This window comes from Burkholderia savannae, assembly GCF_001524445.2.
GTDB lineage: Bacteria > Pseudomonadota > Gammaproteobacteria > Burkholderiales > Burkholderiaceae > Burkholderia > Burkholderia savannae.
This window is the reverse complement of sequence record NZ_CP013417.1, coordinates 2,177,582-2,235,252: the sequence shown is the minus strand read 5'-3', so window position 1 is coordinate 2,235,252 and position 57,671 is coordinate 2,177,582. Positions and strand designations below refer to the sequence as shown.

The following is a 57,671-nucleotide window of genomic DNA, read 5'->3' as shown; positions in this document are numbered from 1 at the left end:
GCTCGCCGACGAGTTCGTGCAGCTCGCGCGCGCGGAGTCGCAGACGTATCAGCTCGAGGCGGTGAGCTTCGCCGATCTGCTGATCGACGCGAGCGACGAAGTGTGGCCGCAGGCGCAGGCGAAGCGGATTCGCATCGACACGTCGCTTGGCGACGAGCCGTGCTGGATCGGCGCCGACCGCTCGCTGATGACCCGCGCGCTCGTGAATCTGTTGAACAATGCGGTTAAATACAGCCCGACGGACACGGTGATCACGTGTACGCTATCGGTCGAGCCGGGCACGAAGCGCATGCATTGCACGATCCGCGATCAGGGCTACGGCATTTCGCCGGAGGATCAGCGGCATCTGTTCGAGCGCTTCAAGCGGTTTCACACGAACGAGCGGCCGGAAGTCGCCGGGTCCGGGCTCGGGATGGCGTTCGTCAAGACCGTGGTCGTGCGCCATGGCGGCTGCGTCGGCGTGGACAGCACGCTGGGCGTGGGCACGGCGATCACGGTGTCGCTGCCGACGCTCGACGAGCCGTCAGCGTGACGCCGGCAGGATTCGATCGTCCGGCGCGGGTGGGGCCCGCGCACGAGCGAATGGCTAGGACGGGGGCGAACAGCGATATGGGAGAAGCTATGAAAATCTTGTGGGCGGGGGCGGCGCTGGCGGTGGCGTTGTTGTCCGGATGCGCGTCGGTGACGACGGGCGTCAGCGCATCGGGCGCACCCGATGCGCTCGCGGGCGCGCGGACCTACGATTTCGCGCGCACGGCCGCGCAGGCCGACAACGCCGACTACGGGCAAGTGGAGGCGCTCGTGCGCCGCGAGCTCGCGCAGCGCGGCTTCGACGAAGCGGCCGACGCGCAGGCGCGCTACCGCGTGTCGATCGCCTATGCGACGCAGCCGGCGTCCGTCGCGCTGACGATGCCGGGCTGCGGCGGCGCGCAGCAGCCGGCGTGCGTCGCGGTCGACGGGCCCGCGCCGTTCGGGCTGCCGTTCGCGGGCACGGTCTACCGGCACGTGCTGACGCTGCGCTTCGTCGAGCGCAGTAGCGGCCGCGACGCGTATCGCGTGTCGGCGGCCGTGCAGGACCGTCGCCCCGATGCGCTGCAGGCGGCGCCCGTGCTCGTGCGCAGCGCGCTTGCGCGCGTGCCGTTTGCGGACGGAAATGGGTGGCTCGTGGAAACGAAGAAGGCCGACGCGAGCGCGCTTCCCGGCGTCGTATCGGTGAAGCCCGCCCGCTCGAACTGAGCGGCAGCGGGGCGCGCGGCGCGTGAAGCGCGGCGACGGCGCACGTGGCCGCCCGCCGTGCCTGACCGGGGTTACGGCTGCCGGGTTTCGCTGCGCGAGCGCAGATAGGCTTCGAACTCGGTCTTCACCTCGGGGTGACGGAGCGCGAACTCGACCGTCGCCTTCAGATAGCCGAGCTTGCTGCCGCAATCGAAGCGGGTGCCGCGATACTTGTACGCGAGCACCTGTTCGTCCGCGAGAAGCGCCTGGATCGCGTCCGTCAGCTGCAGCTCGCCGCCCGCGCCGGGCTTGAGCGCGCGCAGATGATCGAAGATCCGCGGCTTCAGCACGTAGCGGCCGACGACGCCGAGATTGGACGGCGCGACTTCGGGCGCGGGCTTCTCGACGATCGCCGACATCTTGATGATCGAGTCTTCCCATTCCTTGCCGTCGACGATCCCGTAGGACTTCGTGTCCTCGGGCGGGATCTCCTCGACGCCGATCACCGAGCTGTGATAGTGGTCGAACACGTCGACCATCTGCTTCATCACGGGCGGCTCGCCGTCGAGCAGGTCGTCGGCGAGGATCACCGCGAACGGGTTGTCCGCGACGAGCTTCTCCGCGCACAGCACCGCGTGGCCGAGGCCGAGCGCTTCGGGCTGGCGCACGTAGAAGCAATCGACGTGGCTCGGCTTGATGTTGCGCACGAGGTCGAGCAGCTTTTCCTTGCCGCGCGCCTCGAGCTCCGCTTCGATCTCATACGACTTGTCGAAATGGTCCTCGATTGCGCGCTTGCTGCGGCCCGTCACGAAGATCATCTCGGTGATGCCCGCTGCAATCGCTTCTTCCACCGCGTACTGGATCAACGGTTTGTCGACGACGGGCAGCATTTCCTTCGGGCTCGCCTTGGTGGCGGGCAGGAACCGCGTGCCCAGGCCCGCGACCGGGAAGACCGCCTTGGTGACTTTCAACATGATTGAACCCTTGCTCCTCGTATCGATTCGGTCGAATCGAATGGTGATTGCAGCATTATAGTGAACGCAAGATTCCTTACGGATTGTTACGCCGGCAGCCGGGCGAGCTGCGCGCCGAGTTTCGTCAACGTATTCTGAAACTCCGCGAGCCGCTTTTGCTCCTGTTCGACCACTGCGGGCGGCGCTTTCGCGACGAACGCCTCGTTGCCGAGCTTCGCGTTGCACTTCACGACTTCGCCTTCGAGGCGCGCGATCTCCTTCGACAGGCGCTCGCGTTCCGCCGCGATGTCGATCTCGACCTTCAGCACCAGCTTGTTGTCGCCGACGATCGCGATCGGCGCGCCGTGCGCGTCCGCGTCGAGCGCCGCTTCGCTTGCGAGCACGCGCACTTCGGACAGGCGCGCGAGCGCCTGCACGTACGGTGCGAACGCCTGCAACTGCGCGGCGTCGCCGGCCGCGAGGAGCGGCACTTTGGTGGCCGGAGACAAGTTCATCTCGCCACGCAGATTACGACATGCATCGACCACCGCCTTCAGTTCGGCCGCCCACTGTTCGGCCGCCTCGTCGAGCTTCTTCGGCTCGGCGATCGGATACGCCTGCACCATCAGCGACGCTTCGCCTGGCGCGGTGCCCGCCGGATGGCGGCCGGCGAGCGGCGCGACCTTCTGCCAAAGCGCCTCGGTGATGAACGGGATGATCGGGTGCGCGAGACGCAGCACCGTCTCGAGCACGCGCAAAAGCGTGCGGCGCGTCGCGCGCTGCTGCTCGGGCGTGCCGTTCTGGATCTGCACCTTCGCGAGCTCGAGATACCAGTCGCAGTACTCGTCCCAGACGAACTTGTAGATCGCGTTCGCGATGTTGTCGAAGCGGTAGTCGGCGAAGCCCTTCGCGATGTCCGCCTCGACGCGCTGCAGCAGCGATACGATCCAGCGGTCGGCCGCGGAGAAGTCGAGATAGCCGCCCGGGCCGCAGTCGCCCGCGCCGCAGGTTTGCGGCTTGTCGAAGCCGCAGTCGTGGCCTTCGCAGTTCATCAGCACGAAGCGCGTCGCGTTCCATAGCTTGTTGCAGAAGTTGCGATAGCCTTCGCAGCGCGCGAGATCGAAGTTCACGTTGCGCCCGAGCGTCGCCATCGACGCCATCGTGAAGCGCAGCGCGTCGGCGCCGAACGCGGGGATGCCTTCCGGGAATTCCTTGCGCGTCTTTTTCTCGATCGTGGCGGCCTGCTTCGGATTCATCAGGCCCGTCGTGCGTTTCGCGACGAGCGCGTCGAGCGCGATGCCGTCGACGATGTCGATCGGGTCGAGCGTGTTGCCCTTGCTCTTCGACATCTTCTGGCCCTCGGCGTCGCGCACGAGGCCGTGCACGTACACCGTGTCGAACGGCACCTTGCCGGTGAAGTGCGTCGTCATCATCACCATCCGGGCGACCCAGAAGAAGATGATGTCGAAGCCCGTCACGAGCACCGACGACGGCAGGAAGTGCTTCAGTTCCGGCGTGTCGTTCGGCCAGCCGAGCGACGAGAACGGCACGAGCGCCGACGAGAACCACGTGTCGAGCACGTCGTCGTCGCGCTCGAGCGCGCCCGTGTAGCCCTTCGCGGCGGCCTGCGCGCGCGCGTCGTCCTCGCTGCGCGCGACGAAGATCTCGCCGTTCTCGCCGTACCACGCGGGAATCTGATGGCCCCACCACAGCTGGCGCGAGATGCACCAGTCCTGGATGTTCTCGAGCCACTGGTAGTAGGTGCTCGTCCAGTTCTCCGGCACGAACTTGATCTGGCCGCCGCGCACGACGTCGAGCGACACGTCGGTGATCGACTTGCCCGGATGGAACGTGCCTTCCGGCGCGGGCTTGGTCATCGCGACGAACCACTGATCGGTGAGCATCGGCTCGATCACGACGCCCGTGCGGTCGCCGCGCGGCACCATCAGCTTGTGCGGCTTCACCGATTCGAGCAGGCCTTGCGCGTCGAGCTCGTCGACGATCGCGCGGCGCGCGTCGAAGCGGTCGAGGCCGCGGTAGGGTGTGGGCGCGTTGTCGTTGATCTTCGCGTCGAGCGTGAGGATCTCGATCGGCTCGAGCTTGTGGCGCAGGCCGACCTGGTAGTCGTTGAAGTCGTGCGCGGGCGTGACTTTCACGACGCCCGTGCCGAATTCGCGGTCGACGTAGTCGTCGGCGATGATCGGAATCTCGCGCCCGCAAAGCGGCAGCTTCACGTGCTGGCCGATCAGGTGCCGGTAGCGCTCGTCTTCCGGATGGACCATTACCGCGACGTCGCCGAGCATCGTCTCGGGGCGCGTCGTCGCGACGGTCAGGTGGCCCGAGCCGTGCGCGAGCGGGTACCGGATGTGCCACAGATGGCCGTTTTCCTCTTCGCTCGCGACTTCGAGATCGGACACGGCGGTGAGCAGCACGGGGTCCCAGTTGACGAGGCGCTTGCCGCGATAGATGAGACCTTGTTCGTAGAGGCGCACGAACACTTCGCGCACGACGTCGGACATCTTGTCGTTCATCGTGAAGTATTCGCGCGACCAGTCGGGCGACGCGCCGATCCGGCGAACCTGCCGCGTGATCGTCGAGCCGGATTGCTCCTTCCATTCCCATACGCGCTCGACGAACTTCTCGCGGCCGAGATCGTGGCGCGACACGCCTTGCGCGTCGAGCTGGCGCTCGACGACGATCTGCGTCGCGATGCCGGCATGGTCGGTGCCGGGCACCCACAGCGCGTTGTGGCCGAGCATCCGGTGGTAGCGCACGAGCCCGTCCATGATCGTCTGATTGAACGCGTGGCCCATGTGCAGCGTGCCCGTCACGTTGGGCGGCGGCAACTGGATCGAGAAATCAGGCCGGCTCGGGTCGAGCGCAGGGGTGGCATAGCCGCGCTTTTCCCATTCCGGCCCCCATTGGGATTCGATGGTGTGGGGCTCGAAACTCTTCGCAAGCGTGGTGTCGCTCATGGTAGGAAATTCGCCGAAAGATGGGGTGATTGATGCGGAAACCATCAATTATAAATGGATGCGCATCCGCCGGGCGGCGCGGGCCGCGCGCGATTTATAATGTCGGGCCCGCGTCCACCCGCTCGACCGCTTTTTCTCCATGCCCGATCTGCTCGCGAACCTGAACCCCGAACAACTCGCCGCCGTTACGCTGCCCAACGAGCCGGCGCTGATCCTCGCCGGGGCGGGCAGCGGCAAGACCCGCGTGCTCATCACGCGGATCGCGTGGCTGATCCAGCAGGGCTATGCGTCGCCGCCCACCGTGCTCGCCGTCACGTTCACGAACAAGGCCGCGCGCGAGATGATGGCGCGCCTGTCCGCGATGATGCCGATCGACACGCGCGGCATGTGGATCGGCACGTTCCACGGCCTTTGCAACCGGATGCTGCGCACGCACTGGCGCGACGCCGGTCTGCCGCAGACTTTCCAGATCCTTGATACCGCCGACCAGTTGTCCGCGATCAAGCGGCTGATGAAGGCGGCGAACGTCGACGACGAGAAGTATCCGCCGAAGAACGTCCAGTACTTCATCAACAACGCGAAGGAGCAGGGGCTGCGCCCGGACAAGGTCGACGCGACCGACCACTTCAACCGCAAGTTCGTCGAGCTGTATCAGGCGTACGAGCAGCAGTGCCAGCGCGAGGGCGTCGTCGATTTCCCCGAGCTGCTCTTGCGCTGCTACGAGCTGCTCGCGCACAACCCGCCGTTGCGCGCGCATTATCAGGCGCGCTTCAAGCACATCCTCGTCGACGAGTTCCAGGACACGAACAAGCTGCAGTACGCGTGGCTCAAGCTCCTCGCGGGCGGCCACAACGCGATCTTCGCGGTCGGCGACGACGACCAGTCGATCTACGCGTTCCGCGGCGCGAACGTCGGCAACATGCGCGACTTCGAGAACGAGTTCCGCGTGCGCAACCTGATCAAGCTCGAGCAGAACTACCGGTCGCACGGCAACATCCTCGACGCGGCGAACCATCTGATCGCGAACAACGCGCACCGGCTCGGCAAGAATCTGCGCACCGACGCGGGCCACGGCGAGCCGGTGCGCGTCTACGAAGCGGCCACCGACGCGCAGGAAGCGGCGTGGATCGTCGAGGAGATCCGCTCGCTCGTGAACTCGGGGCTCGCGCGCAGCGAGGTCGCGGTGCTGTACCGGAGCAACGCGCAGTCGCGCTCGATCGAGCACACGCTGATGACGGCGGGCATCCCGTATCGCGTGTACGGCGGCCTGCGCTTCTTCGAGCGCCAGGAAGTGAAGCACGCGCTCGCGTATCTGCGGCTCATCGACAATCCGAACGACGACACCGCGTTCGCGCGCGTCGTCAATTTTCCGACGCGCGGGATCGGCGCGCGCTCGATCGAGCAGCTCGCCGACGCCGCGCGCCTGTACGACTGCGCGATGGCGGCCGCGATCCCGTACGTGGCGGGCAAGGCGGGCTCGAGCCTTTCCGCGTTCGCGAACCTGATCGCGAAGATGCGCGCCGAAACGGCGCAGATGAGCCTGCCCGAGACGGTCGAGTACGTCGTTCGCGCGAGCGGCCTCGCCGATTTCTATCAAGGCGAGCGCGAAGGGCAGGATCGCCTCGAGAACTTGCAGGAACTGGTGAACGCGGCCACCGCGTTCGTCTCCGAGGAAGGCTACGGGCTCGACACGCCCGCCCGCTCGATTCCGCTGCACGCCCGCGCGAGCGCGGCGCCCGAGCTCGCCGCGGGCGACGCCGATCCGTCCGACGCGGTGCTCGCGCCCGCGAATCTCGCCGATCCCGCGCAGAACCCCGATGCGATGACGCCGCTCGCGGGCTTTCTGTCGCACGCGTCGCTCGAGGCGGGCGACAATCAGGCGCAGGCGGGCCAGGACGCGGTGCAACTGATGACGGTTCACGCGGCGAAGGGGCTCGAGTTCACCGCGGTGTTCATCACCGGGCTCGAAGAGGGGCTTTTCCCGCACGAGAACAGCGCGATCGAATCCGACGGCCTCGAGGAAGAGCGCCGGCTGATGTACGTCGCGATCACGCGCGCGAAGGAGCGCCTCTACCTGTCGTTCGCGCAGAGCCGGATGCTGCACGGCCAGACCCGCTACAACATCCGCTCGCGCTTCTTCGACGAGCTGCCGCAGCACGTGCTCAAGTGGCTTACGCCGAAGGTCGAGGCGGGCGCCCGCTGGGGCGGCCGATCGGACAACGCTGGCTGGGGGCGCGACTGGTTCGGGCGGCCGGGCGGGGGCGCGCGAGAGAGCGTCGTCGACGCGGCGGTGTCCGCGCCGCTGCCCGCGTTCGCGAACCAGCAGCGCGAGGCCGAGAACGGCTTGCGGATCGGTCAGCAGGTGTTCCACACGAAATTCGGCGAAGGCACCGTGACGGCGCTCGAAGGCAGCGGCACCGACGCGAAGGCGCAAGTCAAATTCAAGCGGCACGGCGAGAAGTGGCTCGCGCTCGCGGTCGCGAAACTGCAGGCGGTCGAATGAATCTGCAGACGTTTTCGAGCCGGCCGCTCGGCATTCTCGCCGCGCTGCCCGAGGAGCTGGGCGACCTCGTCGCCGCGATGCGCGACGAGGGGCCTGTCGACACGGTCACGCTCGGCCAGCGCGATTACCACGCCGGCGTCGCGTACGGCGTGCGATGCGTCGTCACGCTCGCGCGGATCGGCAAGGTCGCGGCCGCCGCGACGGCGAGCGCGCTCATTCATCGCTTCGACGTGCGCGCGGTCGTGTTCACGGGCGTCGCGGGCGGCGTCGCGAGCGACGTGAGCGTCGGCGACGTCGTCGTCGCGGATGCGCTGTTGCAGCACGATCTCGACGCGTCGCCGCTCTTTCCGCGCTTCGAGGTGCCGCTGCTCGGGCGCACGCGCTTTTCCGCGGACGCCGCGCTCGCGTCGCAGTTGAAGGCCGCGTGCGCGCGCTTCGTCGAGGACGAGGGCGGAGCGCTGAACGCGCGCTTCCGGCTGCGCGGCGCGCGCGTGCGCGAGGGGCTCATCGTCAGCGGCGACCGCTTCGTGTCGAGCGAGCGCGAAGTGACCGCGTTGCGCGACGCGCTGCCGGACGCCCTGGCCGTGGAGATGGAAGGCGCGGCCCTCGCGCAGGTATGCCACGAGTACGGCGTGCCGTGCGCGATCGTCCGGACGATTTCCGACACCGCCGACGATCACGCGAGCGCGTCGTTCACGACGTTCCTGACCGATATCGCCGGCACGTATTCGTCGGGCATTCTGAAGCGGTTTCTCGCCGCGCACGCGAAGGCGGCCTGATTCGAAGGCGAAGGCGGCGCGCCGCTACTTGGCGCTGCTCGCCGCTGCTCGCCGCGAGGCGGCGGCTCGGTCTACCCGCGCGAGCAGCGGGGGTAGGGCGATGTCGGGCCGCTCGCGGCGGCGCTTTTTCGTCGCGTATGGGGCGCCGCGCGGCGGTCGTTTCGACTCGACCCGACCCGACCCGACTCGATCCGACTCGATCGGCGTCGGCCGCCGCTGCCGCAACGCAGGTTTCGCAACGCTCGGTTGAATTGGCGCGTGAATCGCACATCATCCGCCGAGCCGAGCCGAGCCGAGCCGAGCCGAGCCCAGAGGTGTGCGCGAATCGACGTGGATTCGACGCCGATTCGCCGCCGACCGACTCAGACGACTCAGACGACTCAGACGACTCAGACGACTCAGACGACCGCGCGCCGCCAACTTGGCGGCCGTCGCTCCGCGCGCACCTTCGCAACCGCCCGCCGATCGCCTCCGTCGCGGGCGATTTCCCTAGTCGGGCCGATCCGTCAGGCCGCCTGCTTCCCGAGCTTCCCCTTGCTTTCGAGATTCGGCAGGAACACCGTCAGCACGCCGATGAGCGGCAGGAACGAGCAAACCTTGTAGACGAACGCGATGTTCGTCGCGTCGGCGAGCTGGCCGAGCACCGCCGCGCCGACGCCGCCGAGGCCGAACGACAGGCCGAAGAAGAGGCCCGCGACCGTGCCGACCTTGCCCGGAATCAGCTCCTGCCCGTAGACGATGATCGCCGCGAACGCCGATGCGAGCACGACGCCGATCACGATGGTGAGCACCGTCGTCCAGAAGAGATTCGCGTACGGCAGCAGCAGCGTGAACGGCGCGACGCCGAGGATCGACGTCCAGATCACGTACTTGCGCCCGATCCGGTCGCCGATCGGCCCGCCGACGATCGTGCCCGCCGCGACGGCCGCGAGGAACACGAACAGATGGATCTGCGCGGCCTGCACCGACAGATGGAACTTGTCGATCAGATAGAACGTGAAATAGCTGTTGATGCTCGCGAGATAGAAGTACTTCGAGAACACGAGCAGCACGAGCACGCCGAGCGCGAGCATGACCTGCCGGCGCGACAGCGTCGGATGCGCGATGCGCGCGGCCTTCTTCTTCGCGGCCGGATGGCGCTGATACCAGCGGCCGATCTGCACGAGCACCAGAATCGCGACGAGCGCCGCGACGGAGAACCATGCGATGCTGCGCTGGCCGTGCGGGATCACGATCAGCGCGGCGAGGAGCGGCCCGAGCGACGAGCCGGCGTTGCCGCCGACCTGGAACAGCGACTGCGCGAGCCCGTGCTGGCCGCCCGACGCCATGCGCGCGACACGCGACGATTCGGGGTGAAACACCGACGAGCCGCAGCCGACAAGCGCCGCCGCGACGAGCAGGAGCGGGAACGTCGGCGCGAACGACATCAGCAGCAGGCCCGTGAGCGTGAAGCCCATGCCGACGGGCAGCGAGTACGGCTGCGGACGCCTGTCGGTATAGAGGCCGATCACCGGCTGCAGGAGCGACGCGGTGATCTGGTAAGTGAGCGTGATGAGGCCGATCTGCGCGAACGACAGCGCGAATTCCGACTTCAGCATCGGATAGATCGCGAGGATCAGCGACTGGATCATGTCGTTGAGCAGATGCGAGAAGCTGATCGCGCCGAGCACCGGATAGATGGTGCGCGAGGCGGTGGTCGGTGCGGGCGGCGCGGCGGGGCGGGCAACGGACGGGCGGTTGTCGAGGCTGGTTTCCATAGGAATGCGAGTGTCTCGGAAGGGGCGCTGCGTGCTTGAAAGGGCACGACACTGTTTTTCTTTGATGCGTCAACGAAGTCTAAAGTGGCGAGTCGGCAATGTCCGGCCAACTTTTGTCGCGAATCGGACAATTCTGACGCCTACTGTTGCGTGATTTTGCGCGTCTGCGCGTGTTTAGCGTTTGCGCCGCCGCCCGCCGTGCGTCGTGCGTGAAACGGCGGGTTTCACCCCACTCAAGAAAAAAAAGCGCCTGCCGTAGATTCCGGCGAGACGTACCGCGCGAGCGCCGACGGTCATGCCGAAACCGCCTTTTCGGCTGCAGCATCAGAACGGGGACCCATCAATGAAAGGAGTATCGCTGCACGGCAAGCAATTCCTGCCCGACGACCCGGCCGGGAGCCCGAGGCGCGCGCCCGGGCCCGGCAGGCCGCGTCGCGCGCGCCGCGCGTGGTCGGTGAAGGCGACGCTGCGCGCGGCGTTCGCCGTGCTGCTCGCGGGCACGCTCGCCGTCGGCCTGTTCTCGCTCGCGCAGATCAGCCGGCTCAACAGCTCGATCAAGTCGGTGTACGAGCAGGGGCACGTCGCGAGTCGCGCGGCCGAGGAAGTGCGCGCGTCGGTGCTGCGCGCGAGCCGTGCGCAGAAGATGCTGATCACCGCGACGACCGCGAAGGAGCGCGACGAGCTCGGCGCGGACATCGACAAGGGGCTCGCCGCGATCGGCAACGATCTCGCGACGCTGCAGCGGCACGCGGACGGCGCGGCCGACGCCGCCGCGCGGCTCAAGGCGTTCGGCACGGCCGTCGCCGCGTGGAGCGGGCATCTGCGCGACTTCGTGAAGCTCGTGCGCGAGCAGCCGCTCGACCTGTCGCAGATGAGCTGGCAGGTCGGCTCGCAGGACGTATCGCTGCTCGTCGAGACGGGCAAGCTCGAGAAGCTCGTCGACGGGCTCGTCGACGCGCGCGGCGACGCGTCGAAGGCGACCCTCGACGCGTCGGGCGCGATCTATCGCGAGTCGTTCGCGATGCTCGCCGCGATGACGGCCGCGCTCGTCGTGCTCGCGTTCGCGATCGCCGCGTGGGTCGTGCGCAGGCTCGGCGCGCAGCTGGGCGGCGAGCCCGCGTATGCGAAGGAGATCGCGGTCAGCATCTCGCGCGGCGATTTGTCGAACGCGATCCGGCTCGACGCGCGCGATCGCGACAGCATGCTGCACGCGCTGCGCGACATGCAGGAGGGCTTGGCCGGCACCGTGCGCGAGATTTCGGCGAGCGCCGAGGCGATCGCGTCGGCGGCGGGCGAGATCGCGATGGGCAATCTCGATCTGTCTCAGCGCACCGAGCAGCAGGCGGTCGCGCTCGAACGCACCGCGACGAGCGTGGGGCAACTGACGTCGACCGTCCACCAGAACGCGGAGAACGCGCGGCAGGCGAGCGCGCTTGCGGCGAACGCTTCGTCGGTCGCCGAGGAGGGCGGCACGGTCGTCGGCCGAGTGGTCGTGACGATGAACGAAATCGACGAGAGCGCGAAGAGCATCCGCGACATCATCGGCGTGATCGAGAGCATCGCGTTCCAGACCAACATTCTCGCGCTGAACGCGGCCGTCGAGGCGGCGCGCGCGGGCGAGGAAGGGCGCGGATTCTCGGTCGTCGCGAGCGAAGTGCGCTCGCTTGCGCAGCGCTCGGCGACTGCCGCGAAAGAGATCAAGGCGCTGATCGGCGCGTCGGTCGAGCGGGTCGCGAACGGCGCGGTGCTCGCGCAGGACGCCGGGCGCACGATGGACGAAGTCGTGCGCGCGGTGAAGCGCGTGACCGACATCATGGGCGAGATCTCGGCCGCTTCGAACGAGCAGAGTTCCGGCATCGACGCGATCGAGCGCGCGGTCACGCAGATGGATGCGGGCACGCAGCAGAACGCGGCGCTCGTCGAGGAGGCGGCCGCGGCCGCGCGCTCGCTCGACGAGCAGGCGCAGATGCTCAAGGCGATGGTCGGGCGCTTCCATTTGCCCGCGCACGCGGTGGGTTGAGCGGCGCGCGTTTCGGCGGGCGCGCCGTTTCGCGCGCGCTTGCGCGTGGCTTGCTCCGGCTTACGGTTTACGGCTGGCTACTTGCCGGCTCACGGCTCACGGCTCACGGCTCACGACTCACGACTCACGACTCACGACTTACGCTTGCCGCCGTCGTCCGGCTCGACGATCACCGTGCACGTCGTGCCCGCCGACAGCACGAGATCCTTCGGCACCTCGTCGATATGGATGCGCACCGGCACGCGCTGCGCGAGCCGCACCCAGTTGAACGTCGGGTTCACGTCGGCGACGAGATCGCGGCTTTGCGGATTGTCGCGGTCGTAGATGCCGCGCGAGATGCTCTCGACGTGGCCCTTCAGCACGCCGCCGCTCATCAGCCGCATCTGCGCCTTCGCGCCGATCTTCACGCGCGGCAGCTTCGTTTCCTCGAAGTAGCCGTACACCCAGAACGAATGGCTGTCGACGATCGCGAGCTTCGCCTGGCCGGCGCTCGCGTAGTCGCCCCTGAACACGCTCAGGTTCGTGACGTAGCCGTCGACGGGCGCGACGACGCGCGTGCGCTCGAGATTGAGCTTCGCGGCGTCGAGCGCGGCGAGCGCCTGCTGGTATTGCGCCTCGGCGCTCGACGCGGTCTGCGCCGAGTTCTCGCGGCTTTCCTTCGACACGACGAGCGCGTCGAGGTCCGCGCGGCGCGCGGCGTCGGCGCGGCGCATCTGCAGCTCGGCGCGGCGGGCGGCGACGGCCGCCTGCGCCTGCTCCACCGCGATCTGGTAGTGCGACGGATCGATCTGCATGATCAGGTCGCCCTTCTTCACGAGCTGGTTGTCGCGCACCGGCAGCTCGACGACGGCGCCCGACACGTCCGGCGCGACGTTGACGATCTCCGCGCGCACGCGGCCGTCGCGGGTCCAGGGCTCGTCCATGTAATGGACCCACAGGGTGCGCCCGATCAGGATCGCGACGATCAGGATGGTGGCTGTCGCGACGAAGCCGAAGAGTTTTCGCAAGAGCATGGTTCGACTCATATCAACGGTAGACGGCGAGGCTGAGCCCGCCGCAAATGCAGACGAGCAGGCTCGCCCGGAACAGCGACGGGTGCCAGACGACGCGATAGAGGCCCGTGTACGCGAGCAGGCGGTCGATCAGCCAGGTCGCGAACGCGCCGATGACGAACATCAGCACGACGGTCGGCACGTAGGCGTCGAGGATCGCGAGGTCGCGCGGCATCATGGTGAAACTCCTTGTCGGTCGGGCGGCACGCGCGCGCCGTTGAGCGCGGCGAGCGGCGATTCGGGATCGAGCAGCGCGGTGCGCACGAAATGCAGGTGCGACAGGATTCGCTGCATCTGGTGGCGTTCCTCGCGCGGTGGCGCGAACGTGACGAGCGCCTGCTGGGTCGCCGCGATCGCGTCGACGGCGGCGGCGAGCGCCGCGTCGAAGCGCGCGGGCGCCGGCTTGCCGAACAGCGCGGCGAGCGCGTCGCGCGCCGCCTCGATCGCGCGCCGCCACGGCATCGTCGCCGCGTAACGCGGATCGCGCGGCAGCGTCGCGATCTCGTGGCGCAGGTCGATCACCGCGTTGCCGGTCTCGAGCACCGCGAACATCCAGCGCAACGCGTCGCGCTGCGCGTCGGGCTGATCGGCCGACAATCCGTGCGCCTGGAACATCAGGTCGCGCGCGCCGCTCTCGAAGCGCGTGCGCAACCCCGGCAGACGCGCGTGGCACGCGGCGACCGCCTGATGGCGCAGATCGGCGAACAGGCGCTTCTTGAGCCACGGCGCGCTCGGCGGGAACAGCACCGCGAACGCGATCGCCGACACGATCATCGACAGCAGCAGCGCGAGCGCGTCGTTCATGAAGCCGGCGGGATCGTAGTGCGTGACGTTCTCGGGGCCGGCGAGCGTGCAGAAGAAAATCAGGTAGCCCGCGCCGCAGCCCGCGTACTTCGGCTTGAGCGACATGAACACGCCGGGCGCGAGAAACGGCGCGAGCGCCGCGCACAGCAGCACGAAGCCGTCGATGTGCGGATAGACGCCGAACATCAGCACGAAACCCGTGACGACCGCGAACGCGGTGCCGAGCGCCATCTGCGCGGCCATCTTGGTCGGCTGCGGCGACGACGACGCGAGCGCGCACACGGCCGCCGCGTTCAGCACGAGCATCACGCCGCTCGGCCACGCGCTGTAGATCCAGAACACGCTCAGCAGCAGCATCACGCTCGCCGTGCGGATGCCCGCGATCAGCGCGGCCGTCGCGTTGGTGCGCGGCTCGTAGCGCTCGATCCAGCGCTCGCGCTCGTGCGTGCTCGCGGCGAGCGACGCGTAGGTGGCCGCGTACGCGTGCAGATCGGTGATGAAGCGGTACAGCAGCTCGGACGCGGTGTCGAAGTCGAGGAGCGGGAAGCCGGGCTGCGTCTCGTGCTCGGCGCGCGTCGCGCGGATGCGGCGCGGCAGCGCGTCGCGATACGCGAGCAACTGCTCGGCGGCGTACGCGGCGTCGGCTGAGGTGCGCACGTACTCGCCGTCCTTCGACAGGAGCGGCGCGATCTCGCGGAAGTACGGCTCGAGCGCGTCGACTGCCTGCGCGCTCGTCGCGTGCAGCCGGTTCATCAGCTGATGCAGCGCGTGGAAGCGGCTCGACGCGGTCATGAACTCGCTGTTCAGGCGCGACAGCCGGCCGCTGCGCATCCGCGTGTCCGGATTCTCGAACACGGCCATGCTGCGCGCGGCCTCGAAGCCGACCACGTCCGCGACGAAGCGCGTGTGGACGCTCTCGATCTTCGAGCGGTCGAGCGTGCCGGCGAGCGCGGACGCGACGTAGTCGACGAACGCGCCGAAGCGCCGGCGCACCGTCGTGCGCATCTGCTCGCCCGTGTACTGCGGGAAGATCAGCGCGCTCACGATGCCCGCGGACAGGATGCCGACCGATATCTCGGACACCCGCGTCATCGCGGTCATGAACGCGCCGCCGGGGTTCTGCGACGCGGGCAGGCCGATCAGCGCGGCCGTGTAGCCGGCGAGCAGGAAGCCGTAGCTGCGGAAATTGCGGTTGCGCGCGGCGCCCGCCGTGCACACGGCAACCCACAGCGCGACCGCGAGCAGGAACAGCACCGGCTGCTGCGGGAACAGGCCGACGAGCGCGAGCGTCGCGCTCAGGCCGACGAAGGTGCCGATGAGCCGGTAGAAGCTCTTCGCGAACACCGCGCCGCTTTGCGGTTGCATCACGATGAAGACGGTCGTCATCGCGGTCTTCGGCGCGGGCAGGTCGAGCACCATCGATACGCCGAGCGCGAGAAACGCGGCGGCGAGCGCCTTCGCGAGATAGAGCCACGCGGCGCCGTCGGTGCGCGCCCAGTCGCTCATCGACGCGACGAGCGCGGCGCCGGCCGATCGCGGCGGCGGGGCGGAAGCGGGAGGGGCGGCTGACATGATCGGCTCCTTGCGTGGGTTAGCGCGCGGCGGGGGCGGCGGTCGCCGACGCGCTCGTCGCGGCGGACGTCGGCGCCGACGCGCCGGCGACGGCGGCGGTGAGGCCGCTCGCCGTTGCGGCGGCGGCTGTGGCCGATGCGCGAGAGGCGGCGGCAGCGCGGCCGCCGGCCGACGAAGCCGAAGCCGAAGACGAAGCCGAAGCCGAAGCCGAAGCCGAAGCCGAAGCCGAAGCCGAAGCCGAAGACGAGGACGAGGACGAAGACGAGGACGAAGACGAAGACGAAGACGAAGCGCCGGAGCCCGCCGGGGCGTCGGCCGCGGCCGGCGCGCCGGACTTGGTCGAAGCGGATGCGTCGGCCGAAGCGGCGGGCGGGTTCGGCGCGCTCGCCCGCCGCGCATCGCCCGCCGGCGCGTCATGCGGCGCGTCGCCCGCGGTTTCGAGCCCGCCGCCGAGCGCGATCATCAGCGACGCGTGCGCGGCGAGCCGCGCGGCTTCGACGCGCGCCTGGTTCTCCTGCGCGGTCAGCAACTGGCTCTGCGCGAGCAGCACGTTCACGTAGTCGGTGAGCCCGCGGCTGAAGCCGGTATGCGACAGATCGTACGAGCGGCGCGTGAGCGCAACCGCGCGCGCGGCGTCCTTCTGTTGCGAGTCGAGCGAATGCAGCCGCACGACGTTGTCCGCGATGTCCTTCAGCGCGCCGACGATCGTCTGGTTGTAGCGCTCGACGGCCTCGTCGTAGCCGGCCGATGCGACGCCCAGTTGCGCGCGCAGCCGGCCGCCTTCGAAGATCGGCAGCGTGAGCGCGGGGCCCGCCGACCAGCCGCCGTTCATCGCGCGCAGGAACGTCGCGAACGGCGCGCTGACCGCGAAGCCGCCGAGCGACGCGATCAGGTCGACGTTCGGATAGAACGCGGCCTTCGCGACGTCGATGCCGCGCGCCTGCGCGTCGACCGTCCAGCGTGCGGCGACGACGTCCGGCCGCCGGCCGATCAGCTCGGCGGGCAGCGCGGACGGCAGGCTCGCGTCGGCGTCGAGCGCGAGCTTCGGCCGCGCGAGCGGCGCGCCCGCGCCCGGCCCCTTGCCCGCGAGCGCGGCGAGCTGATGGCGGCCGAGCTGGATCGCTTCCTCGTACGAATCGATCTGCCGCGCATAATCGGGCAGCGGCGCCTCGGCCTGGCTCACTTCGAGCTGCGTGCCGATGCCCGCGCGAAGGCGCTTGCGCGCGAGTTCGGCGAGCTCGTTCTGGCGGTCGTAGGTCGCGTGCGCGATGTCGAGGAGCGCGTAATCCTTCGCGAAGTCGACGTACGCGCGCACGACGTTCGCTTCGAGCTCGAGCTGCGCCGCGCGCGCGTCGGCCGCGCTGGCGCGCGCCGTATCGAGCGCGCGCCGGGCGTTGTTCTTGTCCTTGCCCCACAGGTCGAGGTGGTACGACAGGCTCAGCGCGCCCGTGTTGTTCCAGGTGTCGGCGTTGGCGAGCGGGCCGGGGCCGTAGTAGACGTTGTCCGGCCAGTGCTGGCGCATCAGCGAGAGGCTGCCGTTCAACTGCGGGAGCTCCTCGGCGTGCGCGATGCGAGCGAGCGACTGCGCTTCGCGCACGCGCGCCTGCGCGGCCGCGAGCGACGGATTGCCGGCGAGCGACGCGGCGATCCACGCGTCGAGCTGCGGATCGCGATACGCGCGCCACCAGTCTGACGCGGGCCAGCCGGCGTCGCGGTCGGCTGCCGCGATCGCCGCGCCCGCATCGAGCGAGGCCGGGTCGATCTGCTTTGCTTGCGGTGCAACATCGCCCATGCTTGCACATCCGGCCATTATTAATGAGATTGCAAGAACCGCGAGTGCAAGCGTCCCTCTTGTTGCCGGAGACTGCACGATTTTCTCCCTTTCGGATAAAGATGAGTCGGATGCGATTATATTTTTTTGCGGATTGCCAAATAAACCGACAATGGTGCAACGCATTCTTACGGACATTGAGATAATATTGTTGAATATTTATGCAACAATCCTCCCGGATTCAATAGGGAATTAGCATGGATACGCTCCAAAACATGCGTGTGTTCGTCCGCGTGGTCGATGCGGGCAGCTTTACGGCGGCGGCGCAGCAGCTCAATTCGACGACCGCGTACGCGTCGCGAGCGGTGTCCGATCTCGAGGCGCACCTGCGCACGCGTCTGCTGAACCGCACGACGCGCCGCATCGCGCTCACCGAGGCAGGCGAGCGCTATCTGCAGCGCTGCGAGCAGATCCTCGCGTACGTCGAGCAGGCGGAGGCGGAGGCGAGCGACGCGCACGCGCGCCCGTCCGGCAAGCTGAAGGTGCACTGCATGACGAGCCTCGGCCAGCATTACACGGTGCCCGCGGTGTCGCGCTACCGGCAGCGCTACCCGGAAGTCCAGGTCGACCTGACGCTCGCGCAGCGGCTGCCGGACCTGCTCGACGAAGGGTTCGACGTGTCGCTCGTCGTCGGGCGCGAGCTGCCCGATTCGGGGCTCGTGTCGCAGCGGCTCGGCGAGACGTTCAGCGTCGTCTGCGCGTCGCGCGGCTACATCGAGCAGCACGGCGCGCCGCAGCGCCCGCACGATCTCGCGAATCACATATGCCTCGGGATGGTCGCGCCGGGCCTGTACTGGGACGAATGGAAGCTGGTGGGCCCGCACGGCGAGGAGAGCGTGACGCTCGCGCCGCCGCCGTTTCGCGTGAACGTCGCCGAGGCGCTCGCGGCCGGCATCCGCGAGGGCATGGGCATCGGCGTGCTGCCGCTCTATTCGGCGATCGCCGGCCTGCGCAACGGCGACTTCGTGCGCGTGATGCCCGAATACCGGTCGCACGCGATGAACATCTACGCGCTCTATGCGTCGCGCCAGTATCTCGACGCGAAGATCCGCACGTGGGTCGATTTTCTGCGCGACGAGCTGCCGTCGATCCTCGAGGCCGACGAAGCGGCGCTCGAGCGCTTCACCGTGCAGACCTGAGGCCGCGCGGCGGAATTGACGCATTTTGACGCTGTCGCAACACTTTCTTACGTTCACGCCGCGCCGGGTTTGCTACTGTCTTCTCATGTATTCGCTTAACGCAATCGACGGATCGGGGAGAAATCGATGAATACGCCTCTGCTGATGGGTTTCGGCGCGCTCGCGCTCTTCGGCGCGATCGGGATCGCGGCGTCGCGCGAGTTGCTGCGCGCGATCGACGCGCAAAAGCGCTGCGCGCCGGTTCCGGTGCGCGTGCGTTCGCATCGCCCGCATGGGGACGGCCGCCGCACCGTCCTCTGAATGCCGCGGGCGCGGCGGTTCCTTCGCGCTTCTGCTTCTTCGTCTCGCGCTCGCGTCACGCGAGCGTGACGATCTTGCCCCATTCGAACGACGGATTTTCGCGCTCGCCGGTGCGCCGGCGAATGTAGCCGTGCGGATTGCAGACGACGCGCGTGCCTTCGGCCGTCGTGTAGTCGAACGACGTGTGCGTGTGCCCGTGAATCCATAGCGAGACGGGCGGCCGCACGAGCGCGCTCAAATCGCTGATGAAGCCGGCCGACGCGAGATCGTCGGCGTAGCGCGCGGCGAGGCTCGCGCGGTGCGGCGCGTGGTGCGTGACGACGATCGTTCGGCCCGCCCACGGCTTCGCGAGCTCGCGCTCGAGCCATGCGCGGGCGGTGCGATGCAGCGCGAGGGCGTCGCGCGGCGCGAAATCGCGCGGGCTCGGCGCCGCCGGCGAGTCGGGCGCCGGCCCCGCGGGCGCGCGCGAGGCGGCGGCGTGTCCCGCCTGCGCCGTTGCATCGGCGATATCGGCGGCTCCGTCGGCGGCTGCATCGGCCGCTTCGCCCGCGCCCGCGCCGGCGTCGCCCGGCCAATCCACCTGAATCAAGCCCTTGAAATCGAGCATCACGCGCTCGCACTCGGCGATCGACTGCGCGAGCGCAGCCTCGTCGCCGCCGAACAGCTCGAAATCGGTCCAGAGCGTCGTGCCGAGCACGCGAAAGCGTCCGGCCGGATCGACGTACGCGGCGTTGTTCAGGTAGTGGACGTGGTCGAGCGTCGCGGCGGCGTCGCGCATCGCCGCTTCGAGCGCGCCGAACTCGCCGTCGTAATACTCGTGATTGCCGGGCACGTAGACGACGGGCACGTCGGGATCGAACGTCTGCGCCGCCCAGCGCAAGCCTTCCGCATGATTGTGAATGTCGCCCGCGAGCACGACGAGATCCGCGCGCGCGTACGGGATCGCGTCAGGCTCGTTGCATTCGAGATGCAGATCGGACAGCACGCGAATCTTCACGGACGGCTCCTTCGTGGCGCGGGTTGCGGCGTCAGTGCAGCACCTTGCCGGGGTTCATCAGGCCGAGCGGATCGAGCGCCGCCTTCAGCGCGCGCATGAGGCCGATCTCGACGGCGGACTTGTAGCGCTGCGCGTCGTCGATCTTCAATTGCCCGATGCCGTGCTCGGCGCTGATCGTGCCGCGGTGCTTGTGGACGTTGTCGTAGACGATCCGGTTGATGGGCGCCTGGTGCGCCGCGAGGAACGCCTTCGGATCGCCGCCTTCGGGCATCTGCACGTTGTAGTGCAGGTTGCCGTCGCCGAGGTGGCCGAACGTCACCATCCGCGCGCCGGGCGCGGCGGCCTGGATCGCCGCGTCGGTCTCGTCGATGAAGCGCGCGATCGAGGAGATCGGCACCGCGATGTCGTGCTTGATGTTGAGCCCTTCGTCCGCCTGCGCGAGCGGGATGTGTTCGCGCAGATCCCAGAGCGCGCGCGACTGCGCGAGATTCTCGGCGACGACCGCGTCGACGACGAGCCCCGCCTCGAACGCCTGTTCCATCATCGTCTCGAAGAGCGCGCGCGCGTGGGCCTCGCTTTCGTTGTCGGACAATTCGAGCAGCACGGTCTGCGGATGCGCCGCGTCGAACGGGTAGCGCAACTGCGGATAGTGCTTGCCGACGAGCTTCATGCAAAAATCCGACATCAGCTCGAAGCCCGTCAGCAGCGGGCCGGCCGCGCGCTGCGCGAGCGACAGGAAATCGAGCGCCGCGTGCGGCGATTCGAGCGCGGCGAGCGCCGTCACCTTCGCGGCGGGGCGCGGGTGCAGCTTCATCACCGCGGCCGTGATGATGCCGAGCGTGCCCTCGGCGCCGATGAAGAGATCGCGCAGATCGTAGCCGGTGTTGTCCTTGCGCAGCCCGCGCAGGCCGTCCCAGATCTCGCCTTGCGGCGTGACGACCTCGAGGCCGAGGCACAGCTCGCGTGCGTTGCCGTAACGCAGCACCGCGGTGCCGCCCGCGTTCGTCGCGAGATTGCCGCCGATCGTGCAGCTGCCTTCGGCGGCGAGGCTGAGCGCGAAAAGCCGGTCCGCTTCCTGCGCGCGCGCCTGCACGTCGGCGAGGATCACGCCCGCTTCGACGGTGATCGTGTTGTTGTGCGCATCGAGCGCGCGCACGCGGTTCAGGCGCGCGAGGCTCAGCACCGCCTGCGCGCCGCTCGCGTCGGGCGTCGCGCCGCCCGCGAGGCCCGTGTTGCCGCCTTGCGGCACGAGCGCGACGCGATATTCGAGCGCGAGCTTCACGAGCGCCGCGACCTCTTCGGTGTTCGCGGGCCTGAGCACCGCGCAGGCGGCGCCCTGATAGCGGCGGCGCCAGTCGGTCACAAACGGGGCCGTGTCGTGGGGATCGGTCAGCACGTGGGCGGCGCCGATCGCTTGGCGGCACGCGTCGACGAAAGCGGGGGAGGAGGTCATGGCGTTCGTTCGGAGGTCAGGCAATCGAAAAAATCAGGAGCGGGGGCGGCCGGACGCGGGCGGACGGTCTTGCGCGCGCTTCGCCGTCTGCTTCGCCGTTTGCTTTGCCGCTTGCTTCGCCGCTTGCTTCGCGGCGCGCTTGAACGGCGCGACGTAGGCGAGCGCGGCGCCGAAGACGCCGAGCGCGAGCGCGGCCTCGAGCCAGCCGAGTCGCGCGGACAGCCCGCCGTCCGTCATGCCGCGCACGATGCCTTCTGCAAGATAAATCAAAATCAGCATCGACGCCCACTGCAGCGTGTAGACGCTGCGCCGCCACACGCCGGGCAGTGCCAGCGCGAGCGGCACGGCCTTCAGGATCAGCGCGGAGCCGCCCGGCCGCAGCGGCGCGAGCCAGGCTTCCCACGCAACGCAAAGCGCGATTAGCGCGACGAGGCCAAGCGCGGCCGCGCGTGCGGCGAGCGGCTTCGGGCAGGCGGGCGCGCTCATTCGGACGCGGCCGCGAGGCGCGACGCGGTGCGCGCGAGCCGCGCGCCGAGCGCGTGCGCGAGCGCCTTCTCGTCGGCGGAAATGCGCTCGTGCGCCGCGTCGGCGACGCGCGCGAAGTGCGACGCGCCGTAAGGCGTGCCGCCCGTCTGCGTGACGGACAACGCGGTTTCGGTGTAAGGAATTCCGACGATCAGCATGCCGTGGTGCAGCAGCGGCAGCATCATCGACAGCAGCGTCGATTCCTGGCCGCCGTGCAGGCTGCCCGTCGACGTGAACACGCACGCCGGCTTGCCCGCGAGCGCGCCCGACAGCCATTGCGGCGTCGTGCCGTCGAGAAAATACTTGAGCGGCGCGGCCATGTTGCCGAAGCGGGTGGGCGAGCCGAGCGCGACGCCCGCGCATTCGTCGAGGTCGCGCGGCTCCGCGTACGGCGGGCCGTCGTCGGGGATGTCGGGCTGCGTCGCCTCGCAGACGGTCGACACGGCCGGCACCGTGCGGATGCGCGCCTGCATGCCGGGCACGCTGTCGATGCCCGCCGCGATCGCGAGCGCGAGTTCGCGCGTCGCGCCGTGGCGGCTGTAATAGAGCACGAGGATGTCTTTCATAGGCCTCTTGAGTGAGCGGCTATTATAGGGGCTGAAGCCGCCGCGAAGCGTCGCGGCTCGACCTGTCGCGCGGCGCGCGACATGCGCAGCAAAAGGAGAAAGCCGTTGCCGAAGTTGAGCGTCGATCTCGACACCATCAAGCGCCTCGCGCGCTTCGCCGCGAAGCGCAGCGCGGAGGACCGCATCCCGCAGGTCGCGGGCAGCCTCACGTTCACGACGATGCTCGCGCTCGTGCCGCTCGTGACGGTCGCCTTCGCGCTGTTCACCGCGTTCCCGATGTTCGCGTCGTTCCAGAATTCGCTGCAGGGCTTCCTTGCCGATCACCTGATGCCCGCGCAGTTCAACAGCCAGATATTCAAGTACCTGAACCAGTTCGCGTCGAAGGCGAAGGGGCTGACGACGGCGGGCCTCATCGTGCTCGTCTTCACCGCGGTGATGACGATGATGACGGTCGAATCCGCGTTCAACCTGATCTGGCGCGTGCGCAAGCCGCGGCCGTTCGCGCAGCGCGTGCTCGCGTACTGGGCGCTCATCACGCTCGGGCCGCTGCTGTTCGGCGTGAGCCTGTCGATGTCGTCGTATCTGTTCACGAAATCGCTCGCGTTCGCCGGCTCGACGAGCACGCCGCCGATCTTCGAATGGCTGCTGACGGCCGCGTCGCTGCCGCTCACGGTGCTCGCGTTCACGCTGCTCTACGTGTATCTGCCGAACTGCACGGTCGCCTGGCGCGACGCGGCGGTGGGCGGCGTGTGCGCGGCGATCGCGTTCGAGCTCGCGAAGCGCGGCTTCGGGTATTACGTGCGGCGCATTCCCACCTATACGGCGGTGTACGGCGCGTTCGCGACCGTGCCGATGTTCCTGCTGTGGATGTACCTGAGCTGGTTCGTCACGCTCGCGGGCGCGATGATCGCATCGGCGCTGCCGGCGATCCGGGTCGGGCAGTTCCACAGGATTCACTATCCGGGCAGCGATCTGCTCGACTCGCTCGAGCTGCTCGCGCGGCTCGCCGAGGCGCAGGACGCGGGCAAGCCGGGCTACACGGCCGCGCGGCTCGCGCTGATGGCGCGCTGCGACATGGAGACCGCGCAGCGGCTCCTGTCGACGCTCGAGGAGCGCGAATGGGTCGCGCGGCTGCAAAGCGGCGGCGACGCCGCGCCGCGCTACGTGATGCTCGCGAACCCGGAGCGCCTGACGATCGCGAATCTGTTCGACGTGCTCGTGATCGACCGGACGGAGCTCGTCTACCAGGCGCAGCGCGGCAAGACCGAGGTGGACTGCGGGGCGCTGCTCGACGCGTTCGCGAGCGAGAAGCTCGAGCTGTCGCTCGCGGAGCTGATCGCGCGCCGCAAGGCGGGCGCGCCGCGCGGCGCGCAGGACGCGGGGCGGCCGACGTCGGCGCTGCCGCCGCGCACTGCCTGACGCGAGAACGAAGCCGACGAAGCAAGCCGACGAGCCGACGAGCCCGTGTCATCACGGTGTCACGTTGACGAGAAGGCGCCGCCGGGAAGCCCGAGCGGGCGGCGTATGGATGCGATGCGCGGGCCCGCGCAGGCGTTGGTCGCGCGTCGCGCGATTGCGGTTCCGGCCCGGTTCGCCGGCAATCCGTCCGAGCGGGTCAGATCGAAATCTTGCCGGTGCAGATGTCCTTGAACATCACCCAGTCGCCCATGAAGCTGTAGATCGGGTGCCGGAACGTCGCGGGGCGGTTCTTTTCGAAGAAGAAGTGCCCGATCCACGCGAATCCGTAGCCGCAGACGACGGCGGCGGGCAGCCACCACCAGAGGCCCGTGGCGAGCGCCATCGCGACGCAGCCGATCACGCCGAGCGAGCCGATGAAGTGCAGCCGCCGCGACACCAGGTTGCGGTGCTCGTCGAGATAGAACGGATAAAACTCGGCGAAACTGGAGAAATGCTCGGTGTGCGCGGAATGTGCCATGACAGTCTCCTCGAGCGCCGGCGGCGGCCGCGCGGCGCGTCATCGCTTCCATTGTGCGGCGGGGCGCCGCCCGCCGCAACCGGGGCGGGCGCCCGCCGCCGCGCGCTTTCCTTTTGCGGGGCTTTCCGTTAGGATCGAAAGCCGATTATGCACGAGTTGCAACAGGGGACAACGATGCGCGTCAGCGATATTCTGAAAGTCAAGGGCAATACGCTGTTTACCGTGACGCCCGACATGCCGCTGCGTAATGCGGTCGACACGATGGCGGAACACGACATCGGCTCGCTCGTCGTGATGGAGTACGGCGATCTCGTCGGGATTCTGACGTTCCGCGAGATCATCCTGCGCCTGAAGGCGAACGGCGGCAGCATCGGCGAGGTGCTCGTGCGCACCGTGATGGACGAGCCGCTCACGTGCACGCCGGAAACCGACATCGACGAAGTGCGCCGGATGATGCTCGAGCGGCACGCGCGCTACATGCCGGTGCTCGACAAGAAGGTGCTGATGGGCGTGATCTCGTTCTACGACGTCGCGAAGACGGTCGTCGAGGCGCAGAGCTTCGAGAACCGGATGCTGAAGGCGTATATCCGCGACTGGCCGGAACCCGACAGCGAAGAGCGCAAGCCGCTCGCGAGCTAAAGGCCGCGCGCGGCCGCGCGTGCAGGCCGCCGGGCGGCCGTCCCGGCGATCTTCGTCATTTCTTCTTTCGCCTGCGTGTGCGATCGTGCCGACGCGACGCGCGGGCGCCCTCACGCATGAGCGATCCTTCCCTCACTTCGACCGCGCCGCGCGAGAAGCGCCACGCCCATCCGTCGCAGTTCGACCTGTTGCGCGAGCGCCGCTTCGCGCCGTTCTTCGCGACGCAGTTCATGGGCGCGCTGAACGACAACGTTTTCAAGATCGGCTTCACGTCGCTCGTCACCTACCAGACGGCGAAATTCAGCGGCGTCGATCCGAAGACGGCCGCGTTCCTGATCTCGGCGATCTTCATTCTGCCGTTCGTGCTGTTCTCGGCGACGGCGGGACAGCTCGCCGACAAGTACGACAAGGCGCGCCTCACGCGCTTCGTGAAGAGCTTCGAGATCGTGCTGATGACCATCGGCGCGGCGGGTTTCGTCACGCACGGCGCGCCGCTGCTGTATCTGTGCACGTTCATGATGGGCATGCACTCGACGCTCTTCGGGCCCGTCAAGTATTCGTACCTGCCGCAGCATCTGAACGATCACGAGCTCGTCGGCGGCAACGGGCTCGTCGAGATGGGCACGTTCGTCGCGATCCTGATCGGCACGATCATCGGCGGCGCGGCGGCGGGCATTTCGGGACGCGGCGAGCTGCTGCTCGCCGTCTGCTGCGTCGGCATCGCGCTCGTCGGGCGCGTCGCGGCGGCGGGCGTGCCGGCGACGCCCGCGCCGCAGCCGAATCTCGCGATCAACTGGAACCCGTTCTCGGAGACATGGCGCAACCTGAAGCTCGCGCGCGAGAACCGGACGGTGTTCCTGAGCCTGCTCGGCATTTCGTGGCTGTGGTTTGTCGGCGCGACGTTCCTCACGTCGTTTTTCGGCTTCGCGAAGGACGTGCTGTCGGCGAATCCGGACGTCGTCACCGTGCTGCTCGCGACGTTCTCGTTCGGCATCGGCCTCGGCTCGCTGCTGTGCGAGCGGCTGTCGCGGCGGCGCGTCGAGATCGGGCTCGTGCCGCTCGGCTCGCTCGGCATCAGCGCGTTCGCGATCGAGCTGTACTTCGCGAGCCACGCGCTTCCGGCGCAGACGCATCTGCTTGCCGTGGGCGAGTTTCTCGGCCACGCGGCGCACTGGCGGATACTCGCCGACCTGTTCCTGCTCGCGATGTTCGGCGGCTTCTACAGCGTGCCGCTCTACGCGCTGATCCAGAGCCGCAGCGCGCCGACGCACCGCGCGCGGATCATCGCCGCGAACAACATCCTGAACGCGCTCTTCATGATCGTGTCGGCGCTGATGGCGATGCTGCTCACGAAGGCGGGCGTCAGCATTCCGGGGATCTTCCTCGTGACCGCGCTGCTGAACGTCGTCGTCGCGTCGTACATCTATTCGCTCGTGCCGGAGTTCCTGCTGCGCTTCGTCGCGTGGGCGCTCGTGCACACGTTCTACCGGATTCGCCTCGTGCACGCGGAGCGGATTCCCGACGAAGGCGCGGCGCTCCTCGTCTGCAATCACGTGAGCTACGTCGACGCGCTCGTGCTCGCGGCGGCGAGCCCGCGGCCGATTCGCTTCGTGATGGACCACCGGATCTTCAACGCGCGTTTCGCGAACTGGGCGTTCCGCCATGCGAAGGCGATCCCGATCGCGCCGCGCCACGAAGACCCCGAGATGCTCGCGCGCGCGTACGACGCGTGCGAGGCCGCGCTGCGCGAAGGGGAGCTCGTCTGCGTGTTCCCGGAAGGCAAGCTGACGAAGACGGGCGACGTCAACGGGTTCCACCACGGCGTCACCGAAATCCTGAAGCGCGCGAGCGTGCCCGTCGTGCCGATGGCGCTGCGCGGGCTGTGGGGCAGCGTGTTCTCGCGGCACGAGGATGCGCGCTGGCCGCGGCCGGTGAAGCGCGGGGTGACGAGCCGTCTCACGCTCGCGGTCGGCGAGCCGATCCCGGCCGTGGCGGCGACGCCGGAGGCGCTGCAGGCCGCCGTGACGGAGCTGCGCGGCGCGCGGAAGTAGGCGGCGCGAGCGGGGCGGGTGGGGCGAGTCGGGCGAGCTGGACGGCCGCCAGCGGGTGAGGCCGTCTGCGTCGGGCGGCGCTCGACGCGGGGCGGCGCGCGCCGATCGTGACTTCAAGCGCGGGTCGCGCAGCCCGCTCGCCCATCGGCGGTCCGTCGGCGTGGCTCGCGCTCGCCGATTGTCCCGCACGCCGCTTTCCCGCCGTTCGCGTCGAAGCGGATCGCGACGGCACCGGCCGCCGCCCCCGGCATGCGCCGGCCACCGCACGGCGTCGCGCCATATCGCACGACATCGCCCGATCACGCGCCATATCGCCGCACCGCTCAAAACGGGCTGGCATAATATCGGTTTCCTCGACTGACTTTTTCTTGGACGGTCCTATGTCCGGCAACACCCTCGGCACGCTTTTCACTGTCACGACCTTCGGCGAGTCGCACGGCCCCGCGATCGGCTGCGTGATCGATGGCTGCCCGCCGGGCATGGCGCTCACGGAAGCCGACGTCCAGCTCGAGCTCGACCGCCGCAAGCCCGGCACGTCGCGCCACGTCACGCAGCGCCAGGAGCCCGACCAGGTCGAGATCCTGTCCGGCGTGTTCGAAGGCGTGACGACGGGCGCGCCGATCGCGCTCCTGATCCGCAACACCGACCAGCGCAGCAAGGACTACGGCAACATCGCCGACACGTTCCGCCCGGGCCATGCCGACTACACGTACTGGCAGAAGTACGGCGTGCGAGACTATCGCGGCGGCGGCCGGTCGTCGGCGCGGCTGACGGCGCCCGTCGTCGGCGCGGGCGCGATCGCGAAGAAGTGGCTGCGCGAGCGCTTCGGCGTCGAGGTGCGCGGCTACATGAGCGCGCTCGGCGAGATCGAGATTCCGTTCGTCGACTGGTCGCACGTGCGCGAGAATCCGTTCTTCGCGCCGAACGCCGACATCGTCCCGCAGCTCGAAGGCTACATGGATGCGCTGCGCAAGGACGGCGATTCGATCGGCGCGCGGATCGACGTCGTCGCGTCGGGCGTGCCGGCCGGCTGGGGCGAGCCGCTCTTCGACCGCCTCGACGCGGACATCGCGCACGCGATGATGGGGATCAACGCGGTGAAGGGCGTCGAGATCGGCGCGGGCTTCGCGAGCGTCGCGCAGCGCGGCTCCGTGCACGGCGACGAGCTGACGCCGGACGGCTTCGTCGGCAATCACTCGGGCGGCGTGCTCGGCGGCATCTCGACGGGGCAGGACATCACGGTGTCGATCGCGATCAAGCCGACGTCGAGCATCCGCACGCCGCGCCGCTCGATCACGAAGGCGGGCGAGCCCGCCGTCGTCGAGACGTTCGGCCGCCACGATCCGTGCGTCGGAATTCGCGCGACGCCGATCGCCGAATCGATGCTCGCGCTCGTGCTGATCGATCACGCGCTGCGCCATCGCGCGCAGTGCGGCGACGTGTCGACCGCGACGCCGAGGATCGCTGCGAGCGCGCCGGAAGCGAAGTGATCATCGCCCGATAGCGGTGCGTTTCGTGCCGCTATCGGGCGCGTGCCGGTGCGCCGCGGGCAGCGACCACGAAGCGATAGAACGACAACGGGCGCCGAGGCGCCCGTTTCGCTTTGCCGCATTCGCCGCGCGATGCGACCGACTCGCCCGCGCGACGCGCGGGCGCGCGCTCACATGTTCGGATAGTTCGGCCCGCCGCCGCCTTCCGGCGTGACCCACACGATGTTCTGCGTCGGGTCCTTGATGTCGCAGGTCTTGCAGTGCACGCAGTTCTGCGCATTGATCACGAGGCGGTCGCTGCCGTCGTCGTTCTTCACGAACTCGTAGACGGCGGCCGGGCAGAAGCGCGCTTCCGGCCCCGCATACGTGCGCAGATTGACGCTCACCGGCACGCTCGCGTCCTTCAGCGTCAGGTGCGCCGGCTGGTTCTCCTCGTGATTCGTGTTCGAGATGAACACCGACGACAGGCGATCGAACGTCAGCTTGCCGTCCGGCTTCGGATAGTCGATCGGCTGGCACTGCGACGCGGGCTTCAGCATCTCGTGGTCGCCGTGCTGGTGATGCAGCGTCCACGGCACGTTGCCGTTCATCAGCTTCTGCTCGACGCCGACCATCAGCGTGCCCAGATACAGGCCCTTGCTCATCCACTGCTTGAAGTTGCGCGCGCGGTAGAGCTCCGTGTACAGCCACGACGTCTTGAACGCGTCCGGGTACGCGGTCAGCTCGTCGGCCTGGCGGCCCGCCTGCACCGCGTCGAACGCGGCTTCGGCGGCGAGCATGCCGGTCTTGATCGCCGCGTGGCTGCCCTTGATTCGCGACGCGTTCAAAAAGCCCGCGTCGTCGCCGACGAGCGCGCCGCCCGGGAACACCGTCTTCGGCAGCGACGTCAGGCCGCCCGCCGTGATCGCGCGCGCGCCGTACGACACGCGCTTGCCGCCTTCGAGGAACGGCCGGATCGACGGATGCGTCTTGTAGCGCTGGAACTCCTCGAACGGCGACAGATACGGGTTCGAGTACGCGAGCCCGATGACGAAGCCGACGACGACCTGGTTGTTGTCCATGTGATACAGGAACGAGCCGCCGTACGTGTCCGACGACAACGGCCAGCCGGCCGTGTGGATCACGAGGCCCGGCTTGTGCTTGACGGGATCGATCTCCCACAGCTCCTTGATGCCGATGCCGTACGCCTGCGGATCGCTGTTCGCGTTCAGCTTGAACCGGTCCATCAGCTGGCGGCCGAGGTGGCCGCGCGCGCCTTCGCAGAAGAGCGTGTACTTCGCGTGCAGCTCCATGCCGAGCTGGAAATTCTCGGTCGGCTCGCCATCCTTGCCGACGCCCATGTTGCCGGTGGCGACGCCCTTGACCGAGCCGTCGGCGTTGTAGAGGATCTCGGCGGCCGGAAAGCCCGGGAAGATCTCGACGCCGAGCCCCTCGGCCATTGTCCCGAGCCAGCGCGTGACGTTGCCGAGGCTGATCACGTAATTGCCGTGGTTCTTGAAGTTGTCCGGAAGCGCCCAGTTCGGCACCTGGAACGCGCTCTTCTCGGTCAGGAACAGGAAGCGGTCTTCGGTGACGTCGACGGTGAGCGGCGCGCCTTTTTCCTTCCAGTCGGGGAACAGTTCAGTGATCGCGCGCGGGTCCATCACGGCGCCCGACAGGATGTGCGCGCCGATCTCGGAGCCCTTTTCGAGCACGCAGACGCCGATCTCCGTGCCTTTCTCGGCGGCGAGCTGCTTGAGCCGGATGGCCGCCGACAGGCCTGCGGGGCCGCCGCCGACGATCACGACGTCGTATTCCATCGATTCGCGCGGGCCGTATTGCTCGATGAGGCTTGCGGGGGTCATGAACGCTCCTCTAACCATTAGAATGCTTTTATTCGGGACCGTATTGTCGGCGAAATAAAACGCTTGCCGCAACAGCGGAATCCTAGATTAGCACGATCGTTCTATTTTATGGGTTGGGTCGTGCACGAGAACGTCGCATACTGGTGCGGCATGATGTCATCGGAACGAAGAGGAGTCGGCATGGGCCGTTCGATCAATCTGGAAGGCAAGGTCGCGTTCATCACGGGCGCGTCGAGCGGTCTCGGGCAGCGCTTCGCGCAGGTGCTGTCGCAGGCGGGCGCGAAGGTCGTGCTCGCGAGCCGGCGCGTCGAGCGCCTGAAGGAGCTGCGCGCGGAGATCGAGGCGGCGGGCGGCGCCGCGCACGTGGTGTCGCTCGACGTCACCGATTATCAAAGCATCAAGGCGGCCGTCGCGCACGCTGAAACGGAAGCGGGCACGATCGACATTCTGGTCAACAATTCGGGCGTGTCGACGATGCAAAAGCTCGTCGACGTGACGCCGGCCGATTTCGAGTATGTATTCGATACGAACACGCGCGGCGCGTTCTTCGTCGCGCAGGAAGTCGCGAAGCGGATGATGATGCGCGCGGGCAGCGGCAGCGCGAAGCCGGCGTGCCGGATCATCAACATCGCGTCGGTCGCGGGGCTGCGGCCGTTCTCGCAGATCGGCCTGTATGCGATGAGCAAGGCGGCCGTCGTCCACATGACGCGTGCGATGGCGCTCGAATGGGGCCGCCACGGGATCAACGTGAACGCGATCTGCCCGGGCTACATCGACACCGAGATCAATCACTATCTGTGGGAAACCGAGCAGGGGCAGAAGCTGCAGGCGATGCTGCCGCGCCGCCGGGTCGGCAAGCCGCAGGATCTCGACGGGCTGTTGCTCCTCCTCGCCGCCGACGAGTCGCAGTTCATCAACGGCTCGATCGTGTCGGCCGACGATGGCCTCGGGCTCGCGTGAGCGGCCGCGCCGAACGGTTTCACCTTGCAGAAAAGAAGAGTGCGATGAGCGATTACACCCCTGTTTTCGAAATGTCGATGCCGATCCGCTGGGGCGACATGGACGCGTTCGGTCACGTGAACAACACGGTCTACTTCCGCTACATGGAGGAGGCGCGCGTCACGTGGTTCGGCAAGCTCGGCATCGCGGGCGGCAACGGCGAGGGGCAGGGGCCCGTCGTCGTCAATGCGTCGATGGAGTTTCTCAGGCAACTGCATTATCCGGGCGACGTGATCGCGCGCCTGTCGGCGGCCAAGCCCGGCCGCAGCAGCTTCGACACCGCGTTCGAACTGACCCGCTCGGACGGCCCCGAGCACGTGTACGCGCGCGGCGCTGCGCGTTGCGTGTGGGTCGACTACGCGCTCGGCAAGTCGGTGCCGCTGCCGGATATGCTGCGCAACACGATCGAAAGCGCGCTGCAGACGAAGATCGCGTAAGCGCGGCGGCGCGCCGGCGTACGCCGTGGCCTCGTCGCGCCGCACGCCGGCGCGCCGTTTCTCTTGCTGCCTCGAGCGCTGCAAATCGCGCGTGCCCCGGCGGTCACGCGTTCGGGGGCGCGGCGGCCGAGCTGATTTCGAGGCGAAGCAGCGGGACGTTCCCGCGCCCACGAAGCGCGGCGGCTGCGGTACGCGGTGCCGCGCGCGGCTTTCCGTCGGATCGCCCGCTTTCCCGATGCGTCACCAGCCCGGGCCGACCGGCGCGTAGCCCGGGGTCTGATTGGCCGCCGCCGCGGCGGCGGCGCCGAAGTTGGGCCAGGCCGGATAGTACTGCCCAGACACGGCCTGATACGTGCCCGCGATCTTGGGCGCGCCGGCCGTTCCGCTCGATCCCGTCGAACCGGTGATCGTCACCAGGCCGAAATACGGCTCGTAGATGTTCGCGCTGTATGGCGACGCCAGCGTCATGTCCGAGTAGCAATACGCGTAAACCGGGCCAAACCGGCCGTAAGGCTGGTTGGCGATCCATGCCATTAGCGCCCGGTACTCGCGCGCCTGGTTCGCTTGCGTCAGGTACGAGGGCGCCAGCGTCTGAAAATCGGCGTTCGTGTACTGCTGTGCGCTGCCGCCCAGCTGGCCCGTGAAATTGGCGGCGCCATCCGACGCAGTCGTTGCGACCCCGAATTCCGTGATCACGATGGGCTTGGCCCCGTCGCCGTTCGCGTTCATCAGGTCGCGCAGGCTCGTCCCCGTGTAACTGGCGAACGTCTTGCCGGTAGGGGACGGCCAGCCGTAGGAGGGCGACGAGAACGTGTGCCACATGATGTTGAACGGATTCGAGTAATCCGGATAGACGGAGTTGACGGTCGTGCTCGGGCACTGATCGGGGGGCGATTGCCAATCGTCGCTGTGGCAGTGCGGATGGTGCGCGAGCCCGTCGAAATATCCCTTCGCGCCGTTCGCGTACATCACGGCAAGCCAGTCGCGGGGCTCCCATTGCGTCGGCGCGGGGTAGCGGGAATCCGCCGAATTCACGAGGCCCGCCACGCCGCTCGACGGAAGCGCGCCCGTGCCGTTGTTCGGCGACGTGAGGCATCCCGAGCTGCCGCCCGCATAGACGGACGCCGACGGATTGGCTTGCTTGATCGCCGAATACGCGCTCTTCAGGAGCTGGGTATAGAGGACCGGATCGTGCGGGATGAAGTTGGGCCCGCAATTCGGCTCGTTCCAGATTTCCCACGCGTCGATTTTCCCGCCGTAGCTGTCGCTGCTGTAGTGTTTGGCGGCCGCGCGCGCGAAGTTGGTGTACGACGTGGGATTCGGCGCGCACAGCGCATAGGCGCCGTTACTCGACAGGCGGTAGTTGCTCGGACATTGCGAGCCCACCGCCCAGCGCGGCGTCAACGTGATCACGCCGAGAATTCGCATTCCGTAATTTCTGGCGGCCCGAACGACGATGTCCGTCGCGCCCCAGGTCAGGCCGCTGCTGACGCCGGGATTGGGATCGCTGGTAAAGATCCATGTCGACGCCGGCTGGATTTCCGACCAATTGAGGTGAATGCGCAGCCAGCGCACGTTCATCGCGGCGACGCCCGCCATATAGTTATTGATTGCCTGTGCAGGATTATTGGGATTCTGATTGATAATGTCGAGAATTTCTCCGCCGAGATCGATTCCCGTTACCGGCGTATTGGTTTGAGAAAATGCCGCCTGGCATCCAATTACGTTAATCATGAAAATGAAAAATAAATCTCTTGCTCTCGAGATAATCATTAATTCACCTGGCCTTTTGGATTGGCGTAGTTGATTCGGGATTGGGTTTGTTCGATCGATGCGAGAGTCCGGCGCAGCGTGCTACCAGGTGACGCGAGTCCGTTCCGGGGCCGCCGGGCCGCGTTGCGTTCCGCTGCCCGCGATGCCCGGCGCGGCACGCCGACGGCATGAAATCGTCGCGCTCCTGTGTCGGTCGACATTGTTTCCGCACAGGATCGATCGATCATCCGATTCGGTCAGGACGGTGCGAAAACGCCCTGCCAAAAGGTCGACTTTCTTGCTATCTCAAAATATTTATTGCGTGAAGGATAGGGATGTATTGTTTTTCATCCGATGTTGAAGATTGCGTAACTCACTTGGATCGTGTTGCTCAAGGTTAAATAAATTTCTGAAAAAAGTGTAGGGCGGAAATTCGATCTAATCGGTATCGGGAAATGGAATTGTTGAGTTTTGGATGGTAATGACTCGGTTCTGTTCGGGGGCTGACGCTCGGCTTATTGCCGTTCCCGATTGCCTCGGCGCGCAACGGCAGGATGCGTTCGCGTGCATGTGCTCGGCCGTCTGCCCCGGCGGGGCGCGCGGGCCGTCACTGCCCGAGCAGGCGCTGCACCAGCTCGGGCGTGTTCCCCGTTCCGTATTTGCGCATCAGCCGCGCGCGGTAGATGTCGACCGTGCGAGAGCTGATGTCGAGCACGCGGCCGATCTGCTTGCTTGTCTTGCCGGTCACGAGCTGCGCGGCGATCTCGCGCTCGCGCGGCGTCAGCTCGACCGCGACGCGGCGCGTCGCGCTCAGGTCCTCGAACGTCCATACGCCCGCCGCGAGCGGCGCCGTGCGATCGAGCGCGCGGCCCGTCACGTGGCACCAGAACAATTCGCCCGTCGCGCGCTTCATGATGCGATCGTCCGCGTAGCTGCCGTGCGCGATCATCACGGGCGAGATGCGCTCGCCGATCCGCTCGAATTCGTCGGACGACGGGTAGAGCACCTCGAACGACCGGCCGATCAGATCGATGCGCGCGCAGCGGAAGATCGCGGCGAGCTCGTCGTTGCAATCTTCGATGACGCGGTCGTGCGACAGCACGAGGCCGATCGGCGCGAGATGGAAGGCGGTCTTGTAATCGATGGAGGGCATGGACGCTGACGGGCTGTGATCGGGCGCCGCGCAAGCGGCGGCGAACGCTTATGTATTTTTGCGTATTGTGCCGCATCCGGCGCGCATCGTACCCTTTCACACATGTCGCGGCCCATGCCGCGAACGGACGGCAGAAGAAAGCAGAAGAAGGAGCGGCGTCGCGGCAGCATTGGCCGCGCGTGCTTAGAATGGTGCGACGGGCCCGTCGCGCGCGCGAGCCGCGCGGGCTGTCGAGCTGGTTTCCATAGAGGAAGGGACATACAGATGAACAAAGTCTACCCAAGCGCGGCTGCCGCGCTCGAGGGCGTGGTCCATGACGGCCAGACCTTCGCGGTCGGCGGCTTCGGCCTGTGCGGCATTCCGGAAGCGCTCATCGCCGCGCTGCGCGATTCGGGCGTGAAGGACATCACCTGCATCAGCAACAACGCGGGCGTCGACGGCTTCGGCCTCGGCCTTCTGCTCGAAACCCGGCAAATCAAGAAGATGATCTCGTCGTACGTCGGCGAGAACAAGGAGTTCGAGCGCCAGTACCTGTCCGGCGAGCTCGAGCTCGAGTTCACGCCGCAAGGCACGCTCGCCGAGAAGCTGCGCGCGGGCGGCGCGGGCATTCCGGCGTTCTTCACGCAAACGGGCTACGGCACCGTGATCGCCGAAGGCAAGGAGACGCGCGAGTTCGACGGCAAGCATTACGTGCTCGAGCCGTCGCTCACGGCCGACGTCGCGCTCGTGAAGGCGTGGAAGGCCGACAAGTCCGGCAACCTGATCTACCGTCGCACCGCGCGCAATTTCAATCCGATGTGCGCGATGGCGGGCCGGATCACGGTTGCCGAGGTGGAGGAGATCGTCGAGAACGGCGAGCTCGATCCCGACGCGATCCACACGCCCGGCATTTTCGTGCAGCGGCTCGTGCTCAACGCGACGCCGGAAAAACGCATCGAACAACGCGTCGTGCGCGCGAAAGGAGACTGAGATGGCTTGGAATCGTGATCAGATGGCCGCGCGCGCGGCGAAGGAATTGCAGGACGGCTTCTACGTGAACCTCGGCATCGGGCTGCCGACGCTCGTCGCGAACCACGTGCCGGCGGGCGTCGAGGTGTGGCTGCAATCGGAGAACGGCTTGCTCGGGATCGGCCCGTCGCCGACCGAGGACGAAGTCGACGCGGATCTCATCAACGCCGGCAAGCAGACTGTGACGACGCTGCCCGGCTCGTCGATCTTCTCGTCCGCCGATTCGTTCGCGATGATTCGCGGCGGCCACATCAATCTCGCGATCCTCGGCGCGATGCAGGTCAGCAAGAACGGCGACCTCGCGAACTGGATGATCCCGGGCAAGATGATCAAGGGGATGGGCGGCGCGATGGATCTCGTCGCGGGCGTGAAGCGCGTCGTCGTGCTGATGGAGCACGTCGCGAAGGGCGACCAGCACAAGATCCTCGAAGCATGCACGCTGCCGCTGACGGGCGTGGGCGTCGTCGACCTGATCATCACGGATCTCGGCGTGATCGAAGTGACGCCGGACGGGCTCAGGGTGCTCGAACTCGCCGACGGCGTGAGCGTCGACGAGATCAAGGCGAAGACGGGCGCGCCGCTCGACGTGAGCGCGGTCGGCTGACGGCGCGGCATCGGCGCGGGCGCGCGCTTGCGTGAGTTGGGCCGTCGCGCGGCGGCGCTTTCGCAGCACAACAGTGCGAACGATGCGATGAAAATGCCCCCGCTTCGGGAAGACGTGGGGCGTCATGAGATGGTCGGCCCGATCCCTGCTCAGCGTAGTTCGCCAAGTGGGGATAGGGCTGATTGTAGGTTTTTGCTCCGACCGGCGCCGGCGCGCGTTCGATCGCGTATCGGGCGATGCGTGCCCAGATGCGGCGCAGGGCGTTTTGCGGAGATCGCTGCGCGGTGTCGCGGCGCCGCGCGGCAGCAGGCGCGTCGGGGGAGTGAACTCGCGACGCAGTCGGCCGTCCGCGTTGCTAGTTGCTAGTTGCTAGTTGCTAGTTGCTAGTTGCTAGTTGCTAGTTGCTAGTTGCTAGTTGCTAGTTGCCGCGGCACGCGCCGCCCGCCTTGCCGACGGACAAATCGACGGTGTCGCCGATCGCGTAGACGTTCTCCGCTCCGCGCACGCGCAGCGTCTCGTGGTCGGTCGGCAGCGATCCCTCGCCGTCGGCGGTCTCCGATACGCCGCTTTCGCGCACGGCGTCGGCCGCGCGTACCGGCGGCGTCTTCAGGATGTCGAACGGCTGCTCGGCACCTTCCTCCGAATATGCGATCCCGCGCGCCGGACCGATGCGCGCGAGCGTGACGCCGCGCTGATGGCGGATGCCGCGCCTCGAAGATCGCGGGCAGCGCGTCGCAGGTCGGCTTTTGCAGGAGCAGGCAATCGCGCAGCAATTGCGACGCGGTCGGATACGTGTGGACGATTCCGACCTTGCGCACATCGCGGCGGCGCAGCCAGTCGTCGAACATCAGCGTGGTCTTGATCGGCACGATTCGGCACTGGTGCGGGACGTTGCGCGCCTTCGGAAACGTGACGGTGACGAACACGACGCCGCGCTTGATCGACGCGATCCGCTTGGCGAGCTGCCGCTCGGGCTCATGCTGGTAGAAATGGTTGCTCGCTTCGGCGAGACCTTCGATGCACTCGGGCGACGGCACGCAACCCGTCGCGATCACGAGGTGGTCATGGCCGTAGCGTTTGTCGCTCGTCGTGCGCACGTGCTGCGCGGCGAAGTCGAAATGCGTCGCGCGACCGACGGCGAACGCGATCTCGGGCCGCAGCAGCGAGCGCTCGGCGCGTGTCAGCGCGTTGCGGAAGAACGCGCCGAACGCGACGTACATGAAGGCCGGCTTGTCGTAGTGGCCAGGCGAATCGGACGGCAGCGTGATCCGCGCGTCGTCGCGGGCGACTTCGTCGAGCGGTTTCGGCGCGAATGGTTGGCGAGCGTCGTGCCGCCGAGCCCGTCGCCGACGATCAAAATCTGCGTGGGCATCGTGCATTTCCTTTCGCCGGTCGAGCAGGAGGCACGAGACAGGGCGTCGGCGCGGCAGCCGGCTCCAACGATTGACAATGCGCGAATCGGAGATTCGTTTTTGTTGAGTTGAGCCGAGCGTAGGAAATCCAATCGGCGATGTTGATTCCGCGGCGGCGCTTTCGAGGATGAATGGCAGGCGGGCGCGAGCGACGGGCTCGCGAATCGCGCGTCGGGAGCAGACGCGGGCGAGCGTTGCATATTGCCTCGGCCATTGGCGGGCGCGCACGGCGCATTCATTCGTCGAACAGCGGCGCGGCGGCGCGCGATGGGAAAAGCGCATCCGGTTTTCCGGAAATGCGATTGACGAAATGGATCGATGGATCGTCTCGGTTTCAGTGCGGCGCGCGGATCGCCGCACGTCGCGCGTCTGTCCGTTCGGCCGATCGGCCGTCTGCAACGAAGCGGTTTACAATCGGTTCATCTGTTCGGCACCCGTCGCCACTAGGGCGCCGAGCGTTCGACCATGCCGACCGTTCGTCAGGAGCGCCGATGTCATCGAACCTTGCCACTTCCGTCTCCCCGCGCGAACGCCGCGTGCAATGCGCGAGCCCGGTGGGCCTGCATCACGTCGCATACACCGAATGGGGCGATCCCGAGAATCCGCGCGTGCTCGTCTGCGTACACGGCCTCACGCGCTCGGGGCGCGACTTCGATCGGCTCGCGGCGGCGCTGTCCGACGTCTATCGCGTCGTCTGCCCCGACGTGGTCGGCCGAGGCCGCTCAGACTGGCTCGCGGAGCCGAAGCTCTACGGCCTGCCGCAGTACGTCGCCGACATGGTGACGCTGATTGCGCGCCTCGACGTCGAGCGCGTCGACTGGTTCGGCACGTCGATGGGCGGGCTGATCGGCGTCGCGCTCGGCGGCCTGCCGGGCACGCCGCTCGGCAAGATGATCGTCAACGATGTCGGCCCGCACATCGAGCCTGCTGCGCTCGGGCGGATCGGCGAGTATGTCGGTCTCGACAAGCGCTTCGCGACCGAAGATGAGGGAGTCGATTATCTGAAATCGCTATCGCTGCCGTTCGGCCCGCTCACGCCCGACGAGTGGCGCGCGCTGAACCGGCCGCTCCTCGTGCAGAGCGCGGACGGCTCGTGGCGCGCGCGCTACGATCCGCGCATCGGCGAGCCGTTCAAGGCCGCGACGCCCGAAGCGAACGCTCAGGGCGAGGCCTGGCTCTGGCATGCGTTCGAGCAGTTCGCGGGGCCGCTTCTTGTCGTGCGCGGCGCGCAGTCGGACCTGCTTTCGCGCGACACGGTCGAAGCGATGAAGGCGCGCGGCCGCGCGGTGTCGAGCGTCGAGATCGCCGAAGCGGGCCATGCGCCCGCGTTCGTGAGCGCCGCGCAGATCGCGATCGCTCGCCAATTTTTCGTCGGCGATGCGCCGCACGCGTCATAATATGCGGTTCGGCGCGGCCTGCCCGAGGGCTCGCGGCGCCGTCCACCGATCAACCATTCACCGGGAATTCTCATGGCAGTTACTCGTCACCACGTCGGCCCCCGTCTTTCCGAAATCGCGATCCACGGCGGCACCGTCTACCTCGCGGGCCAGATCGCCGAGGACACGGCGCAGGACATCAAGGGCCAGACGCGCGAAGTGCTCGGCCACATCGATCGCCTGCTCGGCGAGGCGAACAGCGACAAGTCGCATCTGCTGTCGGTGCAGATCTTCATCTCCGACATGGCGAACTTCCCGGGCATGAACGAAGTGTGGGACGCGTGGGTCGCACCGGGCGCGACGCCGCCGCGCGCGACCGTCGAGGCGAAGCTCGCGAATCCGGCATGCCTCGTCGAAGTGGTGGTCGTCGCCGCGCAGCGCGGCTGAGCAGGAGCGCGACACGTTTTTCCAGGCAACATGCAATACCCGACGATGACAGCTGATTCCGCATCCGGCGCCACCGCCGCGGCGCCGTCGCTCGACGACGTGCTCGCGTTCGTGCGCGAGCACGCGGGCGATGCGCGCTTGCCGTCGGGCGAGTTGCTCGTCGATCATGCGGCGGGCACGTCGACGATCATGCAGCGCCTTAACGTCGATCCGCCCGCGACGCAGGCGGCGGCGCTCTTCGCGCTCGCGCCGTATCTGAGCGATCCCGAGAAGCAGATCGCCGAGCGCTTCGGCGACGAGGTGGCGCGCCTCGTCACCGACGTGCGCAAGCTGCTGCGCCTCGGCACCGTGAGTCTGCGCGCCGCGCAGAGCGCGCCCGTCGACACGGGCCGCGACGCGCAGGCGGAGCGGCGCGCGCAGATCGAGGCGCTGCGCAAGATGCTGCTCGCGTTCGCGCAGGACATCCGCGTCGTACTGATCAGGCTCGCGTCGCGACTGCAGTCGCTGCGCTACTATGCGGCCGCGAAAATCGAGCCGCCGCCCGACGTCGGGCGCGAGACGCTCGAGATCTACGCGCCGCTCGCGAACCGGCTCGGCATCTGGCAACTGAAGTGGGAGCTCGAGGATCTCGCGTTCCGCTTCGAGGACCCCGGCACCTACAAGCGCATCGCGAAGCTGCTCGACGAGAAGCGCGTCGAGCGTGAGGCGTACGTTGCCGAGGCGATCGAGCGGCTGCAGCACGAGCTCGCGGCCGCGCATATCCAGGCCGAAGTGAGCGGCCGTCCGAAGCACATCTACAGTATCTGGCGCAAGATGCGCGGCAAGGAGCTCGACTTCTCCGAGCTCTACGACGTGCGTGCGTTTCGCGTGATCGTGCCGGACATCGAGGATTGCTACACCGTGCTCGGCATCGTCCACCACCTGTGGCAGCCGGTGCCGAAGGAGTTCGACGACTACATCTCCCGGCCGAAGCCGAACGGGTACAAGTCGCTGCACACGGTCGTGATCGGCGACGACGGCCGCGCGTTCGAAGTGCAGATCCGCACGCACGAGATGCACCGCTTCGCCGAATATGGCGTCGCCGCGCACTGGCGTTACAAGGAGGCGGGCGCGCGCGGCTACGGCGGCCAGTTCTCGGCGAGCGAGAAGTACGACGAGAAGATCGCCTGGCTGCGCCAACTGCTCGCGTGGAAGGACGAAGTCGCGGATAGCGGCGGCGGGGACGCGATCGGTCATGAGGCATGGGCGCAACTGCGCGAGACGACGCTCGACGACGACCACATCTATGTGCTGACGCCGCAGGCGCGCGTGATCGCGCTGCCGCAGGGCGCGACGCCCGTCGATTTCGCGTATCACCTGCACAGCGAGCTCGGCCACCGCTGCCGCGGCGCGCGCGTCGACGGCGTGATGGTGCCGCTCAATACGCCGCTTGCAAACGGACAGACGGTCGAAATCGTCGCGGTGAAGGAGGGCGGCCCGTCGCGCGACTGGCTCAATTCGCAACTCGGCTATCTGCACAGCTCGCGTGCGCGCCAGAAAGTGCGCGCGTGGTTCAACGCGGTCGACCAGCAGGAAAACATCGCGCACGGCCGCGCGCTCGTCGAGAAGACGCTGCAGCGCGAGGGCAGGACCTCGGTGAATCTCGAGCATCTCGCGGCGAAGCTCGGCTTCAAGTCGCCCGACGAACTGTTTTCGGTCGTTGGCAAGGAAGAATTCAGCCTGCGCAACGTCGAGCAGGCGCTGTCCGACGCGCCGGCGCCCGAGCCCGAGCCGGAAGCGCCCGCGAACTTCGAGAAACGCGCGAGCGGCGCGAACGTCGCGCACGGCGCGTCGACGGGCGTGCTCGTCGTCGGCGTCGACGCGCTGCTCACGCAGCTCGCGCGCTGCTGCCGTCCGGCGCCGCCCGATCCGATCAGCGGCTTCGTCACGCGCGGCAAGGGGATGTCGATCCACCGCAGCGATTGCGCGATGTTCCGCCGGATGGCCGAGCGCGCGCCTGAGCGCGTGCTGCAGACGACCTGGTCGGCCGACGTGCTGGGCGGGCGCGGCGCGTCTGTCTATCCGGTGGACCTGATGATCGAGGCGACCGATCGGCAAGGGCTGCTTCGCGACATCTCCGAAGTGTTCGCGCGGGAGAAGATGAACGTGATCGGCGTGAAGACGCAAAGCCGCCGCAACGCGGCGTTCATGCAGTTCACGGTCGAGGTGTCGAGCGCGTCGCAGGTGCAGCGGGCATGCACGCTGCTCGGCGAGGTTCAGGGCGTCGTGCGGGCGGCTCGCAAGGCGTGAGCGCCGGCCGTGCGCCGCCGCGCGGCAACGGGTTGCGAACTTTTTCGAACAGAAAGCACAAAAACGCTTGCCAGGGCGGAAAGGGCTCCATATAATTTCAGCTTCTTCAGGCTCGTAGCTCAGTTGGTTAGAGCACCACCTTGACATGGTGGGGGTCGTTGGTTCGAATCCAATCGAGCCTACCAACGACATCGGTCGAAGCTCGATTTGTCGGGCTTCGGCGGCAGTAGAGAATTTCTACGCAAAAGGCGAATACGGTTATGACACCGCGAACGTTGACCGAAACCCATTCGGAGCGACGCTAGTCGAGGAACGTTTTCGCCTTGTGGTTTTGATGTATCGAAATGCGGCCCCTCGAAAGCGGGGCCGCATTTTTTTTGTCGCGCGTTTTCGTTGGCGCTTTCGCGCGTTGATAGATAGTCTGCCGCTCACTGACGGCATCACGGAGATTGCTATATGGTTTCGATACGCTTGCCCGACGGCTCGGTTCGCCAATACGAGCATCCGGTGACGGTCGCCGAAGTGGCGGCGTCGATCGGCCCTGGTCTTGCGAAGGCCGCGCTTGGTGGCAAGCTCGACGGCGAGCTCGTCGACACGTCCGCGCTGATCGACCGCGATGCATCGCTCGCGATCGTCACCGACAAGGACGCCGACGGCCTCGACATCATTCGCCACTCGGCCGCTCACTTGCTTGCCTACGCGGTGAAGGAACTGTATCCGGACGCGCAGGTGACGATCGGGCCCGTGATCGACAATGGCTTCTATTACGACTTCTCGTACCATCGCCCCTTCACGCCCGAGGATCTCGAAAAGATCGAAAGGCGCATGCAGGAGCTCGCGAAGAAGGACGAGGCCGTCACGCGCCGCGTCGTGTCGCGCGACGAAGCGGCGTCGTACTTCCGGAGCATCGGCGAGAAATACAAGGCCGAGATCATCGAATCGATTCCGGCGAGCGACGAGATCAAGCTGTATTCGCACGGCGCCTTCACCGATCTGTGTCGCGGCCCGCACGTGCCGTCGACGGGCAAGCTGAAGGTCTTCAAGCTGATGAAGGTCGCGGGCGCATATTGGCGCGGCGATTCGAAGAACGAGCAGTTGCAGCGGATCTACGGCACGGCCTGGACGAAGAAGGAAGACCAGGATGCGTACCTGCACATGCTCGAAGAGGCGGAAAAGCGCGACCACCGCAAGCTCGGCAAGCAGCTCGACCTGTTCCACATCCAGGAGGAGGCGCCCGGCATGGTGTTCTGGCACCCGAAGGGCTGGACGCTGTGGCAGCAGGTCGAGCAGTACATGCGCCGCCGTCTCGACGCGGCCGGCTACCTCGAGATCAAGACGCCGATGATCATGGACCGCTCGCTGTGGGAGGCGTCCGGCCACTGGCAGAACTATCGCGAGAACATGTTCACGACGGAGTCGGAGAAGCGCGACTACGCGGTCAAGCCGATGAACTGCCCGGGCCACGTGCAGGTGTTCAAGCACGGCTTGCGCTCGTATCGCGATCTGCCGCTGCGTTACGCGGAATTCGGCTCGTGCCACCGCAACGAGGCGTCGGGCGCGCTGCACGGGCTGATGCGCGTGCGCGGCTTCGTGCAGGACGATGCGCACATTTTCTGCACGGAAGACCAGATCAACGCCGAGGCGATCGCGTTCAACAAGCTCGCGATGAGCGTCTACGAGGATTTCGGTTTCGAGCGCATCGACATCAAGCTGTCGCTGCGCCCGGAGCAGCGGATGGGCTCGGACGAGACGTGGGAGCACGCGGAGGAGGGGCTGCGCAATGCGCTGAAGGCGTGCGGTCTGGCGTGGGAGGAACTGCCGGGCGAGGGTGCGTTCTATGGTCCGAAGATCGAGTACCACATCAAGGACGCGCTCGGTCGCTCGTGGCAGTGCGGCACGCTGCAGCTCGACCTGATGCTGCCCGAGCGGCTCGGCGCCGAGTACGTCGCCGAGGACAACAGCCGCCGCCGGCCGGTGATGCTTCACCGTGCGATCGTCGGCTCGATGGAGCGTTTTCTCGGGATTCTGATCGAGCACCACGCTGGTGCAATGCCGGTTTGGCTCGCGCCCGTCCACGCGGTTGTGCTGAATATCGCCGAAAGTCAGGCGGAATATGCTCAGACTGTTGCTCAATCGTTGCAAAAACAAGGGCTTAGAGTGTCAGCCGATTTGCGCAACGAGAAAATTAGCTATAAAATACGCGAGCACACGCTCGAAAAAGTTCCCTATCTGCTCGTTGTAGGCGATAAAGAGCGTGAAGCACAAACGGTAGCCGTGCGTGCCCGTGGCGGCGTCGATCTGGGTGTGATGCCCGTCGAAGCCTTCGTTGAGCGTCTGCATGAGGACATTCGGACGTTCAAGTAACCGCCCTGGCAGCGCGGCTCGTTTTTTTAATTTTTAGAGGAAACGTAACATCGCTACTGATAAGTCGTCGCATCGCATCAACGGTGAAATCACTGCACCGGAAGTGCGTCTGGTCGGGGTCGATGGCGAGCCCATCGGCATCGTGAAACTCGCCGAGGCTTTCCGTAAATCGGAAGAACTGGATGTTGACCTGGTGGAGATCGCGCCGCAAGCGGCTCCGCCGGTTTGCCGTCTGATGGATTACGGCAAGTTCAAGTACCAGGAAGCCAAGAAGCAGCACGAGGCGAAGCTCAAGCAAAAGGTCATCCAGGTCAAGGAAGTGAAATTCCGCCCAGGGACCGATGACGGCGATTACAACGTCAAGCTTCGCAATCTGGTGCGCTTCCTCGAGGAAGGCGACAAGACGAAGATCACGTTGCGTTTCCGCGGCCGTGAAATGGCTCACCAGGAAATCGGCATGCGGATGCTCGAGCGTCTGCGCACCGACCTCGACGAAGTCGGTCAGGTCGAGCAGATGCCGAAAATGGAAGGGCGCCAGATGATCATGGTGCTCTCGCCGAAAAAGAAGAAGTAACGGGCGTGCCGCGCGCGTGCGCGGCGGCTCGGTGAAGTGGTTCGGCGCGTCGTCCGGTCGGGGCGGCGTGCCTGAAACGACGGCGATCGCGCGAGCGCACGCGCCGTACACAAGTGGACTGGGTTCCGAAGGGCGGGTTGAGGGCGCAAGCCAACCGCACACCCACCTCCATCAAATAAACTGGAGTTGTTCGTCATGCCTAAGATGAAGACCAAGAAGAGCGCTGCAAAGCGCTTCGTGGTGCGTCCGGGCGGCACCGTCAAGCGCGGTCAAGCCTTCAAGCGTCACATCCTGACCAAGAAAACCACGAAGAACAAGCGTCACCTGCGCGGCGCCACGGCAGTTCATGATTCCGATCTGAACTCCGTCCGCGCGATGCTCCCGTTCGCGTAACCCCTCAACCGATACTCACAGGAGAGAAACATGCCTCGAGTCAAACGTGGGGTAACCGCACGGGCCCGTCACAAGAAGATCATCAACCTGGCCAAGGGTTATCGCGGCCGCCGCAACAACGTCTACCGCATCGCCAAGCAGGCGGTGATGCGCGCTGGCCAGTATGCGTACCGCGACCGTCGCAACAAGAAGCGTGTGTTCCGCGCACTGTGGATCACGCGTATCAATGCGGCCGTGCGTCAGCACGACATGACCTACAGCGTGTTCATCAACGGCCTGAAGAAGGCGTCGATCGAACTCGACCGCAAGGTGCTGGCCGACATGGCGGTGTTCGACAAGGCAGCTTTTGCCGCGATCGTGAAGCAGGTGAAAGCCGCCGTTGCAGCCTAATTGCGAAATTAGCACTGCGTGGTGAGCTGCAGCGATGTTCCGGTAGTCGCGGCCGCTGCAGCGAAAACGGGGCTCTTCCGAGCCCCTTTTTTGTTGGGTCGGGCGTTTCGCTCGACGAGCACAACTGACGTTGGAAGTGATGGGATCAATGGATCTGGACCAGATTGTCGCCGACGCGCAGCAGTCGTTCGAAGGGGCTGCGGATATCACCACGCTCGAGAACGAGAAGGCGCGGTTTCTCGGTAAGTCGGGCGCGCTGACCGAGCTGCTGAAGGGCCTCGGCAAGCTCGATCCCGAGGCGCGCAAGACGGAAGGCGCGCGCATCAATGTCGCGAAGCAGCAGGTCGAAGCCGCGCTGAACGCGCGCCGCCAGGCGCTCGCCGACGCGCTCCTGAACCAGCGTCTCGCCGCCGAGGCGATCGACGTCACGCTGCCGGGGCGCGGCACGGGCGCGGGCAGCCTCCATCCGGTGATGCGCACGTGGGAGCGCGTCGAACAGATTTTCCGCTCGATCGGCTTCGACGTGGCCGACGGCCCCGAGATCGAAACCGATTGGTACAACTTCACCGCATTGAACAGCCCGGAGAACCATCCGGCGCGCTCGATGCAGGACACGTTCTACGTCGACGGCAAGGATGCCGACGGCCGTCCGCTCCTGCTGCGCACGCACACGAGCCCGATGCAGGTCCGCTACGCGCGGATGAACCGGCCGCCCATCAAGGTGATCGCGCCCGGCCGCACGTACCGCGTCGACAGCGACGCGACGCACTCGCCGATGTTCAACCAGGTCGAAGGCCTGTGGATCGACGAGAACGTCAGCTTCGCCGACCTGAAGGGCGTCTACACTGATTTCCTGAAGAAATTTTTCGAGCGCGACGACATCCTCGTGCGCTTCCGTCCGTCGTACTTCCCGTTCACCGAGCCGTCGGCCGAGATCGACATGATGTTCGAGCACGGCAAGAACGCGGGCAAATGGCTCGAGATCTCCGGCTCCGGCCAGGTGCATCCGGCGGTGATTCGCAACATGGGCCTCGACCCCGAGCGCTACATCGGCTTCGCGTTCGGCAGCGGCCTCGAGCGGCTGACGATGCTGCGCTACGGCGTGCAGGACCTGCGTCTGTTCTTCGAGAACGACCTGCGCTTCCTGCGGCAGTTCGCGTAACGGCGCGACCGTCCCGCTCCGCGCCCGGCCGGCCCACCGAGGCGGCGCGCCGGGCCTCGATCTAACCTGTTTCGAACGTGGATATCCATGCAATTCCCTGAATCCTGGCTGAGAACCTTTGTCGATCCGCAACTGACGACGGACGAACTGTCGCACGCGCTGACGATGGCGGGGCTCGAGGTCGAGTCGCTGCGCCCGGCGGCGGCGCCGACCGAGAAGATCGTCGTCGGCCGCGTGCTCGAGGTGGTCAAGCATCCGGATGCGGACAAGCTCAACGTCTGCCAGGTCGACGCCGGCACGGGCGCGACGCTGCAGATCGTCTGCGGCGCGCCGAACGTCGAGCCGGGCATCAAGGTGCCCGTCGCGCTCGTCGGCGCGAAGCTGCCGCCCGCCGAGGAAGGCGGCGTGCCGTTCGCGATCAAGCTGTCGAAGCTGCGCGGCGTCGAGAGCCAGGGGATGCTCTGCTCGGCGCGCGAGCTGAAGCTTTCCGAGGACCACAGCGGTCTCATGATCCTGCCGGAGGACACGCCCGTCGGCCAGGACATCCGGGAAGCGCTGAACCTCGACGACACCGTCTTCGAAATCAAGCTGACGCCGAACAAGGCGGACTGCCTGTCCGTGTTCGGTATCGCGCGCGAGACGGCCGCGATCACGGGCGCGCCGCTCACGGCGCCCGACATCCGGCCGGTTCTCGCCGAGCTGACGGAGACGCTGCCCGTCGAGATTGCCGCGCCCGACCTGTGCGGCCGCTTCTCCGGCCGCGTGATCCGCGGCGTGAACGCGCGCGCGAAGACGCCGCGATGGATGGTCGAGCGCCTCGAGCGCGCCGGCCAGCGCAGCGTGTCCGCGCTCGTCGACATCTCGAACTACGTGATGTTCGAGCTGGGCCGCCCGTCGCACGTGTTCGATCTCGACAAGATCCACGGCGGCATCCGCGTGCGCTGGGGCAAGCGCGGCGAATCGCTCAAGCTGCTGAACGGCAACACGGTCGAGCTTGACGAGACGGTCGGCGTGATCGCCGACGACGCCCAAGTCGAGAGCCTCGCGGGCATCATGGGCGGCGACAGCACGGCCGTCACGCTCGACACGACGAACATCTATCTCGAAGCGGCGTTCTGGTGGCCGGACAGCATTCGCGGCCGCGCGCGCAAGTACAACTTCTCGACCGACGCGGCGCATCGCTTCGAGCGCGGCGTCGATTACTCGACGACCGTCGAGCATGTCGAGCGGATCACGCAGCTGATCCTCGACATCTGCGGCGGCCAGGCGGGCCCCGTCGACGATCAGATCGCGAACCTGCCGCAGCGCGCGCCCGTCACGATGCGCGTGTCGCGCGCGAACCGGATCATCGGCGTCGAGATCGGCGGCGACGAAGTCGCGCAAATCTTCACGCGCCTTGGCCTCGCATTCGAGCGCGACGGCGACGTGTTCAGCGTGACGCCGCCGCCGCACCGCTTCGACATCGAGATCGAAGAGGATCTGATCGAGGAAGTCGCGCGGATTCACGGCTTCGAGAAGATTCCCGCGCGCCCGCCCGTCGCGACGAGCGAGATGCGCGCGACCGACGAGACGCGCCGCTCGATTCACGCGATCCGTCACGCGCTCGCCGCGCGCGACTACGCGGAAACGGTCAACTTCAGCTTCGTCGATGCCGAGTGGGAGCGCGACTTCGCCGGCAACGACGAGCCGGTGCGTCTGCTGAACCCGATCGCGAGCCAGCTCTCCGTGATGCGCACGACGCTGTTCGGCAGCCTCGTCGGCGTGCTGCGCCACAACCTGAACCGCCGCGCCGATCGCGTGCGCGTGTTCGAGACGGGGCGCGTGTTCGTCGCCGATCCTGCGGTGAAGGCGGGCGAGCTCGCGGTCGAAGGCTACGCGCAGCCGAAGCGCGTCGGCGCGCTCGCGTACGGGCCCGTTGCGGACGAGCAGTGGGGCGTGGCGACGCGCCAGGTCGATTATTTCGACGTGAAGGGCGATCTCGAGGCGCTGTTGGCCCCCGTCGCGGCGCGCTTCGTGAAGGCCGAGCATGCGGCGCTGCATCCGGGGCGCAGCGCGCAGATCGAAGTCGACGGCCGCGCGGTCGGCTGGATCGGCGAGCTGCACCCGCGCCTGATGCAGAAGTACGAGCTGCCGCACGCGCCCGTGATGTTCGAGATCGACGCGGACGCGCTTGTCGCGCGCGCGCTGCCCGCGCCGTCCGAGGTGTCGAAGTTCCCGCCGGTGCGTCGCGACATCGCGGTCGTGGTAGACCAGAAGGTCGAAGTGCAGGCGCTTTTCGACGAGATGAAGAAGGCGCTCGCCGAAGACGCGTGCAAGTTCGTCCAGAAGGTTGCGCTCTTTGATGAATTTCGTGCAAAATCAAATACTTCCAGTGGGTTGTCAGCCCACGAGAAAAGCCTTGCGTTCCGCGTCACGCTGCAGGATGCGGCCGGAACCTTGCAGGACGAGACGGTCGATCTGGCGATTCAGACCCTCGTGGATCGCATGGCTCGAGTCTATGGCGCGCGTTTGCGCGGATAGGGCGCGAAAGTGGCGGAAGCCGCCGCTTTCGTCAGTGTTTTTGTCCAAGTTTGACGCGCTAGTTTTGCAGATATGAACGACATGAACTCGAGTGAATTTGAAGCCCTTCTGACGGCGCAGCGCAGCGCCATGTCCCGCGACGTCCCGGCGTCGCCGCCCGCCGGCGATACGCCGACGCTGACGAAGGCCGAGCTGGCCGAGCTGCTGTTCGACAGCGTCGGCCTCAACAAACGCGAGGCGAAGGACATGGTCGAGGCGTTCTTCGAGGTGATCCGCGATGCCCTCGAGAATGGCGAGAGCGTGAAGCTGTCCGGCTTCGGCAATTTCCAGCTGCGCGACAAGCCGCAGCGGCCGGGGCGCAATCCGAAGACGGGCGAGGCGATTCCGATCGCCGCGCGCCGTGTCGTGACGTTCCACGCGAGCCAGAAGCTGAAGGCGCTCGTCGAAAACGGCGCCGAATCGGATCTCGTGCGCTGAGCCGGCGCTTCGCCACCTGCGCGGAGCGCCCGCGCCCTTACCGACGGTTAACTGACGATGACGTCGACGGTTGAGAAAGTCGTGCTGCCTCCGATTCCCGCGAAGCGCTACTTCACGATCGGGGAAGTGAGCGAATTGTGCGGCGTGAAGCCCCACGTGCTGCGGTATTGGGAGCAGGAGTTCACGCAGCTGCGCCCGGTGAAGCGGCGGGGGAACCGCCGCTACTACCAGCACCACGAGGTGCTGCTGATCCGGCGGATTCGCGAGCTGCTGTACGAGCAGGGCTTCACGATCAACGGCGCGCGCAACCGGCTCGACACGGTCGGCAGCGAGCGGAGAGCGCCGCCCGAGCCGGGCGAGTTGGAGCAGCATGCGGCCGAGCCGGCAACGGGCGACACGATCGACGTCGCGCAGTTGCGCCGGGCGCTTCTCGACGTGATCGACAGCCTCAAGCGCGGCTGAGCGCGGCGTCGAGGGAGCGCAGGATGTGCCGAGGCCGCGCGCCTCGAGCGGCAAGTGGCCGGCAATCGTAGACGAGCCCGTGCGAACCTTGGATCGCACGGGCTTTTTTTCGCGCTGTTTCCCCGCGGAGGCCGCGCCGCGCGCGGCGCGAATCACCGCGCGAGCGGGTCCTTCTTGCCGACGTCGACGTACAGCGTGCCGTCGTGCACCATCCGCACCGCACCGCGCGAGACCACGTCGCGGTAGTCGTAGAGATCGAAGCGCACCCGCTGTTTCGTCGTGTCCTCGACGAGAATGCGCATGTTCAGCACGAGGACGTTGAACATCTTCGTATCGCCGCTTTCGAGCCACAGGTAGCTGTTCGGAAGGTTCGCGGGCGGGCGCAGACCGGGCGCGTTCGGCGCCGGGCGGAACGTGAGGCGCAGGCCGTCCGGCTCGACCGTCGCCTGCGACATGTGGCCGACCAGCATGGGCGACGGGAACACCGTGTACTGGTCGAGCACGAGCGCATTGCCGCGCAGCTCGGCGCCGCGACGCTTGAGCGGCGCGAGCGACGACAGCTCGATGCCGAGCGCGCGCAGCAGCTTCGCCTGCGGCACGCCGAGCACCGACACCTGCGTCGGCGTGAACGCGAGATGGCGATCGTCGAGGAGCGACAGCGTGCCCTTCATGTCGGCCGGCAGCCACACGCCGGGCGGCACCTGGTTCCACAGCTTGAGGCCGCCCTGCACGCGCAGCATGTCGCCGTCGGCGCTCAGCTTCAGATCGTTCAGCGAGCGCGGCGAATAGTCGAGCAGATGGCGGTTGAAGAGGTCGGACATCGCGTCCCACGGCGCGAGCACCGAGCCGCTCACGATGCGGATGTCGTACTGATTCGGATCGTCGAGGTCGACGGGCTCGCCCGCGCGTTTCGCGACGAGCTGGACGACGAGATCGTCGACGCGAAAGCCGATGTTGCCGGCGATGTAGAAATCGGCGTTGTGCAGGTGGATCGTGGTCGTGCCGTTCGAGATATGGCGCGGGCCGAAGGCCGTCACGTCGCCGCCCGGCCGCGCGGCCACCTTGCGGAAGTTGGACTGCGGCGCGCCGCCGTGCGGTGCGATCGCGAATGCCTCCCATTGGCGGCGCGCTTCGTTCAGGTTCGACTGCTGCGCGTCGATCAGGCTGTCGTTCATCCGCGCGGACGCGCTGCCGATGCCCGGTGCGGCGGGGCGCGCGACCTGCCGGTACGACGGCATCAGGATCGACAGCGCGCCGCTCGGCTCGAAGTTGAAATAGCCGGCGACGAGCTGCTCGCGGTAGTGATACATGTCGAACACGAACGCGTCGTCCGGCGATGACTCGCGCGGCGGATAGATCACGATGTCCGCGTTCATCGGCATCGTGCGCATGAATTTCACGTCGCCGCCGCGCAGATACATCGCGTGCTTCGGCGCGTTCTCCGGCATCGTGAAGCCCGCCTTCGTGCCGTCGTCGAGCACGAGGTCGAGGCCGGCGGGCGTGAGTTTCAGCGCGACGATGTTGATCTTCAGATGGGGCGGCGGCAGCAGCTTGTCCACGTTCAGCACGAGATCGTTGCCGTTCAGCTTCACGATCGGCGTGTCGATCTTCAGCAGATCCGACACTTGCACTTTCGCGGCCCGCATCACGGGGCCCGCGTCGATGCCCGAGACGTGCACGTCGGTCGGGCGAAAGACGAGCGTCGAGCCGTCGCGAATCTCCAGCTTGCCCCTCAGCGAGAACGGCACCCAGCCGTCTCGCTGCATTTCGCCGCGGATGTCGAGGAAGCCTTCGCCCGCCGTCACGCGCACGTTTCGCAGCGGCGCATTGCGGTAGCCGAAGATGTAGCCGCCGAAGAGCGCGTTGAGCTTCGTATCGTCGAGCGTCACGGTGCCGTGGTGCACGGCGATGTCGAAGCTCGTCGGATCGTCGAAGACGGCGGGTGCGCCGGGACGAGTCGGCACGAGCGTCGCCGACAACTCGTGGACAAGGAAGCCGAGATCGCCGACGATGCGGAAATCGACTTCGCGCAGGAACGCGAGCGTGCCGCTCTGGCCGGAATCGCGCAGCGTGAGCGGGCGTAGCTGGTCGACCTTGATCGACGCGAGCGTCGGCACGGTCCGTGCGATCTGCTGCTCGCGCGCGACGCGATCGGCCTTCGCGCGCTCGATCGCCGTCGACGTGGCGCTGCCGCGATCGGTCTTGGGCGTCGATTCCGCGCATCCCGCGCTCAGAACGGCGAGCGTGACCGCCGTTCCCGCGCACGAGCGCAGGAACCAGCGTGAAGCCGAAATGGCCGTGCACATGGCGCGCCATGCGCCGCGCGTACGGTGAAACGGCGGCGTGCGCTGGGCGCGCTGGACCTGTGTCCGCATCGTTGATGTCTCCCTATCTTTGTCGTGACTGGCGCGCGAGCGCGCGCGTCGGCTGGCGCCGATGTTTGGCGGCAGTGTGGCATAGCCGCGCTAGAGGAGCGGCACCAAACATCGGCCCGGCGTGCTGCGCTGCAAGATGGCGCGTTGCGGCGCGGATGTCGCGATGGCAATGATACGAATCAAACGCTCGTATGACGCGCGGGCCGTGATCCGTGACGCGAAATCATGTGAAGTGCTTCCGCCGAAGAGATGTCGACCGTGGTGTCCGGGCGAGCCCAGGTGGGCGTTGCGTGCGTCGCTGGTGGCGGCGTGGAGCCGCGTCGCGGCCGGAGAAATGCGTCGCGCGCCGGTATTCGGCTCGCGCGTGGCATATTCGGATCGCAATCGACGCGGGAGCGTTCGGATCGATGCCGGCGCGGGCATGCGGATGTGCGATGCGTCGAGAGGGGGTGTCGATGCGATCCCCCATGCGGCGGGCGCCCGTCGGCCGAAGAAGTGCTGCGTCGCCGGGAAGTTGGGAGGCCGATGTCGCTCGCGCGCAAACGGCTTGACGAGCGCGTCTTCGGCAGGCTGTTGGTGCGGGGATGAAGCGGGTGTGAGCGTCGGCGTGAACGCTGGAGCAGCATGTGATGCGGCGAGAGGCTTGTTTTTGCCGACGAGGCTGGTGACGCATGGACGCGTGACCACACTCGCGCTGCGCATTGCAATGTCTGGCGCGCCCTTCGAGCTTGCTTCCATGCGTCGGGGCGGTCGAGTTCGCGGGGGCTATTGCCCGAATTCTGGCGTTGCGAAGCGCGCGATGCGGACGATGGATCGCGGGACGTCCTGCGACGAGTCGTCCGTTTCCGAGTCGTGCGCGTCTCGGAACGGGCGGCGCGTCGCGCGCATCGATCGGCAGCGGTGGGGCTGCTGCCTGGTGCGTCAGAAGCCACCTGTTGCGGCGGGGCCGACTTTATAGCCGCCGTCCGCCGTCGGTTGAATGCTCACGCCGATGCATCCTGCAAGTGCCGCCAACATGACAATGAGAATGGCCAGTTTCATGAATTTGCTGTTCCTGTTTGTTGTGTCTGGCAGTGCATCGTAGCGCTGCATCGGGATCGTGTTCGCGTGTCCTCGACATGGGCGATTGTGCTCAAGATCGCGCGCGGATCGCTAGAACATCGCCGCAAAAGAAAAACCCGCGTCAGCATCGCTGACGCGGGTTTGATCTTGGTCGGGGCGAGAGGATTTGAACCTCCGACCACCTGCACCCCATGCAGGTACGCTACCAGGCTGCGCTACGCCCCGAAAGCGTGAAAGTATAACAGACACTTTTCTCAAATAGAACTGCTCGGATGCAAATTCTGTTCGACGCCGGCACGATGCCTATTCGCGCGCGACGCCGTTGCGGATCAATCGCATCGGCACGCGAATCAATGCGTCGATGCGTTTCGCGCCGCGCGCCGCACGATCGCATCTTCCGCGCGTTCCTTCAGAACGCATAGTACGGCCCGGGTCCCGCGGGCGTTGCTCTCCCTTCGATCGCGGTATAGACGCTGCGTCCATAGAAGAACGGCAGCCCCAGATCGACGACGTTGCCGATCGGGCCCGCGAGATCGTCGAACGCGAAGTTGAACGTGGAGAACAGCACTTGCGAGCTTGCGACCTGGAACGTCGTCGCTTTGGTCGGCGTGCCGTTGCCGCTCGTGAGCGTGATGCCGAACGTCTGCGTGCTGCCGGGGCAAAACCACGATCCGCATTGCGGCAGCGAGGCATCCGCGAAGAAGATCCCGTTCGAGCCGCTGTCGAAGAACGTGCGCATGTTCGTGTTGCCGTTGAGCACGCTCGTCACGTAGGCGCCCGACGAGATCGTCGCGAGCGTCGTCGTCGAGCCGAGTCCGTTGTTCGTCTGCGTGCCGATGCCGAAGACGAGCGAGCCGTTGACCGTCGCCGAGCCTGTTGCCGGGATCGCGGGCAGCACGATCGCCGAGCCGTTGTTGTCGCTCGCGAACGCGCCGACCGGATTCGCGACCTGTTGCGCAATCGGCTGCGACGTGCTCGTGCATGAGCCATCCGTCGCGCATGCGTAATACCAGCCGGACAACGCGCTGTTGGCGCACGCGGGGCCGCAGTCCGTGGTGAAAAGACCGATGCCGAGAATCCCGTTCGCGCGCAGCGTGCCTTGTGTTTGCATCGGCCCGGCGCTTTGCGTGCAATCGGCTGGCGTGTTCGGCGTGCTCGGGTCGGCGATCACCTGGATCGGGATGTTCGCCGCGACTTCGCCTGCGATCTTCACGTCGGCGCGGCGCACGGCGCCCCACGTGAAGCCCGTGCCGAACACCGCGCATGCGCCCGTGATCGGCGCGTTCGCGGCCGCCGCGATTGGCAGCGCGACGCTCGGCGGCAGCGCGGCCGCGAGGATGCGCAAGCCCTCCGAGCCGGTGTCGATCTGCACGTTGTCGAGCGTCTGGCAGTCGTTCGTGTTCGGCACGCACACGGTGACGCTCGTCATCAGCATGTTCGCCGCACCCGTCACGCCCGCCGACACCGTGACGGGCTGCACGTTCGCCGCGCTGGACGGCGCGACGCCGTTGCCGTTGCCGTTCGAGTTCGGCGTCGCCGAGCCGCCGCCGCCGCCGCCGCATGCGGCGAGCATCGCGGCGAGCGCGGCGACGCACCACGCGATCTTGAGGGTCATGGCCGTCTCCTCACCGCAGAGCGTCGATCGACACGCCGGCCGGCACCGCGCCGGGCAGCCACGCGCGGCCGACGTACGCACGCATGCGGCCGCCGGCTTCGACGACGAAGTCGGCTTGCGCGACGCGTCCCGCATGGAGTCCCGCGCGGACGCGCGGATCGGTCGCGACGGCGTGGCCTTGGTAGATCGCGAAGCGCTCGCCGAGCAGCTGCCGCAGGTTCGGCGATGTCGGCCCGTCCCACGTGTACGCGAAAATCTGTCCCGTGCGCGTCGCGTACTCGCGAATCGTCGTGCCGCCCGTGTCGACGTAGCTGCGCATCGTGACGGCGCCGTCGAAGAGCGCGGTCGCCCCTTGCGCGAACATGCGCGCCGACGGGTTCGGGGCGATGCCGCCGAGTTGCGAGTGCGCGGCGACGGGGGCGAGCGCGACGGCGGCGGCGACTGCGACCACGAGAAGGGCATGCGCCGGGCCGCGCCGCGTCGGAGAAGGTGACTGCTTGTTGTTCATGCGACTGCCCTCCGCAGGTGAATACGGCTGGGGTCACTGTCCAATCAATGATAGTGAGTCCCGGCGCGCGCTGAGGCCGAAATTTCGGGTGCCGGATGCTCGTTATCCCTAGGCGGCAATGCGAGTCGCCATGCGCCGCTTCGCCGTCGCGCACGCGGGACGGGCCATGCGCGAGCGAGCGACGCGATGGGCGCATACGAAAGCGCACAAATGAGACCGCGCGCTTTTTGCACGGTCCGCCGCCGGACCGGTAAAATAGAAAGTTGACTCACGGAAAAGTCGCCGTGACCTAGTGGAAGGATTCCCTGAACATGACTGATCTTCGTCTTACCAAGCGGTTCGCAGCACTGCTTGCAACCGGCGTGTTCGTTGCCGGCTGCAGTACGCCGTCGCCTACGAAAATCGACTACAAGAGCGATTCGAAATCGAAGGAGGTGTCGCTCGCGGTGCCGCCCAACATGCTCGACGAGACGCCGGATCAGCGGTCGTTGCCGCCGCAGGGCGGCGCGACGTCGCTTTCCAGCCTGCAGCAGGTGCAGCAGGTCGCGCCGCCCACCGACGCGGTCGCGCCCGTCGTCCCCGGCATGCGCATCCAGCGCGACGGCAGCGAAAGCTGGCTCGTGATCGACGACAAGGCGCCGGCGCAAATCTGGCCCCAGGTGCGCCGCTTCTGGCAGGAGCAGGGCTTCCTGCTCGTCGTCGAGCAGCGCGACAAAGGCGTGATGGAAACCGACTGGAACGAAACGCATCCGCAGATCAACGACGGCCTGATTCGGGGCGTGATCTCGAAAGCGATGGGCAACTCGTACGTCACGGCGGAGCGCAACAAGTACCGCACGCGCCTCGACGCGGCGCCGAACGGCGGCACGTACGTCTTCATCAGCCAGAAGGGGATGCGCGAGGCGCTGACGGGCGCGAACAACGACTCGAGCAAGTGGGAGCCGAAGGCGAACGATCCGGGCCTCGAAACCGAATACCTGAAGCGCCTGATGGCCGTGCTCGCGCAGAACGATGCGCGTGTGAAGGCGGGCGGCGTGCCGATCACCGACGATGCGGCGCCGTCGAAAAGCGCGAAGGCGTCGAGCGGCAAGAGCAAGGATGCCGCGGCGGCGATCGCCGCGCAGAACATCGCGAGCGCATCCGCATCGCGCGGTCCGGGCGATGCGAGCGCGCTGCCCGACGTGCCGCCCGAAGTGACGCTCGCGGAGCCGTACGATCGCTCGTGGCTGCACGTCGGCCTCGCGCTCGATCGCGCGAATTTCACGGTCGACGATCGCGATCGCACGAAGGGCCTATATTACGTGCGCTACGTCGATCCGAAGGATCTGAGCGTCGAGGAGCAGGGCTTCTGGAGCCAGCTGTTCCACGGCAAGAAGGAGAAGAAGGCGAAGCAGTACCTCGTCAACGTGAAGGCGATCACCGAGGGCCAGACGCGCGTGGCGATCGTGGACGAGAAGGGCGGTGTCGACGCATCGGCGCCCGCGCGGCAAATCATGTCGCTGCTCGTCAATCAGCTGCGCTGACGTCGAGGCGCGCGGCGTTCGCCGCCGAACCCGCCAAGCCCGCCTTTCGGCGGGCTTTTTTGTGCCCGCGGCCGGCCGTCGATGCGGACTCGAGCGCTTGTCATGCATTCGTCGCGTTACGTAACGTCACCCCGTAACGAATGGAATGAATGCACATTTCTGTCTGGCGTTTGAGGATTAATCGTTAAAAATCAATCGTTTGATGGGTGGCCTTCAGTTGGCACGGAAGCTGCTCTATCTATCGTCAACCAAGCAATCAGGGAGGGCGCCAAGAAAACAGCCTGGCTCGGCTATGCGTGCCTCCCGCCTAGTGTGGATGTCGACGTTTCAGGCAGTCGCCGTTGCCGGCGAAGCTGCCGTACTGGACG

Annotated in this window: 45 protein-coding genes, 2 tRNA genes and 2 pseudogenes (1 of these 49 cut by a window edge); 28 read left to right on the top strand and 21 right to left on the bottom strand. The window is 67.0% G+C overall.

The genetic code is table 11. From position 1 onward, the window contains the following. Together WS78_RS10900 and WS78_RS10895 are read left to right on the top strand one after the other, a co-directional pair. Positions 1-532, top strand: partial view of a CHASE2 domain-containing protein gene (locus tag WS78_RS10900; protein WP_059583089.1) — the final stretch only. The gene continues 1,862 nt to the left of window position 1, outside the view; 532 of the gene's 2,394 nt are visible here — the last part of the coding sequence; the start codon falls outside the window, past its left edge; its stop codon occupies positions 530-532. 89 nt (positions 533-621) lie between these two features. Beyond that, positions 622-1,236: a DUF4136 domain-containing protein gene (locus tag WS78_RS10895; RefSeq protein ID WP_038751295.1), complete on the top strand. Its 615-nt coding sequence runs from the start codon at positions 622-624 to the stop codon at positions 1,234-1,236. Positions 1,237-1,307: 71 nt separating this feature from the next. On the opposite strand, the gene galU is transcribed toward WS78_RS10895, so the two are convergent. Both galU and WS78_RS10885 read right to left on the bottom strand, forming a co-directional pair. Further along, positions 1,308-2,189 carry a UTP--glucose-1-phosphate uridylyltransferase GalU gene (gene galU / locus WS78_RS10890; protein ID WP_038751293.1) on the bottom strand — a complete coding sequence of 294 codons (882 nt, stop codon included), beginning with the start codon at positions 2,187-2,189 and terminating at the stop codon, positions 1,308-1,310. Positions 2,190-2,275: 86 nt separating this feature from the next. Continuing rightward, positions 2,276-5,143 carry a valine--tRNA ligase gene (locus WS78_RS10885; protein WP_059583093.1) on the bottom strand — a complete coding sequence of 956 codons (2,868 nt, stop codon included), beginning with the start codon at positions 5,141-5,143 and terminating at the stop codon, positions 2,276-2,278. Positions 5,144-5,282: 139 nt separating this feature from the next. Between WS78_RS10885 and WS78_RS10880 the strand changes: the two genes are divergently transcribed. Both WS78_RS10880 and WS78_RS10875 read left to right on the top strand, forming a co-directional pair. Further along, positions 5,283-7,646, top strand: coding sequence for a UvrD-helicase domain-containing protein (locus tag WS78_RS10880; RefSeq protein ID WP_038751289.1), 2,364 nt, complete (start codon positions 5,283-5,285; stop codon positions 7,644-7,646). Then, positions 7,643-8,425, top strand: coding sequence for a 5'-methylthioadenosine/adenosylhomocysteine nucleosidase (locus WS78_RS10875; RefSeq protein WP_059583097.1), 783 nt, complete (start codon positions 7,643-7,645; stop codon positions 8,423-8,425). Before WS78_RS10880 ends, WS78_RS10875 begins: the two co-directional genes overlap by 4 nt. Positions 8,426-8,931: 506 nt before the next feature. On the opposite strand, the gene WS78_RS10870 is transcribed toward WS78_RS10875, so the two are convergent. Next, positions 8,932-10,182, bottom strand: coding sequence for an MFS transporter (locus tag WS78_RS10870; protein WP_038751285.1), 1,251 nt, complete (start codon positions 10,180-10,182; stop codon positions 8,932-8,934). A gap of 343 nt (positions 10,183-10,525) precedes the next feature. Between WS78_RS10870 and WS78_RS10865 the strand changes: the two genes are divergently transcribed. Continuing rightward, a complete protein-coding gene (locus tag WS78_RS10865) occupies positions 10,526-12,202 on the top strand; it encodes a methyl-accepting chemotaxis protein (protein WP_059583100.1) in 1,677 nt (558 codons plus the stop codon). A 131-nt stretch (positions 12,203-12,333) separates the two neighbouring features. Here the strand turns inward: WS78_RS10865 and WS78_RS10860 are convergent, their stop codons facing one another. From WS78_RS10860 to WS78_RS10845, 4 genes are read right to left on the bottom strand one after another with little or no spacing between them, the layout of a single operon-like run. Beyond that, positions 12,334-13,215, bottom strand: coding sequence for an efflux RND transporter periplasmic adaptor subunit (locus tag WS78_RS10860; protein ID WP_059583105.1), 882 nt, complete (start codon positions 13,213-13,215; stop codon positions 12,334-12,336). A gap of 13 nt (positions 13,216-13,228) precedes the next feature. Beyond that, a complete protein-coding gene (locus WS78_RS10855) occupies positions 13,229-13,432 on the bottom strand; it encodes a DUF1656 domain-containing protein (RefSeq protein ID WP_004191885.1) in 204 nt (67 codons plus the stop codon). Beyond that, on the bottom strand, positions 13,429-15,630 hold the full coding sequence (locus tag WS78_RS10850; RefSeq protein WP_038751279.1) for an FUSC family protein: 2,202 nt from the start codon (positions 15,628-15,630) through the stop codon (positions 13,429-13,431). Before WS78_RS10850 ends, WS78_RS10855 begins: the two co-directional genes overlap by 4 nt. 19 nt (positions 15,631-15,649) lie before the next feature. After that, positions 15,650-17,440, bottom strand: a complete 1,791-nt coding sequence (locus WS78_RS10845) for an efflux transporter outer membrane subunit (protein WP_059583110.1) — start codon at positions 17,438-17,440, stop codon at positions 15,650-15,652. Between the two features lie 218 nt (positions 17,441-17,658). On the opposite strand from WS78_RS10845, the gene WS78_RS10840 reads away from it, so the two are divergent. Further along, entirely contained in the window at positions 17,659-18,600 is a 942-nt protein-coding gene (locus WS78_RS10840; RefSeq protein WP_038751275.1) for a LysR family transcriptional regulator, read from the top strand. A gap of 126 nt (positions 18,601-18,726) precedes the next feature. Then, on the top strand, positions 18,727-18,900 hold the full coding sequence (locus tag WS78_RS37030) for a hypothetical protein (protein ID WP_063889473.1): 174 nt from the start codon (positions 18,727-18,729) through the stop codon (positions 18,898-18,900). A 55-nt stretch (positions 18,901-18,955) separates the two neighbouring features. On the opposite strand, the gene WS78_RS10830 is transcribed toward WS78_RS37030, so the two are convergent. The 4 genes from WS78_RS10830 to wrbA are packed head-to-tail and all read right to left on the bottom strand — an operon-like array spanning position 18,956 to position 22,441. After that, the gene (locus WS78_RS10830) at positions 18,956-19,897 is read right to left on the bottom strand and encodes a metallophosphoesterase (RefSeq protein WP_059583113.1); all 942 of its coding nucleotides are present in this window, start codon (positions 19,895-19,897) and stop codon (positions 18,956-18,958) included. 31 nt (positions 19,898-19,928) lie between these two features. Then, entirely contained in the window at positions 19,929-21,350 is a 1,422-nt protein-coding gene (locus WS78_RS10825; RefSeq protein WP_038751269.1) for an FAD-binding oxidoreductase, read from the bottom strand. Between the two features lie 33 nt (positions 21,351-21,383). Then, positions 21,384-21,836 (bottom strand): DUF2069 domain-containing protein, encoded by a 453-nt coding sequence (locus WS78_RS10820; RefSeq protein ID WP_059583116.1) that lies wholly within the window; start codon positions 21,834-21,836, stop codon positions 21,384-21,386. Continuing rightward, positions 21,833-22,441 (bottom strand): NAD(P)H:quinone oxidoreductase, encoded by a 609-nt coding sequence (gene wrbA, locus WS78_RS10815; protein ID WP_038751265.1) that lies wholly within the window; start codon positions 22,439-22,441, stop codon positions 21,833-21,835. The genes WS78_RS10820 and wrbA overlap by 4 nt, the downstream gene beginning before the upstream one ends. Positions 22,442-22,546: 105 nt before the next feature. Here wrbA and WS78_RS10810 point away from each other — a divergent pair, with 105 nt between their 5' ends. After that, positions 22,547-23,860 carry a YihY family inner membrane protein gene (locus WS78_RS10810; RefSeq protein WP_059583119.1) on the top strand — a complete coding sequence of 438 codons (1,314 nt, stop codon included), beginning with the start codon at positions 22,547-22,549 and terminating at the stop codon, positions 23,858-23,860. Between the two features lie 196 nt (positions 23,861-24,056). Here WS78_RS10810 and WS78_RS10805 read toward each other — a convergent pair whose 3' ends face one another. Then, complete coding sequence (locus WS78_RS10805; RefSeq protein ID WP_038751261.1) at positions 24,057-24,377, bottom strand: Mpo1-like protein; 321 nt, start codon at positions 24,375-24,377, stop codon at positions 24,057-24,059. Positions 24,378-24,551: 174 nt separating this feature from the next. Here WS78_RS10805 and WS78_RS10800 point away from each other — a divergent pair, with 174 nt between their 5' ends. The 3 genes from WS78_RS10800 (at position 24,552) to aroC (ending at position 28,557) form a co-directional block, all read left to right on the top strand. Beyond that, the gene (locus WS78_RS10800; protein WP_038751422.1) at positions 24,552-25,016 is read left to right on the top strand and encodes a CBS domain-containing protein; all 465 of its coding nucleotides are present in this window, start codon (positions 24,552-24,554) and stop codon (positions 25,014-25,016) included. A 116-nt stretch (positions 25,017-25,132) separates the two neighbouring features. Then, positions 25,133-27,067: an MFS transporter gene (locus WS78_RS10795; protein ID WP_059583123.1), complete on the top strand. Its 1,935-nt coding sequence runs from the start codon at positions 25,133-25,135 to the stop codon at positions 27,065-27,067. 380 nt (positions 27,068-27,447) lie between these two features. Beyond that, positions 27,448-28,557 (top strand): chorismate synthase, encoded by a 1,110-nt coding sequence (aroC, locus tag WS78_RS10790; RefSeq protein WP_038751257.1) that lies wholly within the window; start codon positions 27,448-27,450, stop codon positions 28,555-28,557. A gap of 170 nt (positions 28,558-28,727) precedes the next feature. Here aroC and WS78_RS10785 read toward each other — a convergent pair whose 3' ends face one another. Next, positions 28,728-30,401, bottom strand: a complete 1,674-nt coding sequence (locus WS78_RS10785) for an electron transfer flavoprotein-ubiquinone oxidoreductase (protein ID WP_059583127.1) — start codon at positions 30,399-30,401, stop codon at positions 28,728-28,730. A gap of 180 nt (positions 30,402-30,581) precedes the next feature. On the opposite strand from WS78_RS10785, the gene WS78_RS10780 reads away from it, so the two are divergent. Both WS78_RS10780 and WS78_RS10775 read left to right on the top strand, forming a co-directional pair. Then, positions 30,582-31,361 (top strand): SDR family oxidoreductase, encoded by a 780-nt coding sequence (locus WS78_RS10780; RefSeq protein ID WP_038751253.1) that lies wholly within the window; start codon positions 30,582-30,584, stop codon positions 31,359-31,361. A 44-nt stretch (positions 31,362-31,405) separates the two neighbouring features. Then, positions 31,406-31,837 (top strand): acyl-CoA thioesterase, encoded by a 432-nt coding sequence (locus WS78_RS10775; RefSeq protein ID WP_038751251.1) that lies wholly within the window; start codon positions 31,406-31,408, stop codon positions 31,835-31,837. A gap of 240 nt (positions 31,838-32,077) precedes the next feature. Here the strand turns inward: WS78_RS10775 and WS78_RS10770 are convergent, their stop codons facing one another. Together WS78_RS10770 and WS78_RS10765 are read right to left on the bottom strand one after the other, a co-directional pair. After that, entirely contained in the window at positions 32,078-33,610 is a 1,533-nt protein-coding gene (locus tag WS78_RS10770; RefSeq protein ID WP_059583130.1) for a glycoside hydrolase 5 family protein, read from the bottom strand. Between the two features lie 586 nt (positions 33,611-34,196). After that, complete coding sequence (locus tag WS78_RS10765; protein ID WP_038751247.1) at positions 34,197-34,742, bottom strand: LuxR C-terminal-related transcriptional regulator; 546 nt, start codon at positions 34,740-34,742, stop codon at positions 34,197-34,199. 264 nt (positions 34,743-35,006) lie between these two features. Between WS78_RS10765 and WS78_RS10755 the strand changes: the two genes are divergently transcribed. Beyond that, positions 35,007-35,711: a CoA transferase subunit A gene (locus tag WS78_RS10755; protein ID WP_038751245.1), complete on the top strand. Its 705-nt coding sequence runs from the start codon at positions 35,007-35,009 to the stop codon at positions 35,709-35,711. Position 35,712: 1 nt separating this feature from the next. Continuing rightward, the gene (locus tag WS78_RS10750) at positions 35,713-36,354 is read left to right on the top strand and encodes a CoA transferase subunit B (RefSeq protein WP_038751243.1); all 642 of its coding nucleotides are present in this window, start codon (positions 35,713-35,715) and stop codon (positions 36,352-36,354) included. 430 nt (positions 36,355-36,784) lie between these two features. On the opposite strand, the pseudogene WS78_RS10745 reads toward WS78_RS10750, so the two are convergent. Further along, positions 36,785-37,726: pseudogene (locus tag WS78_RS10745) on the bottom strand (NAD(P)/FAD-dependent oxidoreductase); the annotation flags it as partial. Between the two features lie 167 nt (positions 37,727-37,893). Between WS78_RS10745 and WS78_RS10740 the strand changes: the two are divergent. The 12 genes and pseudogenes from WS78_RS10740 to WS78_RS10685 all read left to right on the top strand — a co-directional run bounded on the left by WS78_RS10740 (position 37,894) and on the right by WS78_RS10685 (position 50,220). Continuing rightward, positions 37,894-39,163 (top strand): annotated as a pseudogene (locus tag WS78_RS10740) (alpha/beta fold hydrolase). Positions 39,164-39,235: 72 nt separating this feature from the next. Further along, on the top strand, positions 39,236-39,589 hold the full coding sequence (locus WS78_RS10735) for a RidA family protein (protein ID WP_038751240.1): 354 nt from the start codon (positions 39,236-39,238) through the stop codon (positions 39,587-39,589). Between the two features lie 45 nt (positions 39,590-39,634). Then, positions 39,635-41,878: a RelA/SpoT family protein gene (locus tag WS78_RS10730; protein ID WP_059583199.1), complete on the top strand. Its 2,244-nt coding sequence runs from the start codon at positions 39,635-39,637 to the stop codon at positions 41,876-41,878. A 108-nt stretch (positions 41,879-41,986) separates the two neighbouring features. Beyond that, positions 41,987-42,063 (top strand) — tRNA-Val (locus WS78_RS10725). Positions 42,064-42,334: 271 nt separating this feature from the next. Next, on the top strand, positions 42,335-44,242 hold the full coding sequence (thrS, locus tag WS78_RS10720) for a threonine--tRNA ligase (RefSeq protein ID WP_059583138.1): 1,908 nt from the start codon (positions 42,335-42,337) through the stop codon (positions 44,240-44,242). A gap of 49 nt (positions 44,243-44,291) precedes the next feature. Then, complete coding sequence (gene infC, locus WS78_RS10715) at positions 44,292-44,816, top strand: translation initiation factor IF-3 (RefSeq protein WP_081464034.1); 525 nt, start codon at positions 44,292-44,294, stop codon at positions 44,814-44,816. Between the two features lie 195 nt (positions 44,817-45,011). Further along, a complete protein-coding gene (gene rpmI, locus WS78_RS10710; RefSeq protein ID WP_004191477.1) occupies positions 45,012-45,209 on the top strand; it encodes a 50S ribosomal protein L35 in 198 nt (65 codons plus the stop codon). A gap of 30 nt (positions 45,210-45,239) precedes the next feature. After that, the gene (rplT, locus tag WS78_RS10705; RefSeq protein ID WP_004192938.1) at positions 45,240-45,599 is read left to right on the top strand and encodes a 50S ribosomal protein L20; all 360 of its coding nucleotides are present in this window, start codon (positions 45,240-45,242) and stop codon (positions 45,597-45,599) included. Between the two features lie 148 nt (positions 45,600-45,747). Continuing rightward, complete coding sequence (gene pheS, locus WS78_RS10700) at positions 45,748-46,761, top strand: phenylalanine--tRNA ligase subunit alpha (protein ID WP_059583141.1); 1,014 nt, start codon at positions 45,748-45,750, stop codon at positions 46,759-46,761. An 87-nt stretch (positions 46,762-46,848) separates the two neighbouring features. Next, positions 46,849-49,281, top strand: a complete 2,433-nt coding sequence (gene pheT, locus WS78_RS10695; protein ID WP_038751233.1) for a phenylalanine--tRNA ligase subunit beta — start codon at positions 46,849-46,851, stop codon at positions 49,279-49,281. 72 nt (positions 49,282-49,353) lie between these two features. Beyond that, positions 49,354-49,758 carry an integration host factor subunit alpha gene (locus tag WS78_RS10690; RefSeq protein WP_038751231.1) on the top strand — a complete coding sequence of 135 codons (405 nt, stop codon included), beginning with the start codon at positions 49,354-49,356 and terminating at the stop codon, positions 49,756-49,758. A 57-nt stretch (positions 49,759-49,815) separates the two neighbouring features. Beyond that, positions 49,816-50,220, top strand: coding sequence for a MerR family transcriptional regulator (locus WS78_RS10685; RefSeq protein ID WP_038751229.1), 405 nt, complete (start codon positions 49,816-49,818; stop codon positions 50,218-50,220). A 152-nt stretch (positions 50,221-50,372) separates the two neighbouring features. Here the strand turns inward: WS78_RS10685 and WS78_RS10680 are convergent, their stop codons facing one another. The 5 genes from WS78_RS10680 to WS78_RS10665 form a co-directional block, all read right to left on the bottom strand. Then, positions 50,373-52,526 carry a hypothetical protein gene (locus WS78_RS10680; RefSeq protein WP_059583145.1) on the bottom strand — a complete coding sequence of 718 codons (2,154 nt, stop codon included), beginning with the start codon at positions 52,524-52,526 and terminating at the stop codon, positions 50,373-50,375. 159 nt (positions 52,527-52,685) lie between these two features. After that, entirely contained in the window at positions 52,686-53,333 is a 648-nt protein-coding gene (locus WS78_RS35760; RefSeq protein WP_156437580.1) for a hypothetical protein, read from the bottom strand. A 472-nt stretch (positions 53,334-53,805) separates the two neighbouring features. Beyond that, positions 53,806-53,882 (bottom strand) — tRNA-Pro (locus WS78_RS10675). Positions 53,883-54,066: 184 nt separating this feature from the next. Then, complete coding sequence (locus tag WS78_RS10670) at positions 54,067-55,272, bottom strand: DUF3443 domain-containing protein (protein WP_059583151.1); 1,206 nt, start codon at positions 55,270-55,272, stop codon at positions 54,067-54,069. 10 nt (positions 55,273-55,282) lie between these two features. Beyond that, a complete protein-coding gene (locus WS78_RS10665) occupies positions 55,283-55,780 on the bottom strand; it encodes a DUF2844 domain-containing protein (RefSeq protein WP_059583154.1) in 498 nt (165 codons plus the stop codon). Between the two features lie 311 nt (positions 55,781-56,091). Here WS78_RS10665 and bamC point away from each other — a divergent pair, with 311 nt between their 5' ends. Next, positions 56,092-57,303 carry an outer membrane protein assembly factor BamC gene (gene bamC / locus WS78_RS10660; RefSeq protein ID WP_059583159.1) on the top strand — a complete coding sequence of 404 codons (1,212 nt, stop codon included), beginning with the start codon at positions 56,092-56,094 and terminating at the stop codon, positions 57,301-57,303. Positions 57,304-57,671: the final 368 nt, after the last annotated feature.

Bases quoted from the DNA above. Each gene is read 5' to 3' on its own strand.
- WS78_RS10780 (WP_038751253.1), top strand. From the start codon at position 30,582: ATGGGCCGTTCGATCAATCTGGAAGGCAAGGTCGCGTTCATCACGGGC.
- WS78_RS10765 (WP_038751247.1), bottom strand. From the start codon at position 34,742: ATGCCCTCCATCGATTACAAGACCGCCTTCCATCTCGCGCCGATCGGC.
- WS78_RS10850 (WP_038751279.1), bottom strand. From the start codon at position 15,630: ATGTCAGCCGCCCCTCCCGCTTCCGCCCCGCCGCCGCGATCGGCCGGC.
- WS78_RS10755 (WP_038751245.1), top strand. From the start codon at position 35,007: ATGAACAAAGTCTACCCAAGCGCGGCTGCCGCGCTCGAGGGCGTGGTC.
- WS78_RS10750 (WP_038751243.1), top strand. From the start codon at position 35,713: ATGGCTTGGAATCGTGATCAGATGGCCGCGCGCGCGGCGAAGGAATTG.
- WS78_RS10840 (WP_038751275.1), top strand. From the start codon at position 17,659: ATGGATACGCTCCAAAACATGCGTGTGTTCGTCCGCGTGGTCGATGCG.
- galU (WP_038751293.1), bottom strand. From the start codon at position 2,189: ATGTTGAAAGTCACCAAGGCGGTCTTCCCGGTCGCGGGCCTGGGCACG.
- aroC (WP_038751257.1), top strand. From the start codon at position 27,448: ATGTCCGGCAACACCCTCGGCACGCTTTTCACTGTCACGACCTTCGGC.
- WS78_RS10800 (WP_038751422.1), top strand. From the start codon at position 24,552: ATGCGCGTCAGCGATATTCTGAAAGTCAAGGGCAATACGCTGTTTACC.
- WS78_RS10680 (WP_059583145.1), bottom strand. From the start codon at position 52,526: ATGTGCACGGCCATTTCGGCTTCACGCTGGTTCCTGCGCTCGTGCGCG.
- wrbA (WP_038751265.1), bottom strand. From the start codon at position 22,441: ATGAAAGACATCCTCGTGCTCTATTACAGCCGCCACGGCGCGACGCGC.
- WS78_RS10690 (WP_038751231.1), top strand. From the start codon at position 49,354: ATGAACGACATGAACTCGAGTGAATTTGAAGCCCTTCTGACGGCGCAG.
- WS78_RS10865 (WP_059583100.1), top strand. From the start codon at position 10,526: ATGAAAGGAGTATCGCTGCACGGCAAGCAATTCCTGCCCGACGACCCG.
- WS78_RS37030 (WP_063889473.1), top strand. From the start codon at position 18,727: ATGAATACGCCTCTGCTGATGGGTTTCGGCGCGCTCGCGCTCTTCGGC.
- thrS (WP_059583138.1), top strand. From the start codon at position 42,335: ATGGTTTCGATACGCTTGCCCGACGGCTCGGTTCGCCAATACGAGCAT.
- WS78_RS10885 (WP_059583093.1), bottom strand. From the start codon at position 5,143: ATGAGCGACACCACGCTTGCGAAGAGTTTCGAGCCCCACACCATCGAA.
- WS78_RS10825 (WP_038751269.1), bottom strand. From the start codon at position 21,350: ATGACCTCCTCCCCCGCTTTCGTCGACGCGTGCCGCCAAGCGATCGGC.
- WS78_RS10670 (WP_059583151.1), bottom strand. From the start codon at position 55,272: ATGACCCTCAAGATCGCGTGGTGCGTCGCCGCGCTCGCCGCGATGCTC.
- WS78_RS35760 (WP_156437580.1), bottom strand. From the start codon at position 53,333: ATGGAAGCAAGCTCGAAGGGCGCGCCAGACATTGCAATGCGCAGCGCG.
- rpmI (WP_004191477.1), top strand. From the start codon at position 45,012: ATGCCTAAGATGAAGACCAAGAAGAGCGCTGCAAAGCGCTTCGTGGTG.
- WS78_RS10820 (WP_059583116.1), bottom strand. From the start codon at position 21,836: ATGAGCGCGCCCGCCTGCCCGAAGCCGCTCGCCGCACGCGCGGCCGCG.
- pheS (WP_059583141.1), top strand. From the start codon at position 45,748: ATGGATCTGGACCAGATTGTCGCCGACGCGCAGCAGTCGTTCGAAGGG.
- bamC (WP_059583159.1), top strand. From the start codon at position 56,092: ATGACTGATCTTCGTCTTACCAAGCGGTTCGCAGCACTGCTTGCAACC.
- WS78_RS10875 (WP_059583097.1), top strand. From the start codon at position 7,643: ATGAATCTGCAGACGTTTTCGAGCCGGCCGCTCGGCATTCTCGCCGCG.
- WS78_RS10785 (WP_059583127.1), bottom strand. From the start codon at position 30,401: ATGACCCCCGCAAGCCTCATCGAGCAATACGGCCCGCGCGAATCGATG.
- WS78_RS10665 (WP_059583154.1), bottom strand. From the start codon at position 55,780: ATGAACAACAAGCAGTCACCTTCTCCGACGCGGCGCGGCCCGGCGCAT.
- WS78_RS10895 (WP_038751295.1), top strand. From the start codon at position 622: ATGAAAATCTTGTGGGCGGGGGCGGCGCTGGCGGTGGCGTTGTTGTCC.
- WS78_RS10775 (WP_038751251.1), top strand. From the start codon at position 31,406: ATGAGCGATTACACCCCTGTTTTCGAAATGTCGATGCCGATCCGCTGG.
- WS78_RS10795 (WP_059583123.1), top strand. From the start codon at position 25,133: ATGAGCGATCCTTCCCTCACTTCGACCGCGCCGCGCGAGAAGCGCCAC.
- WS78_RS10880 (WP_038751289.1), top strand. From the start codon at position 5,283: ATGCCCGATCTGCTCGCGAACCTGAACCCCGAACAACTCGCCGCCGTT.
- pheT (WP_038751233.1), top strand. From the start codon at position 46,849: ATGCAATTCCCTGAATCCTGGCTGAGAACCTTTGTCGATCCGCAACTG.
- WS78_RS10855 (WP_004191885.1), bottom strand. From the start codon at position 13,432: ATGATGCCGCGCGACCTCGCGATCCTCGACGCCTACGTGCCGACCGTC.
- WS78_RS10730 (WP_059583199.1), top strand. From the start codon at position 39,635: ATGACAGCTGATTCCGCATCCGGCGCCACCGCCGCGGCGCCGTCGCTC.
- WS78_RS10845 (WP_059583110.1), bottom strand. From the start codon at position 17,440: ATGGCCGGATGTGCAAGCATGGGCGATGTTGCACCGCAAGCAAAGCAG.
- WS78_RS10860 (WP_059583105.1), bottom strand. From the start codon at position 13,215: ATGCTCTTGCGAAAACTCTTCGGCTTCGTCGCGACAGCCACCATCCTG.
- WS78_RS10685 (WP_038751229.1), top strand. From the start codon at position 49,816: ATGACGTCGACGGTTGAGAAAGTCGTGCTGCCTCCGATTCCCGCGAAG.
- WS78_RS10735 (WP_038751240.1), top strand. From the start codon at position 39,236: ATGGCAGTTACTCGTCACCACGTCGGCCCCCGTCTTTCCGAAATCGCG.
- WS78_RS10870 (WP_038751285.1), bottom strand. From the start codon at position 10,182: ATGGAAACCAGCCTCGACAACCGCCCGTCCGTTGCCCGCCCCGCCGCG.
- rplT (WP_004192938.1), top strand. From the start codon at position 45,240: ATGCCTCGAGTCAAACGTGGGGTAACCGCACGGGCCCGTCACAAGAAG.
- WS78_RS10770 (WP_059583130.1), bottom strand. From the start codon at position 33,610: ATGATTATCTCGAGAGCAAGAGATTTATTTTTCATTTTCATGATTAAC.
- WS78_RS10805 (WP_038751261.1), bottom strand. From the start codon at position 24,377: ATGGCACATTCCGCGCACACCGAGCATTTCTCCAGTTTCGCCGAGTTT.